General features: G+C 51.9%; 48 protein-coding genes, 1 pseudogene and 1 riboswitch (1 of these 50 cut by a window edge). Of the genes and pseudogenes, 15 read left to right on the top strand and 34 right to left on the bottom strand.

Annotated features, from left to right (window positions below; translation table 11 throughout):
- Positions 1–193: 193 nt before the first annotated feature.
- The 5 genes from FE845_RS09825 to FE845_RS09805 all read right to left on the bottom strand — a co-directional run bounded on the left by FE845_RS09825 (position 194) and on the right by FE845_RS09805 (position 3969).
- Positions 194–580 (bottom strand): VOC family protein, encoded by a 387-nt coding sequence (locus FE845_RS09825; RefSeq protein ID WP_199448974.1) that lies wholly within the window; start codon positions 578–580, stop codon positions 194–196.
- 535 nt (positions 581–1115) lie between these two features.
- Positions 1116–1580: a hypothetical protein gene (locus FE845_RS09820; protein ID WP_200363924.1), complete on the bottom strand. Its 465-nt coding sequence runs from the start codon at positions 1578–1580 to the stop codon at positions 1116–1118.
- Between the two features lie 70 nt (positions 1581–1650).
- A complete protein-coding gene (locus tag FE845_RS09815) occupies positions 1651–2439 on the bottom strand; it encodes an SIR2 family NAD-dependent protein deacylase (protein WP_200363922.1) in 789 nt (262 codons plus the stop codon).
- Positions 2439–2993: a non-canonical purine NTP pyrophosphatase gene (locus tag FE845_RS09810; protein WP_200363920.1), complete on the bottom strand. Its 555-nt coding sequence runs from the start codon at positions 2991–2993 to the stop codon at positions 2439–2441. The genes FE845_RS09815 and FE845_RS09810 overlap by 1 nt, the downstream gene beginning before the upstream one ends.
- Entirely contained in the window at positions 2983–3969 is a 987-nt protein-coding gene (locus tag FE845_RS09805) for a hypothetical protein (protein ID WP_200363918.1), read from the bottom strand. The genes FE845_RS09810 and FE845_RS09805 overlap by 11 nt, the downstream gene beginning before the upstream one ends.
- 248 nt (positions 3970–4217) lie before the next feature.
- On the opposite strand from FE845_RS09805, the gene FE845_RS09800 reads away from it, so the two are divergent.
- Entirely contained in the window at positions 4218–5177 is a 960-nt protein-coding gene (locus FE845_RS09800; protein ID WP_200363916.1) for an integron integrase, read from the top strand.
- A gap of 4 nt (positions 5178–5181) precedes the next feature.
- Here FE845_RS09800 and FE845_RS09795 read toward each other — a convergent pair whose 3' ends face one another.
- The 3 genes from FE845_RS09795 to FE845_RS09785 all read right to left on the bottom strand — a co-directional run bounded on the left by FE845_RS09795 (position 5182) and on the right by FE845_RS09785 (position 10284).
- A complete protein-coding gene (locus tag FE845_RS09795) occupies positions 5182–6246 on the bottom strand; it encodes a hypothetical protein (RefSeq protein WP_200363914.1) in 1065 nt (354 codons plus the stop codon).
- A gap of 73 nt (positions 6247–6319) precedes the next feature.
- Positions 6320–7378 (bottom strand): ribonucleotide-diphosphate reductase subunit beta, encoded by a 1059-nt coding sequence (locus FE845_RS09790; RefSeq protein WP_200363911.1) that lies wholly within the window; start codon positions 7376–7378, stop codon positions 6320–6322.
- A gap of 137 nt (positions 7379–7515) precedes the next feature.
- Positions 7516–10284, bottom strand: coding sequence for a ribonucleoside-diphosphate reductase subunit alpha (locus tag FE845_RS09785; protein WP_200363909.1), 2769 nt, complete (start codon positions 10282–10284; stop codon positions 7516–7518).
- Positions 10285–10426: 142 nt separating this feature from the next.
- A riboswitch (cobalamin riboswitch) is annotated at positions 10427–10624 on the bottom strand.
- 80 nt (positions 10625–10704) lie between these two features.
- Here FE845_RS09785 and FE845_RS09780 point away from each other — a divergent pair.
- Positions 10705–11442, top strand: a complete 738-nt coding sequence (locus tag FE845_RS09780) for a DUF3047 domain-containing protein (protein WP_200363907.1) — start codon at positions 10705–10707, stop codon at positions 11440–11442.
- Between the two features lie 9 nt (positions 11443–11451).
- Here the strand turns inward: FE845_RS09780 and FE845_RS09775 are convergent, their stop codons facing one another.
- The 7 genes from FE845_RS09775 to FE845_RS09745 form a co-directional block, all read right to left on the bottom strand.
- The gene (locus FE845_RS09775; RefSeq protein WP_247113273.1) at positions 11452–12216 is read right to left on the bottom strand and encodes a substrate-binding periplasmic protein; all 765 of its coding nucleotides are present in this window, start codon (positions 12214–12216) and stop codon (positions 11452–11454) included.
- 70 nt (positions 12217–12286) lie between these two features.
- Entirely contained in the window at positions 12287–13792 is a 1506-nt protein-coding gene (gene nhaB / locus FE845_RS09770) for a sodium/proton antiporter NhaB (protein ID WP_200363903.1), read from the bottom strand.
- Between the two features lie 146 nt (positions 13793–13938).
- The gene (locus tag FE845_RS09765) at positions 13939–14907 is read right to left on the bottom strand and encodes a biotin-dependent carboxyltransferase family protein (RefSeq protein ID WP_200363901.1); all 969 of its coding nucleotides are present in this window, start codon (positions 14905–14907) and stop codon (positions 13939–13941) included.
- Complete coding sequence (locus tag FE845_RS09760) at positions 14904–15617, bottom strand: allophanate hydrolase subunit 1 (protein ID WP_320159684.1); 714 nt, start codon at positions 15615–15617, stop codon at positions 14904–14906. The genes FE845_RS09765 and FE845_RS09760 overlap by 4 nt, the downstream gene beginning before the upstream one ends.
- Positions 15614–16981, bottom strand: a complete 1368-nt coding sequence (locus FE845_RS09755) for an amidase (protein WP_200363899.1) — start codon at positions 16979–16981, stop codon at positions 15614–15616. The genes FE845_RS09760 and FE845_RS09755 overlap by 4 nt, the downstream gene beginning before the upstream one ends.
- A 137-nt stretch (positions 16982–17118) precedes the next feature.
- The gene (locus FE845_RS09750) at positions 17119–18393 is read right to left on the bottom strand and encodes an ABC transporter permease (protein WP_200363897.1); all 1275 of its coding nucleotides are present in this window, start codon (positions 18391–18393) and stop codon (positions 17119–17121) included.
- Positions 18390–19106 (bottom strand): ABC transporter ATP-binding protein, encoded by a 717-nt coding sequence (locus FE845_RS09745; RefSeq protein WP_200363895.1) that lies wholly within the window; start codon positions 19104–19106, stop codon positions 18390–18392. Before FE845_RS09745 ends, FE845_RS09750 begins: the two co-directional genes overlap by 4 nt.
- Positions 19107–19257: 151 nt before the next feature.
- Between FE845_RS09745 and FE845_RS09740 the strand changes: the two genes are divergently transcribed.
- Positions 19258–19713 (top strand): DUF3299 domain-containing protein, encoded by a 456-nt coding sequence (locus tag FE845_RS09740; RefSeq protein WP_200364010.1) that lies wholly within the window; start codon positions 19258–19260, stop codon positions 19711–19713.
- 2 nt (positions 19714–19715) lie between these two features.
- On the opposite strand, the gene FE845_RS09735 is transcribed toward FE845_RS09740, so the two are convergent.
- Both FE845_RS09735 and FE845_RS09730 read right to left on the bottom strand, forming a co-directional pair.
- Positions 19716–20258 (bottom strand): ZrgA family zinc uptake protein, encoded by a 543-nt coding sequence (locus FE845_RS09735; protein WP_200363893.1) that lies wholly within the window; start codon positions 20256–20258, stop codon positions 19716–19718.
- 86 nt (positions 20259–20344) lie between these two features.
- Positions 20345–21346 (bottom strand): CobW family GTP-binding protein, encoded by a 1002-nt coding sequence (locus FE845_RS09730; RefSeq protein ID WP_200363891.1) that lies wholly within the window; start codon positions 21344–21346, stop codon positions 20345–20347.
- A gap of 207 nt (positions 21347–21553) precedes the next feature.
- Here FE845_RS09730 and FE845_RS09725 point away from each other — a divergent pair, with 207 nt between their 5' ends.
- The 4 genes from FE845_RS09725 (at position 21554) to FE845_RS09710 (ending at position 25696) form a co-directional block, all read left to right on the top strand.
- On the top strand, positions 21554–22834 hold the full coding sequence (locus FE845_RS09725) for a hypothetical protein (RefSeq protein WP_227714208.1): 1281 nt from the start codon (positions 21554–21556) through the stop codon (positions 22832–22834).
- 70 nt (positions 22835–22904) lie between these two features.
- The gene (locus FE845_RS09720) at positions 22905–24023 is read left to right on the top strand and encodes a hypothetical protein (protein ID WP_200363889.1); all 1119 of its coding nucleotides are present in this window, start codon (positions 22905–22907) and stop codon (positions 24021–24023) included.
- A 1-nt stretch (position 24024) separates the two neighbouring features.
- Positions 24025–24948, top strand: coding sequence for a metal ABC transporter solute-binding protein, Zn/Mn family (locus FE845_RS09715; RefSeq protein WP_200363887.1), 924 nt, complete (start codon positions 24025–24027; stop codon positions 24946–24948).
- Positions 24935–25696 carry a metal ABC transporter permease gene (locus tag FE845_RS09710; protein WP_200363884.1) on the top strand — a complete coding sequence of 254 codons (762 nt, stop codon included), beginning with the start codon at positions 24935–24937 and terminating at the stop codon, positions 25694–25696. The genes FE845_RS09715 and FE845_RS09710 overlap by 14 nt, the downstream gene beginning before the upstream one ends.
- Before the next feature lie 745 nt (positions 25697–26441).
- On the opposite strand, the gene FE845_RS09705 is transcribed toward FE845_RS09710, so the two are convergent.
- A complete protein-coding gene (locus FE845_RS09705; RefSeq protein WP_200363882.1) occupies positions 26442–27497 on the bottom strand; it encodes a LysM peptidoglycan-binding domain-containing protein in 1056 nt (351 codons plus the stop codon).
- A 291-nt stretch (positions 27498–27788) separates the two neighbouring features.
- Here FE845_RS09705 and FE845_RS09700 point away from each other — a divergent pair, with 291 nt between their 5' ends.
- From FE845_RS09700 to phnE (FE845_RS09680), 5 genes are all read left to right on the top strand, one after another.
- A complete protein-coding gene (locus FE845_RS09700) occupies positions 27789–29045 on the top strand; it encodes a glycerophosphodiester phosphodiesterase family protein (RefSeq protein WP_200363880.1) in 1257 nt (418 codons plus the stop codon).
- Positions 29046–29208: 163 nt separating this feature from the next.
- Positions 29209–30153: a phosphate/phosphite/phosphonate ABC transporter substrate-binding protein gene (gene phnD, locus FE845_RS09695; RefSeq protein ID WP_200363878.1), complete on the top strand. Its 945-nt coding sequence runs from the start codon at positions 29209–29211 to the stop codon at positions 30151–30153.
- A 92-nt stretch (positions 30154–30245) separates the two neighbouring features.
- Entirely contained in the window at positions 30246–31088 is an 843-nt protein-coding gene (gene phnC / locus FE845_RS09690; RefSeq protein ID WP_200363876.1) for a phosphonate ABC transporter ATP-binding protein, read from the top strand.
- A complete protein-coding gene (phnE, locus tag FE845_RS09685; protein ID WP_320159683.1) occupies positions 31085–31894 on the top strand; it encodes a phosphonate ABC transporter, permease protein PhnE in 810 nt (269 codons plus the stop codon). The genes phnC and phnE (FE845_RS09685) overlap by 4 nt, the downstream gene beginning before the upstream one ends.
- Entirely contained in the window at positions 31891–32700 is an 810-nt protein-coding gene (phnE, locus tag FE845_RS09680; RefSeq protein WP_200363874.1) for a phosphonate ABC transporter, permease protein PhnE, read from the top strand. Before phnE (FE845_RS09685) ends, phnE (FE845_RS09680) begins: the two co-directional genes overlap by 4 nt.
- A gap of 98 nt (positions 32701–32798) precedes the next feature.
- On the opposite strand, the pseudogene FE845_RS09675 reads toward phnE (FE845_RS09680), so the two are convergent.
- The 3 genes and pseudogenes from FE845_RS09675 to FE845_RS09665 all read right to left on the bottom strand — a co-directional run.
- Positions 32799–33517 (bottom strand): annotated as a pseudogene (locus FE845_RS09675) (transposase); the annotation flags it as partial.
- A gap of 166 nt (positions 33518–33683) precedes the next feature.
- Positions 33684–34358 carry a LysE family translocator gene (locus tag FE845_RS09670; RefSeq protein WP_200363872.1) on the bottom strand — a complete coding sequence of 225 codons (675 nt, stop codon included), beginning with the start codon at positions 34356–34358 and terminating at the stop codon, positions 33684–33686.
- A gap of 132 nt (positions 34359–34490) precedes the next feature.
- Entirely contained in the window at positions 34491–35867 is a 1377-nt protein-coding gene (locus FE845_RS09665; protein WP_200363870.1) for an MFS transporter, read from the bottom strand.
- 209 nt (positions 35868–36076) lie between these two features.
- Between FE845_RS09665 and FE845_RS09660 the strand changes: the two genes are divergently transcribed.
- Complete coding sequence (locus FE845_RS09660; RefSeq protein ID WP_200363868.1) at positions 36077–36985, top strand: LysR family transcriptional regulator; 909 nt, start codon at positions 36077–36079, stop codon at positions 36983–36985.
- 79 nt (positions 36986–37064) lie between these two features.
- The gene (locus tag FE845_RS09655; protein WP_200363866.1) at positions 37065–38294 is read left to right on the top strand and encodes a PLP-dependent aminotransferase family protein; all 1230 of its coding nucleotides are present in this window, start codon (positions 37065–37067) and stop codon (positions 38292–38294) included.
- Between the two features lie 96 nt (positions 38295–38390).
- On the opposite strand, the gene FE845_RS09650 is transcribed toward FE845_RS09655, so the two are convergent.
- The gene (locus tag FE845_RS09650) at positions 38391–39284 is read right to left on the bottom strand and encodes a DMT family transporter (RefSeq protein ID WP_200363864.1); all 894 of its coding nucleotides are present in this window, start codon (positions 39282–39284) and stop codon (positions 38391–38393) included.
- Positions 39285–39411: 127 nt separating this feature from the next.
- On the opposite strand from FE845_RS09650, the gene FE845_RS09645 reads away from it, so the two are divergent.
- Positions 39412–40254 (top strand): helix-turn-helix domain-containing protein, encoded by an 843-nt coding sequence (locus FE845_RS09645; RefSeq protein WP_200363862.1) that lies wholly within the window; start codon positions 39412–39414, stop codon positions 40252–40254.
- 1 nt (position 40255) lies between these two features.
- On the opposite strand, the gene glmS is transcribed toward FE845_RS09645, so the two are convergent.
- The 12 genes from glmS to FE845_RS09585 form a co-directional block, all read right to left on the bottom strand.
- A complete protein-coding gene (gene glmS, locus FE845_RS09640; RefSeq protein ID WP_200363860.1) occupies positions 40256–42088 on the bottom strand; it encodes a glutamine--fructose-6-phosphate transaminase (isomerizing) in 1833 nt (610 codons plus the stop codon).
- Between the two features lie 52 nt (positions 42089–42140).
- Positions 42141–43505: a bifunctional UDP-N-acetylglucosamine diphosphorylase/glucosamine-1-phosphate N-acetyltransferase GlmU gene (gene glmU, locus FE845_RS09635; RefSeq protein WP_200363858.1), complete on the bottom strand. Its 1365-nt coding sequence runs from the start codon at positions 43503–43505 to the stop codon at positions 42141–42143.
- Positions 43506–43673: 168 nt separating this feature from the next.
- Positions 43674–44096, bottom strand: coding sequence for a F0F1 ATP synthase subunit epsilon (locus FE845_RS09630; RefSeq protein ID WP_100687617.1), 423 nt, complete (start codon positions 44094–44096; stop codon positions 43674–43676).
- 36 nt (positions 44097–44132) lie between these two features.
- Positions 44133–45527 (bottom strand): F0F1 ATP synthase subunit beta, encoded by a 1395-nt coding sequence (gene atpD / locus FE845_RS09625; RefSeq protein WP_200363855.1) that lies wholly within the window; start codon positions 45525–45527, stop codon positions 44133–44135.
- 53 nt (positions 45528–45580) lie between these two features.
- Positions 45581–46441 carry a F0F1 ATP synthase subunit gamma gene (gene atpG, locus FE845_RS09620; RefSeq protein ID WP_200363853.1) on the bottom strand — a complete coding sequence of 287 codons (861 nt, stop codon included), beginning with the start codon at positions 46439–46441 and terminating at the stop codon, positions 45581–45583.
- Positions 46442–46507: 66 nt separating this feature from the next.
- On the bottom strand, positions 46508–48052 hold the full coding sequence (gene atpA / locus FE845_RS09615) for a F0F1 ATP synthase subunit alpha (protein ID WP_200363851.1): 1545 nt from the start codon (positions 48050–48052) through the stop codon (positions 46508–46510).
- A 28-nt stretch (positions 48053–48080) separates the two neighbouring features.
- Complete coding sequence (locus FE845_RS09610) at positions 48081–48617, bottom strand: F0F1 ATP synthase subunit delta (protein WP_200363849.1); 537 nt, start codon at positions 48615–48617, stop codon at positions 48081–48083.
- 11 nt (positions 48618–48628) lie between these two features.
- Positions 48629–49099 carry a F0F1 ATP synthase subunit B gene (locus FE845_RS09605; protein WP_200363847.1) on the bottom strand — a complete coding sequence of 157 codons (471 nt, stop codon included), beginning with the start codon at positions 49097–49099 and terminating at the stop codon, positions 48629–48631.
- Positions 49100–49195: 96 nt separating this feature from the next.
- Positions 49196–49423, bottom strand: a complete 228-nt coding sequence (gene atpE, locus FE845_RS09600; RefSeq protein WP_014873137.1) for a F0F1 ATP synthase subunit C — start codon at positions 49421–49423, stop codon at positions 49196–49198.
- 53 nt (positions 49424–49476) lie between these two features.
- Entirely contained in the window at positions 49477–50328 is an 852-nt protein-coding gene (gene atpB / locus FE845_RS09595; protein ID WP_200363845.1) for a F0F1 ATP synthase subunit A, read from the bottom strand.
- A gap of 15 nt (positions 50329–50343) precedes the next feature.
- On the bottom strand, positions 50344–50736 hold the full coding sequence (locus FE845_RS09590) for an ATP synthase subunit I (RefSeq protein ID WP_200363843.1): 393 nt from the start codon (positions 50734–50736) through the stop codon (positions 50344–50346).
- Positions 50737–50941: 205 nt separating this feature from the next.
- Positions 50942–51234, bottom strand: the 3' end of a protein-coding gene (locus FE845_RS09585) for a ParB/RepB/Spo0J family partition protein (protein WP_200364004.1). It continues 583 nt past the right edge of the window; the window shows 293 of its 876 coding nt (coding positions 584–876); its start codon lies off the right edge, out of view; its stop codon occupies positions 50942–50944.

Raw genomic sequence — 51234 nt, 5'->3', positions numbered from 1 at the left:
ACACCACGCCAAATTTGCGGGCCTTGGCAACCGCACCATGTTGTCGGATTTACTGCCGGTTCTCGGCCAAGGCCATCAGCACCCAGCCACCAAAAAAGTACCAAGCACTACCAGCTAACGCCAATATTAAGCGGCGCCCGACTAGGGCGTCCGGTGGACGGCCGCCAGGCCGGGAACGAACTTGAATGACTGGTTATGTTGCGGTTCCGTACGACGAAACCTCGATCAAATTTTGATCGGGATCTCTGAAGTAAAAGGATTGTATTGGCCCTACCGCCCCTGTGCGCGAAACAATGCCTTCTACGATTTGAACCTTTTTTTCTGAAACTCGATCGTAAGCCTCGTGGATAGGCAGATCGGTAATAAAACATACATCTGCCGAACCCGGCGTAGGAGTGCGAGCTTTTGGTTCAAACTCCTTACCCGATTGGTGCAGATTGATTTTCTGGGCACCAAATTTCAGCGCAACTCTTCCCTCACCAAAAATTTCCTGCTCCATACCGAGGACATCCGTATAAAAGCGAACCGTATCCTCTATGCTGCGAACAGTGAGTACAAAATGGTCAAGTCTCAAGATCACAACGAGGCTCTCCTAGCAACATAACGCTGAGCTTAGCGGCGCCACGACAGTGGCGTCCGGTGGACGGCCGTCAGGCCGGGAACGTACTACAGCGACTTGTTAGCTGGGGGCATCAATGAAGCTCGATCCTTGGCAACCAACATCGCAGCCTGCACCGCTGCCCTTGCACCAAATTCCACTGATGCACTGTGATAAAAACCACCGCCAGTGATGCGGCGAATGAACCTGAGCGTCAGAGTGGCAGGTAAGTAAGGAACCATTTACCGGCGGACAACCCCACGACCGGAACACTCACGTTACTACCAACACCGCTGACCGATTGAGCTGCCAGCAACACGCCAAATTTGCGGGCCTTGGCAACACCACCGCGCTACCAGATTTGCCACCCTTATTTCGGCCAAGGCCATTGGCACCCGGCCACCCCCAAAAGACCAAAGCACTACCAGCTAACGCTTGCAGCATGCGCGCCCACGGAATGGAGCCGAAGGCGCAATGTAGTGGGTGTCGCCGTGCCTGCACTTGTTAGAAGCTGCCATCACTCTATCCGTTTAACGCGCTCCCATTCTCTCTTAAGAATTGCTTGAGAGAGCGGAACGAGTTCCCTGACGGCTCTTGCCCCAGCTGCCGCATCCTTCGGTGCGTTCGCTTCGCGGTCACGCAGCGACTTAGTGATGTCACTCAGCAACTGAACCAGTCGCTGATGATCTGCTTCCTCAGGATTGATCATCAGCCGAATTTTTGAGACCAGAAATGAAAGCCGTTCCATCTTTTCCTCAAATTCACCTTGAGGCCGCCGTGACCAATCGGCTAAATGGATAAGCCCGCTGATAGACATACACTCAGCGATCAGTTCACGGAGAGTATTTATCCAAGTTTGACGATTTGTAGCAAGTACAGCTACGTGACTTTGCTTTCGCGCTGACCATAGTGCAACCAGAGGGCCGAGCAAAACTGCGCATAAAGCCGTAAATGCTGAGATAACAGCGATCGTGTCAGCCATAATACCTTCTAACGCCCGCGTAATAGGCGCGAGCTTGCGAGTGTCCTAATTGACGCGTTTGTTAGCTGCATTACTGGAACTTCGATAGAAACTCTAATAATGCTTTTTGCGGATCATTTTCCTTTGAGGTAAGCATTTTTATACCCCATTGTTCTAATATTGTTTCTTGAATCGGGTTTGGTCTATGTGTAAAGACATAAGACTTGGGCTGAACCCCACCTCCATTATTAGATTTCCATAATTTGGCCAGCTTGTAAAAAAGAAATCTAAGATTCACATCAGTTAGACTGTATCCAATAAATAGGACGGATTTCCCAAGAACATCTGATCTAAGTTTAATATCTAAAGGGGTTTCAAATTCTAAGCGCTCATAGTAACTTGATTCGTCTAATACGATAGTGTCATCGTTATCAAAGTCACCATGGAATTTTATCACTTGAGTTACACCGTCTTTGATCTTGGCAATATCGGCTACGCCCGCAATTTTTGTGTATTTCTTTTCATATAGTTCATATGATTTTTCTAGCCATCGATCATAATTCGTAGTGTAAACCATTGGGAATTTCGAATTTGCGATAAGCTTATGTATCTCTGATCCTTGCAAATCTACATTGGCAGAATGCCAATTTGTATCCATCCAGCTTCTAAGAGGGCCAATGCTACCTGTTTTCACTCTGTAGTATTCAGCTAAGGCTAAACTATCGCCAAAAGACTTGTATATTTCAGGGTCATATCCTAACTCGTCTGCAATATGATTTATTAGTTCTGACCATGTCGGAAGGCCAAGGTTTTTGGATACGCCTGCACCCACAAAAAGTATGACATTTCTTTCTCGATAAGACGCAATAAGGTCATCCATTACAGAATCTCCGAAACAAGAAATTCTCTAAAATTGTCAAAAGCTAATTTTCGCATAGATATCTCATTCTTCTTTTCGCCCATTTCAGCGAATGTCTCTTGAAAGCCCTTTGGTATAAAGACACAGTCCCACTGAAAATCTTGATTACCTCTTGGCTCGGGAGCAATGTTTCCTTCTACAGCCCCTTCAAACGTATAAACTTTTTTGGCGTCACAGAATGCAATGATAGTTTTTGCAGTTAGCGCCGTATTTTCTAACCCTCCAAATAGTTCAGAGAACTTTTCTGCCTTTAATTTATCCCAGAACACTTGGGTTAGGCCGCCAGGAAATCCTTGTAAGCTGTCAATATATAACCCTGTATGCTCGACAAAAACAGGGCGTCCAACTTTACTGAACGCCTTTAAAACTTTATCCCTTACAATATGATTAACATCTTCTGTCTGTATTTCATGAATTGTTAAAGGGGCGTGGACTATTGAGACACCAATATTTCCCAGAATGGCTTCCACCTCTTGAGCTTTATGAGGATTCTTTGTAACGAAGTTAATTTCCATACAACCCCCTAATAAAACTATATTTTTTTTGATTGGTATACATGTCGCGTAAATGCTGTAATGAATTTGTCTCACGATAAAATTCTAAATAGTCATCAGTAAGGGTCGATGAATGTATTGAAGGATTGTCAGAACATATAACAAACGGAACTTTATGATCAATGAAGTCAATAACAGGGTGAGACTCATTTTCATTAACTGCATTAGTTAGCCTGTTACTAATGGGGCAAACCTCTATACATATATTTCGATCTTTCAACAAATTCATTACCTCAACTGATTTTGATGCAGCAGTTCCGTGACCAATTCTGTCAGCGCCAAACTCATTGACTGCACTAATTATATTTTCAACTCTTCCAGTTTCTCCCGCATGAATTGTCACTTTAAGTCCATACTTATCTTTTGCATGCAAAAAAAGTGAACCTATTTCAATTGGGGATGTAATCTCTTCATTACCCGCTAAATCAAGCCCAACCACAGTATTCGGCCTGCCTAGTTTTTCATATGCACCTAAAAGAGCTCGCAAGTGCGCTTGAGCGTAATCACCTCTAGAAACTGTTAAAATCAATCCTGCTTTTATTTTGTGCCTTTCAGATGCCTCTTCAACTTCAGATACAACCCAGTACAATGCTTCATCTACCGAAATATTATTTAACAAAGCCAAGTAAATGACACTATTACGAATCTCAACAAATGTAATATTCTGAGACTTCAAATTTAGAAAAGCACTTTCCACAATCACCCTAAGGTTGTTCTTACTCTTAGGTATAAGTCGTAACGCCTGCCAAGGTTTCAAGTATGAGGCCAAAGAGTTAGCGGGTAGTGATATATTCAAATCTCTTTCCAAATTAAACCCGGAAGGTAGTTCAGATTTATCTCTTATCAATAAGCTTCGAATAACATCAGTACTCACCAATCCATTTAAATGAACGTGAAGCTCGCCTTTTTTCATTAACTGAATTTCATTTTTATTCATCGGTAATCACTTGGAATTCGAATAATTCAGAGCAGCTAACAGCAATTGGACTGATGCCTCAGTGATTGCAGAAATTTGACCGTTGCTTGATTACGGACTTTTCGAATTCAAGTACACCAATCAAAAACCCATAAAACAAAAGCTTAGCTCAGTTTTTATCGTTCTACTACGTAATCATTTGACTTCTGTGATCCACGCCAACAATAATACTGTTCAAATATACAGTCATGTCTGGCAAGGAGCCCAAGATGCAAGGAAAGCAGCCCCGCCTTCGCGATCAAGTACGTGCCGTTATTCGCGTTAACCATTACAGCGTCCGTACCGAGAAAACCTATTGGTATTGGATTCGTTATTTCATTCGTTTCCACCAAATGAAGCATCCGCGGGATATGGGGCCGTCAGAGGTTAACGAGTTTTTGACCTGGCTCGCTGTGCATCGCAATGTTGCCGCAGCAACTCAGACACAGGCGTTGAATTCTTTGGTATTTTTATACGACAAAGTGTTGGGGACACCACTTGGTGACGTTGGTAACGTTATCCGTTCCAAGAAACCCCGTAAGTTACCCGTAGTGCTTACCCATGATGAGGCAATGCGAATCATCAACCACCTTGGGCAGCCCAATAAGCTTATTGCCTCGCTGATGTACGGCTCTGGCCTTCGGGTCACGGAAGCCTGTCGGCTCCGGATCAAGGATCTGGATTTTCAGCAGCAAGTGATTACGGTTCGTGATGGCAAAGGCGCAAAAGACAGAACTACCCTTTTACCTGCCACATTGATTGAGCCACTGCAAAACCATGCCGAGAATATCCGCAAAGCCTGGCAGCATCGCAGCGAGGATTATTTACACCCGGTCAGCTTACCCTTCGCACTTGCCCGCAAGTATCCCGCTGCAGGCCGTTCGTTAGAGTGGCAATGGCTTTTTTCTTCGCCGGTATTGAGTACAGATAATCTGGGCAATGTGTCGCGCCACCACCGTCATATTTCATCTGTTCAACGTTCGGTGCGCAGCGCAGCAAAGGCGGTCGGAATTCATAAACGCGCAGGCTGCCATACCTTCCGTCACACCTTTGCCACCGAGCTACTCAAGCGCGGCAATGATATCCGCACTGTGCAGGATTTGCTTGGCCATGCGGATCTGCGAACCACGCAAATTTACACCCATGTGCTAGGGCAAGGATTTGCTGGGGTTCGCAGCCCTCTCGGGTAGACGCTTAATCATCCAGAGGGTCCTCACGGCTTAGCCGTTCCAAATCTTCAAGGGCCCCATCAGACATCACAATTTTTCGTTTTTTGCTTGGCTCAATATCTGGCGGTACATAGTTTTTCTGTATGTCGAGGTACTGCTCTTCAATAAAACGCAAAGCACTTTTTGTCTCGCGCTCGATCAGATCTTCAATTGTTTTGCTGTGGCCCTTTATTGCATGCACGTCAGCCAGAAATGTCCGCCAGCGGATGCTACGCATGGCTTTTTCGTTGTGGATAACGAAGTTGACGTTGACTTCACCGGGCACAATCGATTGATCCCGCATGATATAGGCGGATGAAGGGTCGTGCACAAGTGTTTTATGAAGGGCTAGCTCCGCGTCCTGCTGGTATTGGTACCAACGCCGTCTCAGTTCCTCAAGCCGCGGCTCTTTGCCGTGGGCATCCAGCTGGTAGTCCCACAGAAAGCCGCCTTTTCTCGCTTCGCCATGATTCGGGCCTTCCACGTAAGAGGATGGAATCAGTTCGTCCAGATAGTCGTCACCAGCATCAGCTACTTGGGATATCACGCAGCTTCCCGTGGAATAGAGATTTCCGTAGACGAACTCATCATCCATCACCAGCCGTATCCAGAGTGGATGATGAAGCGGAAAATAGCCGGGGCTTACATAGTCTTTCAGGTCTTTGTGCCGCCATTCTTCCTGAAACAGGAAGTCGTCAAAATCGTAGTCGTAAAGGGTGTCGAAATTGAGCAGCGATACACCCTCCTTCAAAGACTCGTTCAAAAAAAGGAAGTCGTCGCCCATACCACTGGTGAGAAGACCTGCGGGGTTGATTTCATTGAGTTGATGCATGCTGAGTTCACGCCAGATATCTGCGGCCTTTGCGGCTGTGCAGTCTATACCCAGAATCTGCTTCAACAACACCTGCTGCATGCGGCATCGTGCTTCCTCGCCCGCCGTGGCCCTGAATTGCTCCTGTTCTTCCTCTGTCCAGCTGAAGTATTCCGGGCTGCCAGCCATCAAAGCTCGCTTGGCGGCAGCGCGGATATTGCTTGTAATTGTCAGTGTCATTGTGGGCTCCCTTCCCAGCATTCATAACCATTCAAAGTGTAGCACCAGAAAGGGAGCAGGTTTCACCCGGTCCTCACCACTCCAACTGCGCCCCGGTCTGGTACTCAATCACCCTTGTTTCAAAGAAGTTCTTTTCTTTGCGCATGGTGGCTTGTTCTTCCAGCCAGGGTGATACGTTTTTCGCACCCGGGAACGGCTCTTCCAGGCCTACGGTGCGGGCTCTTCGGTTGGCTATGAAACGGAATTGTTCGGTGTGGTATTCCGCGGAGTAGCCAAGGATGGGGTCCCGCAGGATGTAGTTGGCGTAGTCGCTTTCGGCGGCTTCGGATTCATCCCACATTTCACGCACGGCTTTGGGGTCGAAGCTGATGTTTTCTTCTTCCAGTATCTGGTTCACCACTTTCAGGCCGAAGGCGAAGTGCATGGCTTCGTCGCGCAGTATGTATTGGAACTGCTCGCCCGTGCCGCGCATCAAGCCACGGCGTTGCAAGGCGAAGATGGGGCTGAAGCCGTTGTAGAACCAGCAACCTTCAAACACCGCTGCAAAGAACAGGTACGACATGATGAATTCTTGCAGGTCGTCTTTGTTCCGCAGGTTCAAATCGGAGCGCATGGCGGCGTCCAGGCGGCGGTTTGCCATCTGGATTTTGGCGTTTATTTGCGGCACCACGCGGTAGCGGTTGTAGATTTCGCTCTGGTCGAGGTTCAGGGTTTCAATGCAGTGCTGGTAGGTCCAGGTGTGCAATGCCTCTTCGTATACCTGGCGCGCCTGGTAAATTTGCAGTTCCGGCGCGGTCATTTTTTCCATCACGGCAAGACCGATGTTGCGCATGGCCAGTATGTCGGAGGTGGTGAGGTAGGCCACCACGTTTTCGAACACGTGCTTTTCCGCCGGGTTCAGGCGGTGGTGGTAGTCGTGAACGTCTTGCGCCATGTTCACGTCCAGCGGGGTCCAGTGGTTTTTGTTGGCGTTCATGAAGAACTCCCAAGCCCAGGGGTACTTGAAGGGGGCCAACTGGTTTACGTCGGTTTCGCCGTTGATCACGCGTTTGTCGTCTACGTTCACCGGGGCCACGCTGCTGTCTGCAGCGGGCTGGCTTTTGGGTTTGGTTTCGTCGTCCCAGTTCAGCATGGGTGGTGTCCTCTTAGTGTTAAGCCTGCAATTTTGGTGCGGTTCTTCGAGTTGAGGGGCTGCCGCTTCCCCCTCTCCCTAGCCCTCTCCCGCAGGGGGAGAGGGGATGTATGGTGCTGGCCTGATAAGTTATTGCTTTACTGACAAGCCTCACAATCAGGTTCATCAATGCTGCATACTTGTGGTTGCGGTGCGGCCACGGGGGCATCCTGCTGGTTCACGCCGGTCGCACCCAGCGAGCGCAGGTAGTAGGTGGTTTTCAAGCCACGTTCCCAGGCCAGCTGGTAGAGTTCATCCAGTTTTTTACCGCTGGGCTCGGCCATGTAGAGGTTCAGGCTCTGGGCCTGATCCAGCCACTTCTGGCGGCGGGAGGCGGCTTCCACCAGCCAACGGGCGTCGATCTCAAACGCGGTGGCGTAACGGGATTTCAGTTCGGTGGGTATGCGTTCGATTTGCTGCACGCTGCCGTCGAAATATTTGAGGTCATTCACCATCACGTTGTCCCACAAGCCAACCGCCTTGAGGTCGCGCACCAGTGATGGGTTCACCACGGTGAATTCGCCAGAGAGGTTCGATTTCACAAACAGGTTTTGGTACGCCGGCTCGATGGATTGCGACACGCCCACAATGTTGGAAATGGTAGCCGTCGGTGCAATGGCCATCACGTTGCTGTTGCGCATGCCGTGCTGGGCGATGAGTTCGCGCACCGGCGCCCAGTCCAGACGGCTGTCGGTGTTCACGCTGATGTCGCCTTCCCGGCGGGCGTTTTTCAGCAATTCGATGGAGTCGATGGGCAGAATGCCCTGGCTCCACAGGGAACCTTCGTAGCTTTCATAGGCGCCCCGCTCGGCCGCCAACTGGGCGGAGGCGCGAATGGCGAAGTAACTCAGCTGCTCCATGGCCACATCGGCGAACTCCACCGCTTGCGGGCTGGTGTACGGTAGGCCCAGTGCGTACAGCGCGTCCTGAAAGCCCATCAGGCCAAGGCCCACCGGGCGGTGCTTCAGGTTGGAGTTACGCGCTTGCGGCACAGCGTAGAAGTTGATGTCGATAACGTTATCGAGCATGCGCACGGCGGTGTTTACGGTGCGCTCTAGGCGCTGCACATCCAGCTCGCCGTTGCTGATGTGAGCGGCGAGGTTCACCGAGCCCAGGTTACACACCGCAATTTCATCGGCGCTGGTGTTCAGGGTGATTTCGGTACACAGGTTGGAGCTGTGTACCACGCCCTTGTGCTGCTGCGGCGAGCGCAGGTTGCAGGGGTCTTTGAAGGTGATCCACGGGTGGCCGGTTTCAAACAGTACGGCCAGCATTTTGCGCCACAGCTGTTTGGCCGGGATGGTTTTGAACAACTCGATTTTGCCTTCCGCGGCCAGCGCTTCGTAGTGCTCGTAGCGTTCGCGGAATTCGTTGCCGTATAGGTCGTGCAAGTCTGGCACATCGCTGGGGCTGAACAGGGTCCAATCGCGGTCTTGGCGCATACGCTCGACCAGCAAGTCCGGCACCCAGTTGGCGGTGTTCATATCATGGGTGCGGCGGCGTTCGTCACCGGTGTTTTTGCGCAGTTCCAGAAACTCTTCAATATCCAGGTGCCAGCTTTCCAGATAGGCACACACGGCGCCTTTGCGCTTTCCGCCCTGGTTTACAGCTACGGCGGTGTCGTTCACCACTTTCAAAAACGGCACGACGCCTTGGCTTTGGCCGTTGGTGCCCTTGATGCGGGAGCCCAGAGCACGCACGGGCGTCCAATCGTTGCCCAGTCCGCCTGCCCATTTGGAGAGCATGGCGTTGTCGCGAATGGCGCCGTAGATGTCTTCCAGATCGTCGCCCACGGTGGTGAGGTAGCAGGACGACAGCTGGGAATGACGGGTGCCGCTGTTGAACAGTGTGGGCGTGGAGGCCATGTAGTCGAACGAAGACAGCAGGTTATAGAACTCGATGGCGCGGCTGTTGGGCTCGTCATCACGCAGCGCTAAGCCCATGGCCACACGCATGAAGAATACTTGGGGCAGCTCCAAACGGTCGCCTTTCCAGTGCAGGAAGTAACGGTCGTAGAGGGTTTGCAGGCCGAGGAAGCCAAACTTCTGGTCGCGCTCGGGCTTGATCGCGGCACCCAGCTGTTCCAGATCGAATGCAGCCATGGCTTCATCCAACAGCTCGTAGCGAATACCGGCGTGAATAAAGGCACTTAGGGCCTGTGGATAAACGTCGGCGAGGCTCAGGCCGGTGTCGAGGTTCAGTGCGGTGACGCTTTCAAGGCGCAGTTGTTCCAGCAGCAAGCGGGCGGTCACAGCGCTGTAGTCTGGCTCCCGCTCGATGCGGCCGCGGGCCGTCATAATCAGAGCGCTCAGTACTTCGGCTTCGTCGATGCCGTTGTAGAGGTTGCGAATGGCTTCTTCCACCAAGGATTCGGTTTCAATACCTTCTAAACCGAGTGCTGCACTGTCCACTTGCTGCTTCATCAAGCCCAAATCCAGTGGTACGGTGCGGCCATCGGGCCGTTTTACCGTCAAGGTTGGGTGAGCTTCTACAGGCTCATGCTGTGCACGTTTGCGGGCATGTTCTTCGCGGTAGAGTACATAAGCGCGGGCCACCTTTTGTTCTTCTGCTCGCATCAGGGCCAGCTCTACTTGATCTTGTATGTCTTCGATGTGTACTCGGCCACCTGCTTTCAGGCGACGGCTGATGGCTTGTACAACTTGCTCGGTTACCCGGTGGACAGCGTCGTTGATACGGGCAGAGCCCGCAGCTTGATCGCCTTCAACAGCGAGGAAAGCCTTAGTAACCGCTACGCTGATTTTAGACGGGGTAAAATTGACCAGATTGCCGTTACGCTTGATTACCTGAAGGGTTTCGGTGGCGGATGACGATGAAGGTCGGGGCTCGGCGAGAGCGGTCGCAGACATGTGCTTTTCTCCTGAGTACGCGTTAAGTCCGTAACCTTCGCGTACGCAGGACAAACCAGCACAACAGCCTGTAGAGGCTGTTCTATGCATTGTTTGTTGCTGCTTACCTTGTAGGGCCTGAGTTGGCGCCTGAGTCGCGAAGGTACAGTATGTATTCCTTGGCTGGTCTTCGGACTCAGGGGCATGAACCTGTCGGTTCTGCCTTGCGTGGCGACTTCCCGGCTTGCGCCAGTGTCTTTGTGCCACGCTCGTTCCCCAATACCGCTGCGCGTCAGTTCCGGATTCTCACCGGATTCCCGAATACCATATTTGGTATTCAACCAAGGATTACGGCACTATATACGGGAAAATTTCGAGAAACAAGGCAACTTTACCGGCTCGCCGCCCTACCACAAACACACTGCAAAGTGGGACAATTTTATGCTGATCACCACCCGCGCTATTAGTTGGCTTGTTGTTACTCTAGCCAGCCTCGCCTCCCCGCATCTTCTGGCACAAGAGCCGCTGCTCCCTGCATTCTCCAAAATGACATCGCTGACAGACGGTTGGGAACCGCTGGAGTTCCCTGACATAGAAACACATTCCCGCTACGAACTGGTGCTTGAGAATGGTGTTCAGGTTATACAGGCCAACACCTCCGGGGGCGCGTCTGGCCTTATCACGCGGCTGGATGCAAAGCCAGAGAGCTCACCGATACTGAGCTGGCGCTGGAAGGTCTCCAATGTTTTTGAAAAGGGCAATGCCCGCACAAAACCCGGCGATGACTACCCTGCCCGGATTTACATCGCCTTCGAGTTTGAACCAGAGAAAGCTGGATTTTTTGAACGGGCCAAGCGCAAAACCGTAGCACTGCTCTTTGGTGCAGAGCTACCGGGCAATGCCTTGAACTACATTTGGGCAAACACTCTGCCGGAGGGCGAATTTATACCCAACCCCTATACCGACAAAACCATGATGATTGCCGTCAACTCTGGCAAAGAGAAAGCCGGGGAGTGGGTGAGTATAGAACGGGATATTGTTGCGGATTATCACCAAGCCTTTGGGGAAAGCCCTCCGCCCATTCGGGGTATTGCAATCATGTCGGATTCAGACAATACCGGCGAAGAGGCAACTGCTTGGTATGGCGATATCACTCTCACCCGCGCTGACCCCAACTAGAGCGCCCTCTTAACGGTGCTCTTCAGGAAATCCGGGGATAACGAAGCCTGCCTTGAACTCCCGAACGGGCGCCACCTCACCCCGGCTGAGAAGGCGTAGATAAGCATCGTCAAGCTCCTCCCGGAGCAGTGATGCTCTGGGGCTCGCCAGAGAATAAAGCCATGCTGAATAGCGTGATCGCAGTTCCGAACCACGAATTCTATGAGTGGGTTGTTGGCGCAGTATTTCCTCAGCCGGTTCAAGGTAATCCAACACATAATCTCCGCGCTTGAGCCTCAACATCTCAAGCGCTGCGCGATTATTAGGCGCCTCGGTTAACCGTATGCGATCAGATTTCTCGAGCCAAGAAAGCAGGCCTCCGTAGGTGTAGCCATTGATTACAATAACGGTTTTACCCTCAAGCTGATCAAAATGTGTCAACGGGGTCGAGTCCTCTAGGTGCCAGGCGTACAACTTAACCGGGTATACATTCACCCAGCTCTCTAGCACCTCACCCTGAAGCACCGGAACCCCGGAGAGACCAGGAAACAAATCAATCGCGCCGCTTTTTAAATACAGATAAGCCCGGCTTATAGGCAAGTAAATAAACTCGGGCTCATAGCCTGCTTCCTCAACAACTTTTCGAGTGAGCTCAATAAAATAGCCCGCAGGCTGGCCCTGTTCATTCTGGTATTCAATGGGAGGGAACTCGGTATAACCAATGCGCACTGCATTTCCGCCCGTATCAGCCAATACAGGCTTTGCGAGGACAACAAGCCCCCATAGCGCAAACACAATCACACGCCGAGCGAAAAAGTGCCGGATAGAAACCGAGGCACAGTGAGAACGCCAAATTTTTTGCATCTTAGATATGGTACATAACCATATACAATCCCACACCTCCCATCACCACCGTGTAAGGGAACGCCATAACAACCATTCGACCATAGGACAGCCGAACCAATGGCGCAATGGCCGATGTCAGCAAAAACAGAAAAGCGGCCTGACCATTGGGGGTTGCTACGCTTGGCAAGTTAGTGCCGGTATTGATTGCAACGGCAAGGCTCTGAAAGTGCTCATAACTGATACTGCCCGCATCCAGAGCTTGTTTAATTTCACTTATATAAACCGTTGCCACAAACACGTTATCGCTGATCATCGAAAGCAGGCCGTTGGCAATGAAGAACATACCCGGCTGCTGCCCTTCCGGAAGTGACAGCACGTAATCGATGACTGGTTTGAACAAATGCTGTTCGTGGATCACCGCGACCACTGCAAAGAACACAACCAGAAGCGATGTGAACGGCAGAGACTCTTGGAAGGCTTTACCTATTTGGTGCTCACTGGTTACGCCGGTAAACGAGGTAATTAGAATAATAACAAGTAAACCAATCAGGCCCACTTCGGCCAGATGCAAAGCCAAACCCACCACCAGAATAACCGCCGCGCAAGCCTGTACCCAAAGTGCCGCCTGATCAGCCTTGGTGCGCTTGGCGCGCTCGTTATCCGCAAACTCTTCCAACACACGGCGCACCGATTTAGGCAAGCGACCGCCATAGCCAAACCAGCGCATTTTCTCCAGTACCCAGCAGGTTACTAACCCGGCTGCCAACACCGGCAAGCTCACTGGCGCCATGTGCAGGAAGAACCCGATAAAGTCCCAACCTACTACCTTGGCAATCAACAGGTTTTGGGGCTCGCCCACCATGGTTGCAACGCCACCAAGGGCCGTGCCTATGGCACCGTGCATTAGCAAGCTGCGCAGAAAAGCCCGAAAGTTTTCTAAATCGTCGCGGTGCAGCTCAATAACCTCGTCATCACTATCGGAGTTGTGATCGCTGCTCTGATACCCCTTACCAGAGGCCACCTTGTGATAAACGGAGAAGAAACCGACAGCAACACTGATGATAACGGCGGTGACCGTCAGCGCATCCAAAAAAGCGGAAAGCACCGCAGCCGCAATGCAGAACAAAAGAGACAGGGCCGACTTAGAACGCACTCCCACCAAAATCTGGGTGAACGCAACTAGCAGCAGATCCTGCATAAAATAAATACCTGCCACCATGAACATCAGCAACAGAATAACCGGGAAGTTGGTGAGCACTTCCAAATACACCGCGTCTGGCGTGGTTAGGCCTATCAACAAGGCTTCTATTGCCAGCAAGCCGCCGGGCAACAGAGGGTAGCATTTCAGCGCCATGGCAAGGGTGAAGATAAACTCGGCGATAAGCAGCCAGCCCGCAGAAACCGGCCCTAACAGGTACATCACAATCGGGTTGACGATTAAAAACAGGACGATGATCTGCTTGTACCAGACCGGAGCCTTACCAAGAAAATTGCTGGTGAAGGCGGAAAAAATGGTTGTGGGCATTGCGGGAGTCTTCTGGGTTAGCGGGCCAAAATAGTATAGGGCGACAAGCCTGTATCTTCCTTGATATTTCTGCGCCGGTTAATGGTATAAAGATACAGGATAGCCTTGTTCTTTAGTACTGCCAGCTTCGCACCACTCAGCGCGCTCTAAACAGACTCTGAGTGGAAAACAGCCCTGAACCTCCGGTGTTCTTTGAGTACAGCGTCACTCCCTCTTGCAATCAGCCTTACAGGCTCTCTCGGTAAACACTGAGCTAACCGTGAAGCAGACAGCGGCGACAGAGCGCCTAACCGGGGGTAACCGCCAATGGTCTGGCGATCATTCAGCAAGACAATCGGCTGACCATCCGGTGGCACCTGAATGCTGCCGAGACTAATGCCTTCTGAAATAAGTGTGTTGATCTTGCAATTCAGCCGCGGACCTATAAGGCGCACACCCATTCGGTCAGCACGGTCATCCACTTGCCACCAAGTATTAAATGCGTCGAACAGGCTGCGACCAGTGAAAGATGCAATCTGGGCACCCGGCAGAAGATCCAGCACCGCTGGCTGGCTGAAATCTGGCAAAGCATTCTTCGGAGCTTCAGTTGGCGCGTTTGCCAGTTGTTGGCCGGGGCCTGAACGATTAACCGAAAGCTCATCGCCTGTTGCCAACTTTGCGCCATTGCCTTCAAAACCACCCAACTCTTCACGGGTTACGCAAGCCACGCTGCCCAACACGGGCTCTGCCGCAAAGCCACCACACACAGCAAGATAAGCCCTTAGCCCACTTACAGGCGCAGCGAATGTCAGTGTGTCGCCAGCTTTCCAGCGTGTTCGCTGCCACAGGGCGACGGGTTTGTGCTCAATAGTTGCGCCCAAGTCTGCACCGGTAATCGCGATTTCCAGATCTCTTACCGCGATGAGCTTTAGACCGCCGAAGGTGACCTCCAGATTCGCCGTTCCCCAAGGATTGCCAGTGAGATGGTTGGCCCAGGCCCAAGAGTAAATATCTGCTGGCCCGCCCTGAGTAACACCTAAATGCCGCACCCCAAACCGCCCGCTATCTTGCAGCAAAGCGAGAGGCCCGGCGCGCAACACTCGGATATCCGCCTCAAGCGAGTTATGTTGCGTCACGTTATTGGCTCCAATGGCGTGGTGTTTCCGCCCTCGCGCTCAAATACCTCGCGGCTCACAGGGACAAAACGTACCCGATCACCAACCCTTAGAAGGCTAAACCCCTCACGCTCACGGTCGAATAGACGGGCACTGGTGCGCCCCAACAGATTCCAACCGCCCGGGGTTTCAGTTGGGTATGCCGCTGTTTGGAGCCCCGCAAGAGCAACACTTCCGGCTGGTACCCGCTTACGGGGCGTATCCAGACGCGCGCACTCAAGGCGTGGGTCGACTAACCCCATAAAGGCAAAGCCCGGAGCAAAACCCAAGGCAAAAACCTTATAGGTACGCTGGCTGTGGGCTTCAACCACTTCACTAACCGCCATACCCGCGCCTTCAGCCACCCTTTGTAGTTCTGGGCCTACGCTAATGTCGTACCAGGTGGGCAATTCGTGCACCTCACCTTCATGGGCAGTCTCTTCCGGCTCTAGACCAGCCAACGTCTCGCAAATAATTGCCCGCGCCTGCGAGGGCGAGACATTAAGCGGGTCAAACACAACCAGAAGCGTTGTATAGGAAGGTACGAGATCAACCAACGCATCGCCAAAGGCCTCCTCACACCGGCGCGCCAGCGCAGACAACCAAGACACATTGCGCTCGTCAATCGACGCAAACATCCTGACAATCCAGGCATCCAACCCGGCAGATTCGAGCACCGGCTTCCAACTCACGGTGAGATTGCCTCTTCCACAGCCTGCGCGACGCCAAGCACACTGCGATCGGAGCCATGTCGGCCAACTAACATCAGGGCGCTGGGCAAGTCACCACTTGGATGGTTTGGGAGCGTAATAGCGCAGAGATCAAGAAGGTTCGCGACCGTTGGGTTGCGTAATACAAGTAAGTTCAGGCGCAAGTAATCCGCGTCGCTCTCCAGCTCTGTGAGCAGAGGTGGTGCAATAGCAACCGTGGGTGCAAGAAGTCCGTCGTAGGCACTAAGCCAATGGTCTGCCTGCTTTTTTAGCGCCGCCCGTAGCTGCAGTAGGTCGAGGTAATCTGCAGCGCTGATACCCGCGCCCCGCTCCATGCGCTCCCGCACCCGTGGGTCGTATTCGTTTCCATGTTGCTGCAGCCAATGGCGATGGACATGATAGCTCTCAGCGGCTGCAAGCCCTCCGCTCTTCATAAGCTCCGGTAACCTATCCAACACAGGAACCTGTGTTTCCACGATATGGGCCCCACAATCGCGCAGTTTGCGCAGACTGCTGGCGAACGCTTCAGCGACCCCGGAAGACAAGTCATCCAGCATGTAGTTGGTGGGCACCACAAAGCGGCGGCCGCGCAGATCTGCCTGACGGTTCTTCTGCCAAGACTCCCCTGCCATCACGGCATCCAAACGCGCACAGCAATCAACGCTATGAGCGATAGGGCCAATGGAATCGAGGCTGTGAGATAAGGGGAACACACCATCACGTGGTATGCGTTTTTGGGTAGGTTTGAAACCCACCAAACCGCAGAAAGCTGCAGGTATGCGCACCGATCCGCCAGTGTCACTTCCAATGGCTGCTACAGCCATTCCACAAGCGACAGCGGCTGCAGCTCCGGATGATGAGCCTCCGGATATACGGCCTGGTGCTAGCGGGTTGGCAGGCGTGCCGTAGTGCGGGTTAAGCCCAAGGCCTGAGTATGCAAATTCGGTCATGTTGGTATGGCCGGTGATAACCGCTCCAGCCCGGCGCAGGCGCGAAACAATCAGCGCATCGCTTTGTGCTTTCTGGCTCCACCATTTGGAGCCGGAATGGGTCACTTCACCGGCAACATCAAACAGCACTTTTAGTGCAATGGGCAGCCCGGCAAGCTCTCCCATTGGCACCCTGCCCTGTTGCAGCGTATCAATAGCGGCGGCCTCAGCTCTGGCTGTGCGACTAAAGCGGGCGGTGTACACCTGATTTGCGGGGTCATCATGCCGATCAATATTGCTGAGGCAGCTTTCAAGAAGCTGACTGGCAGACAATTTGTTCTGCTGCAGCCTCACCAACAGCGACGATAAGGTTGCCTCATTCAGCGTTAAAGGTGGCTGGCCAGATTGTCGTTTCATATTCCCACTGCGGTCTCATGGTAGATGTTGCTCAAAGTAATTTCTGGCTCCCAGTCTAGTGGATACCTTTGTTAACGCACAGAACGATTGGCAACTGATGAGTTTTCAGATTTTACTGAGGCCCTATCGAGCTTCTTTTACAACTCCTCCGGGCTTCCGAACCCTTGTGACCTACTTTTCTGCCAAGCGCTCAATGCTGGAACAAAGGCCACCAACAAGGCCGCCAGCGGCACAGAAGCCAGCAGAGCCCACTCCTCTAGGTTCAGGGGGCGCAATTGAATTTGAATGCCGTAATTTGTCAGTAACCAAGGGCCAAGTATTGAGATTGCGAGCGAGCTCAATACAAGCGCGGTCAAACAAGCCACCACTGCAAGCCCCAAGCATTCGATCACATAGAGGCTGGCGATCAGCCCGGGAGATGCGCCGGTCGCGCGCAGGATCGCAATCTCATGTGCGCGCTGGGCTTGCAGTGTGAGCAGTACCGCAATCAACCCGATTAAACTGGTCACGACAACGAAGCCGGTTATACCAAGCAACGCCCGTTCAAACTGACTCATCAAGCGCCACAGTTCACTCAAAGCGACACCTGGCAAGATGGCAGAAAGTGGTTCCCCAGCGTACTGGTTAATGTCGCGCTGCACACGGAACGTCAGAATTTTACGATCTAGCCCGGCAAACACGGCGGTAATCGCGCTAGGTGTGAGATCTCGGCGCTGCGCCCGCTCGGGCGTGAGTGTGCGCCCAGGAATTGCGACCCCCGATTCCCAACCTACGTGTATCGCCTCCATTCCTTGAAGGCTGATATAAACTGCCTGGTCCACCGGTGTGCCCGTGGCCTCAAGAATGCCGGTTACCTTGAAGGGCGTGTCTTTGTGATTGGAGAAGCTGGTACGCCCACCCCCATGGGACAATATGACGTCATCATTGAGATGATGGTTCAGGGTTCTTGCAACGCCTGCGCCCAATACCACATCAAAAATCCCATCAAACCACTGACCACCTGCTAGCTCTAAAGGTTGACCTTGGCCGTACCGGAAGTACTCCTTAAACGCTTTGTCGGTGGCTACAACTCGGAACCCCTTGTAGCTGTCACCCAGTGAAATAGGAATCAGCCAGTCGATACGCGCATCTTTTTCGAGCGCCTGAAAAGTCGACCAGCGGATATTGTTTGTGGCATCTCCCATATGAAACACCGTGTACAGCAGTAGGTTAAGCTGGCCACTGCGGGCGCCGATAATCAGATCGGTATCGCTGATGGTGCTGGTAAACGATTGCTTCACCTCAGTACGCAAGTATTGAACGCCAAGTAGCAGGGTGACGCTAAGAGTAAGGGTGAGGCACACCAGCGCCAACACCTTGCGCCTGTACCAAAGGCTTGCTGTTGCAAGAGACAATGCGAGACGAAACTTCATGCTGACACCTGTCCGAGCTCAATCTGATGATGAAAGCACCGGGCAAGCGACCTGTCGTGGCTAACAAACACCACGGATGTGTTGCGCTCGCCTGCCAGTCCTAAGAGCAGGTTGATGAAGCGGTCACGGTTATCGCTATCCAATGCGGATGTAGGCTCGTCAGCCAAAATAATCTCCGGAGCCCCAATGAGCGCCCGTGCAGCGGCAATGCGTTGCTGCTGACCAATGCTGAGCTGGGTGACCTTGCGTTGCCAATGGCTCTGTGGAATCGCCAAGGCGGACAATAGCCGTTGTGCAGCCACTGTTGGGCTTTCCCCTGTAGCGGACTGGCGCCGGGATGAAAGTTTACAAGGTAAAGTTACATTGGCTTCGGCGGTGAGGTAAGGCACAAGGTTGAATTGCTGGAAGATCACACCGATATGATCCGCTCGGAAACGGTCGCGCTTGCCTGCACCTGACGTGTGGAATTCGGTGCCTAACAATTTGACCACGCCACTGGCTGGCGAAAGCATTCCAGCCAAGAGGCTTAGGAGCGTACTTTTACCGGTCCCGCTTGGGCCGTATAAAAAAAGGTGCTCGCCTCGAGGCAGGTTAAGATCAGGGAATCTTAACGTCGGCTGAAGACGATCCCAGCAAAAAGTAAGGTTTGAGGTTTCAAGTGCGGCAGGCTTATCGATAGAGCCATCTGCGCTGGATAATAACTGGCTGTTCATGTTGATCGTTAACGGCTCCGTGTATTATTCCAATATCTTATTCGCAGCCGCTTAAACGGCTGCAAGTTTTTCGGGGAAGTTTGCAATGCTCCACTCTTTTAATGGCCCTGCAAGGGCGTCCGTATCGGTTTTTCTGTTTTTTCTACTGAGCATGTCGGTGGTGCCCGCACACTCACAGCCACGGGAAATTGATTGGCTTGAACTCATGCCCGCCGAGGATCTGGCATTGCTCGAAAGCATGCCGGAACTGGAGCATGACGGTGATGGGCCTGCACTCTTGCCGGACGAAATTATGACCGGCCGGGTTGTTCCGGAAATGAGCAATATTGAAAGCAGAATCCCCGGTTTTGTCGTGCCTCTGAAAACAACCAAAGACATGCGCATATTAGAGTTTTTTCTGGTTCCCTATTATGGCGCCTGCATACACGTTCCGCCTCCGCCGCCCAACCAAATTATCCACATCAAGTACAAACAGGGGTTTAAGCTTGAAGCTTTGTACGACCCCGTTTGGGTTGAAGGTACTCTGGTGATTGACCGCACCGAAACCGACATTGGCACCTCATCCTACTCCATGGTTGCCGAAGCCGTTGAACCCTATGAAGAGTAACCTCAGCGCCCAAGCTTAAAAGCCTGATTCCCGGGCTCCAATCGGGTTGCGCCCTGCCCATCTGGGCCAACCCATTCGATAGTGAGATGTTCCACGCCCGAAAAGCGAGTGGAAATAGGCGTTACCAAAGACACTGCTTGTTTTAGACCGGAGCACACCAGAACCTGAGTAACTTCAATGTCAGCGTGATGCTCCTCCTCGCCATGGGTGTGGGCATGAGCTTGCCCATCATCATGCCCTAGGTGCTGAACGTTAGCAGCCTCCACCGTGCATGTTGATTCGGAAGTATTGATGAGCGGTGTTGCCTTTAGCCAACTAGTGACGCTATCTAACGTTTGTTGTTGTTCCGTTGTACGCGGTTCATGCTCGAACCCTAGCAAGTTACCAGCAGGAGATTCGAACAATAAATCAACCCGATTATCGTTGAAAGCAAGTTGCAGGTTGGCCTGCCCGTGCAGATGTGAAGCGGGGTTGTCTGCGGCCATTAGGGGCGAACCGATGAGTGCTGAGGCGATGGTGATAACCACTCGTTTTCTGGAAAGCATTTCTTTACCTTATTGCAGTTAATACTAGGGAAAGTGTCTATATTCCCCACCCGTTAAACTTCAGATGGGCGGCTGAATATAGAAGGTCACAATTTGGTCTTAGTGGGTTCAGCTAAGGCAGCACGAAGCTGCTGATCCAGCTGCTCAGGCTCCAATTTTTGGCTGATAATCTCGAGCCGGGACTCATCGGTCGGCTCCGCGTCTAGCAGCGTTAGAACACCCTCCACGGCATTAAACATCCACCAACCTTCGGTCGTGCGTGCCACCCCTTTGAAGCGCTCAAACTCCGCATTGGAGGCCAGGCTTTGCAACGCAATCGGATCAAACATCAGGTCTTCATGAACCCGCCAGCCCATGCTGTTATAACCTTCTCCCTGATTGAAGTAAGACTGCCAAGGCTCATCCTCCAGCGAAGGCTTCTCAGCCGAGGCTTTACGGTGGTGATGGTGGTGACTGTCGGGATAATGTGGAGGCAAGTTGCCCGAACTACCTGCTAGCCAATCTAGCGGAAGCTCACCGCCACTGATCTGCCCAATGCGCTGCTTTGCGGGTTGCCAAGTATTTGCCCAGTTATCAAATTGATCTAGCTGATGAGCCGTACAAAGATCTGTTTTGCTCGCCACCAACACATCGGCCACAGCCACTTGGTCATGAAATTGTCGGCTAGCAAGCACACGTTTGTCTTCCAACCTGCGCGGATCAACCAAGCAAACGGATGTGCAAAGACTCACTACATCTTTGTAAAACTCGCCCGTTAAGGTTTCGATTACCTGTGCCGGGTGGCCCAACCCTGTTGGTTCGATAAACAGCCGGTCCGGACGGGCAAAACTGATTAAGCTGTTAAGCCCAATCTGCATAGGCAGCCCGGAAACACAGCACATACAACCACCAGGCACCTCTTTAACCGCCACACCCTGATTCGACAAAAAGGCTCCGTCAATACCAACCTCGCCGAATTCATTAACCAACACCGCCCACCGCTCCCCTTCCGGCTTCTGCTTTAACAGGTTGAGAATTGCCGTGGTTTTTCCAGCACCGAGAAAACCAAGCACTAAGTGAGTGGGGATGCGTGTCGGATTGCCTGCCATTTGCTGACCCTTCGTTGTCGGATAAACTCTGCTTTACACCGAATATGTTATAACATAACATTTTAAGGCGTTCAGAAACACTCCATTTAGTGACCAAATCCCTCTAAGACGGTCTACGCCCAACAGGATAACACTCCATGTCTTGAATCAGGATTGGCTCGCTTCAATGCCAGAAATGCAATGTTATAACATCTAAAAGGAAGCTTTATGATCTACCACTCTCACCCCCTCCCCTCTATGTTGCGCCTCTTGGCACTGACCACCGCAACGCTCCTAACCGCCTGTGGCGGAAGCAGTTCAGATGAGGCGCACAACAACACAGACATCGATACCGGCGGGCGTCTGGCCCTGTTTGATATGGATGCGTCGGCCCTGAAGTTTTTGAACTTGGACGATGAACAGGTACTTACGTCCCTGCCTCTGGACGGTGAACCCCCACGCCTCTACGCGTCACCCGATCATCGGTATGCCGTTGCTATCCAGCGTGAAGACGATCGATTGTCGTTCTTTGATGGCGGGCTCTATACAGAGGATCACGGCGATCATCTGCACGACTATGCCGAAGCCCCGGCCATGCTGCCCTTGACGCTGAATGACCACAAGCCCACTCACTACACTTTGGACGAGCCTTACGGTGTCGTCTTCTTTGACGGTGGTTCTGCTGCCCGTTCAAAAGTGACGGTTTTTTCTGACGCATCCTTGGGGAACAGCTCCACTCTCGCCAGTCTCGATCTTGAAAACAACATGCACGGTGTTGCCAAACTGATTGGCGACCACCTATTCGTGACCTATCGTGATAGTGGCATTACAGATACCACACTCCCAGCGGCAGTCGAGCGTTATCATTTTGACGGCTCTAGTTTCGGTTTCGAGACTCGGTACGACGAGGCCTGCCCGAAGCTCCACGGTGCCGCCGCTAACGCGCACAGTCTCGGGTTTGGGTGCGGTGACGGCGTGCTGGTGATCGACCTCCACGAAGCTGGCTATCCAGCTACCAAATTGGCCAACCCTGACAGCCTTGAAACAGGCGCACGCATTGGAACCCTCGTCGGCAATCACGACGTTGAAGAGCTGGTGGGCATTGCAGGAGACCAACTCTTTATCATCGATCCAGAATCAGAAACGACTATTTACCAAGAGCTGGACATTGGCTCAGACGTAGCCCGAATCACCCAAGGATTTACGACTCACGGTGAGGTGTTCTATGTAGTTGGTAACGACGGCAGCCTACGGCTATTCAACCCCGCCGATAACTGGGCATTGCTCAAAACCGTTCAGCTGACGGACGCGCCCAGCGAAGAAGATACCTTGGCGGTGACTGTATCGGCGGCTCAAAAACATTTGTTCGTACTGCACAATCAAACCGTGATCGAGGTGGATATGGCTGATGGTGATGTTGTCCGCAGCATCGACCTAGACTTTAACGCGTCTTCCGTTGTCTGGCTGGGCCTGACGAATGGGGAGCACAACGAAGAACACTCGCACTAACCCATTCTGAACCTCACAAGGCAGGCCGGTGATCACTGGTTTGCCTTGTTTCCTTGCCGTTGGAGTACCCATGTTAAATCGCATTGTATCTTTTACCGCCCTATCGCTGGCACTGCTCACAAGCGGTGCTGGTGCAAACAAGCTCAACCCAGACGTAAGCCTTACTCTGGATGGACACTACAAACAAAATGACACCGCATTGTCTCACCGAGAACAAGGATTTGGCCTAGGGCATACAGAACTCTCACTCTCATCTCCCATAGACGATCTATTTTCGGGGCGGTTAACCACCGTTTTCGAAGAACATGATGGCGAGAGCGAGGTTCTGATTGAAGAAGCTTACCTGCAAACCAACGGCTTACCTCTCGGGCTGAACGTACGAGCAGGCCGCTTCCTTTCTCAGGTAGGTTACCTCAATGGCCGACATATGCATGAAGATGATTTCGTGGAGCGACCAGCCGCTTACCGGGCGCTGCTGGGAAGCCACTATTACGATACCGGCCTGCGCATAAATGCTCTCCTACCCACACCGTTTTACTGGCAAATAGGCGCCGAGGCATTCAATGGCAATCAACTTTCGGAAGGGGCCGAAGATATCGGTGTCTATACCCTGAATACCCGAGTAGGTGGCGATTTTTCTGCCGCCCAGAGCTGGCAGGCAGGGCTGTCTTATCTGCATAACCGTCAGATCAGCGTGGACGAAGAAGACCACGGCCATGACCATAACCTTGATGACGAACACGGGCACGACCACGGTCATGGCGCATCCTACACCGGCAAAAACCTCTACATTGCCGATGCTGTTTGGAAATGGTCACCAAACGGCAACACCCGCGAACAACAGTTCACACTTAGCGCGGAATACCTCTATGCCGATGACCTGAACAAATTCGCGACCTCTGATGACTATCACGAAGGTTGGTACGTATCTGGCGTTCACCAATTCACCCCGCAGTGGTCGGCGGGTATCCGGTATGGCGAAGTGGATCTGCGTGAGGCGCACGGTGATCACTTCCACAGCCAACGCCTGAAAGAAACAGATGTCATGCTGGCCTGGTCGCGTTCACATTTTTCGACACTCAGGCTCCAATACACTCATCAGTCGGCAACTGGATTCAGCAACGCGGATAATACCGTGGCGCTGCAATATGTAGTGTCGCTCGGCGCACACGGGGCTCATGGGTACTGATATGCGCTATTTACCATTGTTCATCGCCGCTGTATTGACCGGGCTGGTTTCTCTACCCGCCCGAGCAGACTTCCACGTGTTTGCCTGTGAGCCCGAATGGGCTGCTCTAGCCCGAACATTCATGCCAGACGCTCACTTCACAACAGCCACAAGCTATCTGCAGGACCCTCACTACATAGAAGCAAGGCCCAGCCTAATCGCAGCCATGAGTCGGGCCGACATTGCTGTGTGTACGGGAGCTTCACTGGAAGCGGGCTGGTTGCCGGCACTGCTTCAGAGAGCCGGCAATACAGACATTCAGCCAGGCCAACCCGGGCTGTTCTTTGCTTCAGATCACGCTCAATTGTTTGCTCCCCATGATCACGTAGATCGCAGCATGGGAGATGTGCATCCCGAGGGAAATCCCCATGTGCATCTCTCGCCGGACCAACTACCGAACATCGCCAAGGCGCTGGCTGAGCGCCTTGGCGCAATGAGGCCAGACAACTCGGCAGATATCTTTGCGCGTTATATAAAATGGCGCGTTAACTGGAACTTCCATCGTGCGAATTGGCAAGAAAGAGCAAAAGCCTTGCAGGGGCGCTCCCTTGTCATCCAGCACACCGGGTTCAGCTATCTATTAAGATGGCTTGGCATAGGCGCAACCATGGATCTAGAACCGAAACCCGGTCTGCCGCCAAGCGCCAGCCACCTGAATCAGCTATTAGCAGATCCGAGGTTAGAAGATGCGGCAGCGATTTTGATTGCCAGTCACCAGAACCAAAAGCCTGCGCAATGGCTGTCGGCTCAAATACGAAAACCCATTCTGGTACTACCGGGAACCGTTACTGACGACTCAAAAACGGACACGTTGGCTGAGCTGATTTCTGAAATTATCAACCGCCTTGAAAGTGCCATGCCAGAGGTTGCTAATGGGAGCCTTTGAGTGGATGCTCCTACCGGCGCTCGGTAGCGCGCTTCTCTGCCTGCTACTCGTGCCACTGGGGTATCAGGTGATTGCTCGAGGAGTCATTTTTGCGGATCTTGCGATTGCCCAATGGGCGGCGCTGGGAACTCTGGCGGGATTGTATTTCCTGCCAGACCATACACTTGCAGGGGCGTCGATAAGCAGTTTGCTGTTCGCCCTACTCGCGGCCATAGCCGTACAACTGATTTTCAGGTTTCTCGGCACGGGCAAAGAGGCGTGGATTGGCATTCTCTATGTACTGGGAGCCAGTCTGGCGGTATTGATGGTTAGTGGTGACCCTCACGGCGCTCAAGCACTGCAGAGGGCGGCTGCGGGTGATCTACTATGGGCAAGTTGGGAGCTCATCATAGCAACGGGGATAATGACAGCGTTTGTATGGCTACTCAGCTGGAAGCTACCAGCTTGGTTTTCCGGTGCTGCCTTCATGCCCGTTTTCGCCATTTCAGTCACTTACTCGGTGTCGCTCGCCGGTATTTACGTCGTGTTCGCGACCCTAATCATCACACCGTTGATCGTGGGTTCTGTTCACGATAAACCACCAATTGTCGCAGCGATTTGTGCAATCACCGGCCATTTTGTCGCGATCGCCTATTCCGTGGTTTCCGATGTGCCCGTGGGGCCAGCTATCGTCGTCGCAACACTGCTTACAGCCATGCTTTGGATTGCCGGATATTACTTCAAATTAGAGGGCAAACAGACCTCATGATGCCGAACGTCAACTCTCAAAGAACGAAAACCGCCATGATCCCGCCGTAACCAAAGTAGACAACGGCCAAACCGAGCCCGAAAAAAGCCATAAACATCTGCGCCCTGCAGAGTATAACAACGGCTTTCCCAACAGGGATCACAGCTTCCAACCCCTTGAAGCGTTTTCTCTTGGCCATCCTGGGGCAACCAATCAAGTAGATATAGTTCAAGGATCTAAGCAAACTCAGCGGGAAAAATCTGTAATTAGTGAGCTCAGCCTTCTGAAACCAGGGTTCCTTGAACAATAAGTCGTCCAATCTGGGTGTCAGGTATTTGTGCAAGACAGCCCAAGCAGCTCCGATTACAGGAAAAATAGCGCATAAAGCGCAATCGAAAAATAAAAGATAGCAACCAGAGTTCCTGCAAATGCCGCTGATATATGAATTCTGCAAAGTACGATTAAGCCTGCGCGGACCGGGAGTTTCCGATCGAGGCCCTTGAAACGTCGGCGCTTTGCCATGTCAGGCCAAGCTAGCAGATAACTGTAGTTTAGAGACCGGATCAAGCTAAGTGGGAAAAACTGATAGTTCACCAGTTCAGATTTTTGAAACCATGGTTCCCTGAACAGGAGCGGGTCAAGTACCGGCGGTAACATTTTGTGCAAAACCGCCCACAGTGAGAAATAGACAAGGCCGATTAAAACCCCAAACCCCATCAACCCCAGCGTTACATGAAAAAGCATTTCCATAATGGTGTGCCCGCAACTAAAGCACAGATAACGTGGATGACGAAAAAGACGGTACAAATCCAGCCTTTCGCGCGGATGAACATAGGGCTCCAATACCAGATTGTTTGGCGAAGTCTATTTTTGCCCCTGTTGCGTCGTACAATTTTAGTACACCTTGCCCCGTAGCATATCCTGTTACCGCCGCCCCAAGACCAATCGCCAAGCCTCCAACCCACCCAACAGGCGAGGCTATTAACACTAGGGCAACTGAGGTGCCGATTGCATAAAGTATGCCGCCCACCAGACCTCCTGCACTCTCAACTAAAATGTCGTTTTTTTGGCGTTGAGTTGAAGCATTAGCAATCTGATGACAAGCAACGCCGAGACTAACTCCGGTTAACAACACACCTCCAGATTTAGCTATTCTTGCAGCTCTCTGCATTCTTCTGAACTCCGTTTCTATAGGTGCCGTTGGTGCAATACCTTTGCTTCTGGATATACGAAGCACCTCTGTAGGCCTTTGTGTACCATTCAGTATCAAGTTGGTTGGCCCAAGGTTGGTGGTCAACTGAGCAACCAGCTTTCGCCGCTGATAGTCGTACTGACCTTTGGTTTTCTCACCGGCCTTGTAGTTTTCATGGTTGGTTACCATTTCCCGCATAAGTGGTGCATTGGTAGAGAACGTGGTGTCTATCATCGACATTTTTGCACTTCCCAGACCAATCAAGGCTGGCAGCAGAGTAGACATTAAATCACGTTCTTCGCGGGTACTTCGGTTCCAGGTACGTTCCAGCTCAGGCACCCAATATTGATTGTCTGTACGTACGGTCAGCAAGTGGTGGTTGGGCCTAGGGGCAGCGCAGTACTGCTGGGGAATTTTCAGGCGGATTAATTGGTCGGGTTTTATCAGGTCAGGATTGATAATCGAAGGATTGTCGGCCTGCACTTGCTGAATCAGTAGTGAAAGCTGCTCATCGTTCAGGCCTGCGTGGTACCGATAAAGAATCTTGGAGAGACTGTCCCCGGACCTGACTCGATACAGCAAAGTATCGAAGTTCTGGGTATAGCTGGTCGCAAAAGCTGCTGTGCTCATAACAAATCCCTTTTAAAATTCCGTTTTAAGTCCCGCCTTTCATCCAAGTTCCGTGGCAGGTCTGTTTTCCATTCAAATGGTAGTCATCCTCTGTGGTGATGACAAGTTAAAAGCTGGCCATCCAAAAGACACCAAAACTAATCATGTGTAGCGCTTAAAAAAACTGTCATCAGACGTTAACTAAGCCTAGGCAATATTAGCGCCTGTACAGCCTTAGATTAGCCAATCACCCCATTCTCGCCGACTAACGCGATGCTGGAAAAAACCAATATATCCAACAAAAGGCCCGTTATGAAAATCTTGTTTATATTGCCTCTGATCATCGGCGCTCTCGCTATGTTATCCGGCTGCAACGACAGCGATAACAACGCCAGTGCGCCCGAAGTGAGCCCTCCTGATGACAACCCATCGCTGGTTCAGCTTGGTCCCAGACCTTACTTTCTGGTTAACGATATGGATGAGGGTGAACTGAAGAGTACGCTACAAGCGTGTGAATCTATGACCCCGACCGCAAGCGCTTTCTCTATTGCCCACCGTGGCGCGCCGTTGCAGTTTCCTGAACATACCCGCGAATCCTATGTGGCAGCTGCCAAAATGGGGGTTGGGATTATTGAGTGCGACGTTGCCTTTACCAAGGACCGGCAATTAGTCTGCCGCCACGCTCAGAACGACCTGCACACCACGACCAACATTGTGGCCGTGCCAGAGCTGAACGCCAAATGCACACAGCCATTCGTGCCCGCCAATCCGAGCGCAGGCACTAAGGCTGAGGCTGAATGCCGCACCAGTGACATTACGCTAGCTGAGTTTAAGACGCTCCGGGGAAAAATGGATGCGTTTAATGAAGATGCCACTACCCCTCAAGAGTATCTTGGCGGCACCGCCGATTGGCGCACGAATCTGTATGCCACTGAAGGCACCCTGTTAAGCCATCGCGAAAGCATCCAACTGATTAAAGAGCTAGGCCTTAAGTTCACCCCCGAGCTGAAAACACCGGTGGTCGAGATGCCTTTTGAAGGTGACTACACACAAGAAGATTATGCCCGACAGATGATCAACGAATACATCTCTGCTGGCGTGAGCCCTGAGGATGTATGGCCGCAGTCGTTCTTATTGGATGATGTCGTATTCTGGGTTAATCAAATGCCTGAGTTTGGACGCCAAGCAGTATTTCTGGATGAGAAAAGTAACGACCCAGAGAACACATCTATGGCGTATATGGAAAGCCTTACCCAGCAAGGGGTTCCTATTCTGGCACCCGCACTTTGGAAAATGCTAACTCTAGACGCTCACCAAAAGATTGTTCCATCTGACTATGCACTCAACGCTAAGGCTGCAGGCCTTGATTTGATTGGCTGGTCATTGGAGCGCAGCGGGCCCTTAAATGAAGGTGGTGGCTGGTATTACCAAAGTATCAGCGATGCCATTAACAACGACGGCGATATTTATACCGTGATTGATGTGCTGGCTCGGGAAATAGGTGTAATAGGCATTTTTTCAGACTGGCCTGCGACCACCACTCACTACGCCAATTGTATGGGGCTTTAAAAGCCTCATTCATCCGCATTCACCTGATCAGCTGATCCCTCTAGGTTAAACGAGATTGCGTGACACAGACTTTTGGGTTCAATCCCTTGTCGGTGTCACGTAACCATAACATTACCTGATTAGTATCTGGCTGATGATGGTTTCATGACCCAAGGACACACCTATGAATAAGTTGATGACACTAACATGCGCAGCCCTAATGACCCCAATGCTCGCGCAGGGCGCATTCAAACTGGACTCCCGATACAGTGATCAGGACGGTGATCTGATTGCAGACATTCCTGCCAAGTCTGAGCAGGTCGACCCTTCTACGCTGATTTTTGCGTACACGCCGGTGGAAGACCCTTCTGTTTACGCTGAAGCCTGGTCCGACTTTTTAGACCATCTGTCTGAGAAAACGGGTAAGAAAATCCAGTTTTTCCCCGTTCAATCCAACGCTGCACAAATCGAAGCCATGCGCGCCGGACGCCTCCATATTGCCGGTTTCAATACTGGCTCCAACCCGATAGCCGTTGCATGCGGTGGTTTCCGCCCTTTCACCATCATGGCTTCTGCTGATGGGTCATTTGGCTACGAAATGGAAATCATCACCCATCCGGATTCCGGCATTACTGATGTAGAAGGGCTAAGAGACCGCGAGCTGGCCTTTACCTCTGAAACCTCAAACTCAGGTTTCAAGGCGCCATCTGCGATTCTGAAAGCCGATTATGACCTTGTACCAAACAGAGATTTCACTCCGGTGTTTTCTGGCAAGCATGACAACTCCATTCTTGGGGTTGCCAATAAAGACTACGACGCTGCAGCCGTTGCCAACTCAGTTATGTCGCGCATGCTGAACCGGGACGTCATCAAAGAAGAGCAGATTGTATCTTTGTATAAGTCCCAGACCTTTCCCACCACTGGATACGGCGTCGCACATAACCTGACACCAGAACTTCAAGACAAGATTCAGCAGGCGTTTTTCTCCTTCAACTGGGAAGGCACCTCTCTGGAAGAGGAATTCTCTAAGTCAGGTGAGGCCCAGTTCATCCCGATTACCTTTCAGGAACACTGGGAAGTTATTCGTAAGATCGATGATGCCAACGGCGTAGTTTACAACTGCCGCTAAGGGCTCAGACCACAACCTGTCGTCAGTGGGTTGGCCACGTTGCGAGATGTGGCCAACCCTCCGTCTTTTATTATCAGCAATGGCAACAAATTGTGCTTGAACTAAAAGCCTTATCAAAAACCTACAAAACCGGCGACCGAGCACTGAGCGATATCAGTTTCTCGGTACCTGCGGGGCAGGTCGTAGGACTGATTGGTCCCTCCGGCGCAGGCAAATCAAGCCTGATTCGGTGCATCAACCGCTTGGTTGAGCCTACCGCTGGCAGCGTTTGCCTCGGTGAAACCGAGCTAACCACCCTCAACGGCCGGGCTTTGCGTCAGGCTCGCCGACGTATTGGTATGATTTTTCAGGAGTACGCTCTGGTAGAGCGTCTTACGGTGATGGAGAACGTATTGTCTGGACGATTGAGTTATGTCTCCAGTTGGCGATCTTTCCTACGCCGATTCCCTCAGGCTGACATTGATCAGGCCTTCAGTTTACTGAACCGTGTGGGGCTGGGTGATCACTGTAACAAACGGGCTGATGAACTCTCGGGTGGTCAACGGCAACGTGTAGGTATTGCCAGAGCATTGGAGCAGAATCCGGACCTTTTGCTGGCAGACGAACCTACCGCATCACTGGACCCGAAAACCTCCCGCCAAATCATGCGGCTAATTCAGAGCGTTTGTCGGGAAATGAACCTGCCCGCCATCATCAATATTCACGATGTTGTGCTGGCTCAGAATTTTACAGACAGAATCATCGGCTTACGGGCTGGCAAGGTAGTGTTTGACGGCTTGCCATCAACCTTATCTCACGAGGCCCTCACTCGTATCTACGGCGCCGAGGATTGGGGTCAGATGCAACAGGCCAATGAGCCACAAGACGACGATACCCTCCTATATAACTCTCTAGATAACGCTCTAGATAGCTCGCCAATGCTGGTGAGCTCGTGAGCAGTATTATCAGCTCTTCGCAAACGTGGAAGCGACCGCCGGTATTACTCAAAAGCCAACGCTGGCGCTGGATCATCATCTCAGGCAGCGTGGTCTATCTGATTCTGGCGATCAACTCGGTGGAGGTCGACTGGTTTCGGGTTTATGAAGGGTTAGAACGAGGATGGCGCTTCATTCAAGGGTTTCTAACACCGGATTTCAGCTCCCGCTGGCAGGATATCCAGATTGGACTGATCGAAAGCTTGACCATGACTCTAACCTCCACCGTAGCCGGCGTATTGGTCTCAGTACCAATCGGCATCGGTGCCGCCCGTAACCTAGCCCCTGCGCCGGTGTATATGTTCTGCCGGAGCATCATTACGCTTTCACGCTCATTTCAGGAAATCATTATCGCAATCCTGCTCGTCGCCATGTTCGGGTTCGGACCTTTCGCCGGATTTCTTACACTGACGTTTGCCTCTATTGGGTTTCTGTCCAAGCTGTTGGCCGAAGACATCGAAGATTGTGACAGCGCCCAAATCGACGCCATTCGCGCTAGCGGTGCTCGTTGGTGGCAAGTCGTTAACTATGCCGTTCAGCCTCAGGTGATGCCGCGGCTAATAGGTCTTTCTCTGTACCGTCTGGACATCAATTTCCGGGAGTCATCGGTTATCGGCATCGTCGGCGCTGGCGGTGTCGGAGCCACTCTGAATACAGCCATCGATCGCTACGAATACGATTCGGCTGGCGCCATTTTAATCATCATCATCGCAATAGTGTTGGTGGTGGAATACTCCTCATCCTATATCCGACGGTGGGTTCAATGATATCCGGAGCAGACACGCAGATCTGGCAGTTCCGCACTCCAAAACAACACATGCTGCGATGGCTCGGTTGGTTCTGGTTAGTAGCGTTGACCGTATTTTGCTGGAACCTGATGACCGAAGACACCATCTGGGCTTTTGTAGCCGACGCTCCCCGTCAGGCCTCGGATATTGGTGGTCGCATGCTTCCGCCACGCTGGGGCTACCTCAATCAACTTTGGCAGCCGCTCTGGGATACCCTGAACATTGCGACCCTTGGCACGTTGATTGGTGTGATCATCGCGATACCAGTAGCATTTCTGGCCGCAGGCAACACCACCCCAAGCCGCTATTTCGTGCGCCCAGTTGCGTTGCTGATCATCGTGACCTCCCGGTCAATCAACTCCCTTATCTGGGCGCTGCTGCTAGTAGCCATCATAGGCCCGGGGCTTTTGGCGGGTATTATCGCCATTGGGCTTCGCTCCATTGGTTTTGTTGCAAAGCTGCTGTATGAGGCTATCGAAGAGATTGATGAGAAGCAGGTGGAAGCCGTACGGGCAACCGGCGCTTCCGGTGCCCAGATTATTGATTACGCGATTATCCCGCAGATCCTCCCGGCATTCTGGGGTATTTCAGTCTTCCGGTGGGACATAAACATTCGCGAATCAACCATTCTCGGACTGGTTGGTGCAGGTGGCTTGGGCCTACAACTCCAGTCGTCATTGAGCACATTGGCCTGGAACCAAGTAACCGTAATATTTCTCGTTATTCTGGCAACGGTTATTGTTTCAGAGTGGGTGTCTGCAAAAGTCCGGCAGGCGGTACTTTAGAGTCGTTCAAGCGCCACGGTAATCCCCCCATTTTAAGAGGGCATCAAAAGTAGAGTTCAGGCCACCATGGCCAATTTCTGTTGTGGGGTAATGCCTCCGAGAGCCATGTTGTCCCGGTTGTAATCATCGATCACATTGAACAGCCGGTAACTTCGGCCATCCTCTAACTGGTCATGCATGAAGTCCATGGACCAACTGATGTTGATGTCCGTAGGCACCGCCAATGGCTCGGGTTTCTCACGTACCAGCCGTTTACGAGGCTTGATGCGTAGGTTCAGCTCCAGTTCCCGGTAGATCCGGTAAACGCGTTTGTGGTTCCAGAGATAACCCTTCACGTTGCGCAGGTACAGAAAACACAGGCCAAAGCCCCAGTTTCTCTGGTTATGGGTTGAGCGCACTAACAGATCCGCGATCTCGGCATTTTCAGTGCTGAGCTTAGCCCGGTAACGGAAGCAGGACTCACTGACACTGAAGGCCTCGCAGGCTTGGCGAATGCTACAACGAGCAGCGGCAACGGCCTTGTGTGCCATCTCGCGACGGAGAGATGGCTTTACCACTTTCCCTCAAGAGCTTCCTTGCGCAACTCAGACTTGAGCCGTTCTTCGGCATACATCTTCTTCAGCCGCCGGTTCTCATCCTCAAGCTCTTTCATACGCTTGATCATGGAGGTATCCATGCCGCCAAATTTGGCTCGCCATTTATAAAAGCTGGCACTGCTTATGCCGTGCTCGCGGCATAGCTCCGGAACGGGCACACCGCTCTCGGCTTGCTTCAAGATCGCCATGATTTGGCTATCGGAAAATTGTGACTTCTTCATGCAGAATCTCCCTGCGTTTAGCTTACGGAAAATTCTACTTTTGAGCACCTCGGTTTTTCGGGGGGATTACCGTTAGTAACAGTCGCGATCTCGGCTGCGATAATTTTCCTGTGGAAGTAATCGTCAACAAACTGATTCGTCGCAGACACTCTCCGCTCCGATCAGTTCACGTTGCTGGCCACCTGATTATTGAAGAAAACCCAGAAACAGCCTCGTAGGCCAAGATAAAGGCCATCAGAATAATCAAGCTTCCTCCGATACGGTTTACTATTCTGACACTGCCTGTGTTGGAAAAAAGGCGGGAACTTACGCTGTGAGCAGCTACAACCCACACGCTATCGATCGCAATACCCAACATGATAGGTATCATCGAGTACATGATTAGGACGTTCGTGGGGCTCGCAAGATTGCCGCTGAGAAAGCTTGGAACTATGGTTCCGAACATGATGAATGCCTTGGGGTTGGTTATACCGACTATCACTCCCGCAGTGAGCGGTGATTTTCTCCTTGTTGGCTGTTCGGCAGCAACTGGACTCGCCGCTTTCGAAGCTACGAGGTATCCTATGCCGATGAGCAGCAAGGCGATCGCACCCAGCATTCTGATGGCAGACAAAGCGAAATCGGACTTCAATATAAGAGGGCCAAGTCCAAACGAAAGCAGTATCGCAATGCTTAACATGCCAATTGCATTGCCGATCACACCACGCAACGCATGACTTCTACCCTTCATGATAACCTGCCCAATAAAAAGCATGATGCTTGGGCCAGGTACAGCAATGAGTATCGAGCTGGTTATAATTAACCCCAGCAGCCCACTGACAGATACCCCAATGTCTTGCATGTAAATATTCCCTTCGATGTGCGTGTTGCGGGCATCAATCCCATATTCTCAGCGCCTTATTGAAAATATTTCTTATACGTTCTGGCGCGTAGCAGGTAATTTATCCCGTTATCGAACAAGACCAAAATGCTCTCATGTATGTGTTCGGTCTCTCAAAAACAAAGATGCTATTACCCCTAGCCCGCTTATGATTAAGGGCAGAATCAACGCGAATTGATAACTCTGAAGACTTGGGCCAGTTCCTTTTTCTGCAACAGACACGATATCCAGAATGATCCCAAAGCCCGATTGAACCAAAGCTGCTGCCAAGAATGCACCCATATTTACAAGCGCTGTTGCAAACCCGACGTTCTGCAGGGCTACCGCCTCCTTGGTGGCCGCAAAAATAACGCTTACCTGTCCTCCTGAAAGCCCCAACAGTACAAACAGAACCATTGCCCCCCAACCAGGGCTCCATTCAGCAAAGGCCATTACACCCCACACAGTCGCCGATATCAGTGCTGCCGCAACAATTACCGGCTTCTTCGCTCCAATACGGTCAGCTGCCCACCCGGCAAATAAAGAGCCGACACCGTAAACAATAAGTGCAACAGTTGCATACTGTGCGACTTGTGTAGGTTGCAGGCCGAAGCCGTCTATTAAGAGTGGCGCAGCCCACAATCCTAGAAACGCATAGAGCGTTCCATTAGTGGCCGCTACACAAAGAAAAAGCAGCCATACTTGGCTGGATCGCAGTACGCGCCGATTTCCCTGCAATAGTTGACGGACTGTTGCCTTGGCTTTCGGTGAACGCTCTTGTCTTCGCTTAGGGGCATCTCGACAGAAAACAACAAGACAGGCGGAGGCCACAAACGTCAGACTACCAAAAAAGAGAACAATATCTCTCCAGCTTAACCAGCTCAGTAGATACGCGGTCGGGCTCTGTGCTATCACACTCCCCAGTGCTGCCAGAAGCATCGTTGTGCCCATGATGAGCGAATGGCGATCTGAGGAAAACCAAGTAGCGTTGTAAGTCATCAAGACGACGAAAACTGCAGATAACCCAAGCCCCATCAGAGCTGACCCCACGAGCAAAACCTCTAGATTTGGGGCAAAACCAAAACAAAAAGCACCTATCGACGTTACAGTCCCCCCGATAAGCCCACCATTTCGTACCCCAACCGAGTCGGTATAAATGCCAGCCGGCACCTGCATCAGTGTGTAAACCCAGAAGTGCATTGATGCCACAATACCAAGTGCAGTGGCTGTCAAACTGAGTTCTTGCTGCATACTCCCCGACAATGTCGCGGGCGCGAAACGGAAAAAGAAGCCACTGATGAAAATGCTAATAAGCAGGCACCAACCTCCCCATTTAAGCCCGCCTGAAGGTATGAGACAGGAGAGACTACTCTTTTCTACTTCGCTAATATTGTCGTAGCTATAGCACTGAGTGGGGAACGTTTTTGAAAGAGCTTCTGGAGCAACTCCGCCCAAACTTCTATTGTCAGGGGAGCTCTTCATCGCTGTCATAGTCGCGCCCATGTGTTTGCTTCCAAAACAAGTGGAGCAGAGCGTACAAAGGGACACAGGTAAGTTGGAAACGAAAAAACTTGTCTGGGGGTATCAACTTATTCGATACTCAACCAGTGTTTTTTCGTTAATTCGATTGCCCTTTCCGCCCCCCTCTATATATGCGCACTTCAAGCAGGTAAGACGAGCTGGCCATAGGAGGCATCAAAATGAAATGGAGTTTGGATCAGCTACGCACATTTATATATGTTGCAGATACGGGCGGTTTTTCACGGGCAGGAGAACGACTCTTCCTGGCCCAGTCTACTGTCAGCTGGCAAGTTCAGCAGCTTGAGCGCCAGGTTGGCTCGCCGTTGCTCCAACGGAATCCGAATGGCGTCACCCTCACTGAAAAAGGCATGGCCTTCTACCTGAGGGCACAAAAGGTTGTCACCGCAAACGATGAAGCTGAGCTGTGGTTGACGCAGAACACCGTTGACCGACAGATCATTCGATTCGCCACAACCGATTGTTATGCAAGTTGTCTATTACCAGAACTACTTGAGCGTTGGAAATGCCAGTTTCCCAACGTGCAAGTAACTTTGGATTGCAGCTTTAGCACTGGTATCTGGGAGCGTTATAAAAAAGGGGAGTTCGATATCGCTCTTGCTCAGCATTGTCCTTCTGACATCAACGCAGAGCCCATCAGAGTCGAACCGTTAGAATGGGTATGTGCCAGACAATCGTTAGCTTGGCAACAGAGTACGGTGCCCGTAGCTTTGTTTGAGCACGGCTGTCCTGACAGAGAAATCATGCTTAATGCGCTCAAAGGTGCAGGACGTGAGTATCGAGTTGAGTTCGAGACCTACAGCTATGGGGGGCTTGTGGCGGCGGTGGAAAGCGGAGCCGTAGTTTCCGCTCTGCCCAGATCGACAATACCTTCCACACTCAAACGTCTTGATAGTCAGCACCGGCTCCCACGGCTGCCATCTTTGAACGTGAATCTAGCAAGCCCAAACAAAAGCAGTAACGCCATATGCGACCAACTATACGATGCCGTTATGCTCCACTTAACCGGGGACTGTCCGAGCTTATCGAATAGTAGTGAAGGCGATACTAAAAGCGCGCTTGTGAACTAAAACATCAATAATTCCTTGATTGTGCCAAGCGTTATCTGTTCGCCAAAACCATACTGAGGAATAACCCAAAAGGCTTAAAATGAGCAGCCAGACATCTACGTTTTCCAAGAGCATTCTTTCTCATCGAATGCAGTCAGCAAGCAGCTCTGCGATAAGGGATCTGCTCAGGCATTCCAAAATACCAAATATGATTTCACTGGCCGGAGGAATACCAGCACCAGACCTCATAGATACTGAAGGACTCGAAGCGGCCACATACCGCGCCATAGAAAGCGCACCAAATAACGTCTATCAGTATGGGCTGACCGAAGGAGAAATGTTCTTACGCAAAGAAGTCGCCGCTCGCATAATCACGCAGGGTATCTGTGTAAAGCCAGACAATATCCTTATCACAACCGGTTCGCAGCAAGCGCTCGACATGGTTGCCAGAACCTTTCTTGATGAGGGCGATAACGTATTGGTTGAAGAATCCACCTATCTGGCAGCATTACAAGTTTTCGATATAGCAGGAGCGAACACAACAGCGTTCCAAGTCAATCAGCAGGGTATTGACCTCGAGCAGCTGGAATCGTTGGTTGCCATGCGGCGCATTAAGCTAATGTATCTGGTTCCGAACTTCAGCAACCCCACCGGAAGAACCTTGTCTCTTGCTGAAAGAATGGATCTTATAGCGTTTGCTATCCGTCATGACATCCTTATTATTGAAGACGACCCTTACGGTGATCTCCGATACGAGGGGGAACACGTCGCATCACTCTTCGAAATTGCAGAGCAATCATTTAGCGCAAAAAACCGAGTTATTTACATTTCGTCTTTTTCAAAAACACTCGCCCCTGGATTACGCTTGGGGTGGTGCATCCCTCCAGAAAGCTATTTCCACCCTCTGTGCCGTGCCAAGCAATCTATGGATCTCCACAGCAGTACGCTATCGCAATATATTGCAGGCTGTTATCTGCAAAGCGGACGCCTTGATAACCGGCTTAAACTTCTTAAAGAAGCATACAAATCCCGTCGCGATGCGCTGATAAAAGCTATTGCGGAACATCTGCCAGATACTCTCGAACTTAACGTACCCGAGGGTGGAATGTTCCTTTGGGGACGGTTTTCAAATGGACTGGATGCATCTCTCGTTCTTGAACAGGCCCTCAATCATCACGTGATGTTCGTGCCGGGAAAATATTTTTATAGCGGAACACCGGACTTAAGTTCGATACGTCTTTCGTTCTCAACGATCACGCCCGCTCTGGCAGACGAAGCCATCAAAAGGCTTGCGACAGCGATTCAACAAACCGAGCAAATGCGAGCTTAGGAGTTGCAAAGTTTTCCTGGGCCCCTTCATCACTTGTTGATAGATGCAGAATAACGTCGAGAGGCGATACATAAAGGTGCCTTCTGGCACCTACAGTTAATCGCTGACTAACTCGCCACTGTCGCGCTTTCGGGGACGCCAGAACATAATCACATTCCCTGTAAGAGTCAGAGCGATCCCGATTATGGCGACCGGTGTCCAGTTATAGCCTTCGAATAGGGTCGAGATTGCCAGCGCAACCATCGGGAACAATACTGTCGCATACCCGGCCTTTGCAGATCCGATTCTTGCGACAAGCATGAGGTAGGTCGTGAAGCCGATTACAGATCCAATCACCGCAAGGTAGACCAGCGCCACCCAATACTCAAGCTTGGTCGAGAGGGCCAAAGGTTGTTCGCTCGCTAGGATTAAACCTAGCAGCGCAAGCGCGCCGATGCCCATACCCCAACTGTTGGCAATGACGGGCGTGATTCCGATGCTGCTATTGCGCCGCGAGGCCATGTTACCGAGGGAAAACATCAGCGTTCCAAATACGGCCCAGCCGATCCCCTCAAGCGTAGCTGCGTCGAAGCTGACCACGAGGTCGGTCCAGAAGATAAGCACCAGGCCCGTTGCACCAACACCACCGGCTAGAAGCGTTTTTAGAGTGATCCGGTCGCCGAAAAATAGCCGTGCGTTGATCGCATTGAAGATTGATGCCAACGAAAAGACAATTGATACAAGCCCCGATGGGATCAACGCGGAGGCTTTGTATAGGCCTATAAAATTGAAACAGAACAGGCAAAGTGCCTGAAGAACGACAAAGCGCCAGATTGACGGGCGCTTAAGCCGTTTCATCAGTGAAAGCCCGGCCAGCATTATCAGCCCTGCTAGCGCGAAGCGGAAAAAAATGGACACGATGATTGGTATCTCACCGATCTGCGCCACAATACCGATCCAGGTGGTCCCCCAAATAAGGACAGTGGTTATAAACAGGGTGATATTGTTCATGATAGGCCTTCAACTGGATTTTGATGCCTTTACGCTACCCTCTTTTCCTATTCCGGTTTTGCATATTCTTGCGGTTAAGTTCGATAGGCGTTAATCAACTTCGATTGCGCTTTGGTAAGCTAAGGTCATGACTCGAACCGTTGAACATTTTCTCAGCCTTTCAAACGCCGAAAATCTCTCCACCAAGATGAATCTGGGTGCAGGGTGCGGTGTGGCAATCTGGGAAAATCAAAACGATCACGTGCGATACGAAGCGCCGCACAATAATACCTTCAGCCTGTACATGGAGGGCGGAACAGGAACACGACGGCTTGATGCTGGCAAGGTATCCGGATGGCCCGGCGCGGTCTGTATCATGCCAGCAGGACAAAGTTCGGAGTGGGAGATCACCAAGCGATTCCGCTTCGTTCATCTCTACCTTTCAGACGAAAGGCTGCGAAGTATGTTCTCGGAGACCCATGACTGCGACGCGCGCCAACTGGACTTACCCGAGGCCAACTTCGCCGATAAACCGCATGTGGCACAACCGCTTGCCGAACTCGCCCATGCATCTATGTCGAACAACCTGCTTCACGCGGAAGGCGCTCTAACAGACCTGATAGGGGGGCTTTCTGGTCGGCAGACACGCCTTCTTGGGGGGCTCGCGCCTCATATCCTGTGTCGAGTGGAGGACTATGTTGAAGCCCACCTCGCCTCGACCATTCATCTGAGTGACCTTGCACTGCTGGCTAATATGTCCGCGTTTCACTTCAACCGGATGTTCCGTCTAGTGCAGGGCTGCCCTCCTCATGCCTGGATTACCAAACAACGAGTGCGCCGAGCAAAGCAACTTCTGCGCTCAGACGCACCCCTTGTAGAAGTTGCCGTCGATTGCGGTTTTTCAAGCCAGAGCCATCTGACTCGCGTCTTCCGAGAACAGACCGGCCGAACTCCGGCACAATACCGCAAGCTTCTTTGGAATACGCTCTAACCTACTCAACCGTAACGCTTTTCGCTAGATTTCTCGGCTGGTCCACATCCGTGCCTTTGAGCACGGCAACGTGGTAAGAAAGCAATTGCAACGGAACGGTATAGACAATTGGAGCGGTTATTTCATGCACTTCCGGTAGCTGCACCACATGAATGTTTTCTTCTGGCTTTATGTTCGCTGAGCTATCGGCAAACACAAACAGCTCGCCGCCCCGAGCACGCACTTCTTCCAGATTCGATTTCAGCTTTTCGGCCATGCTGTTGTTGGGTGCTACCGTGATCACCGGCATTTCGCTGTCTACCAGCGCCAGCGGACCGTGCTTGAGTTCGCCTGCAGGATAGGCTTCAGCGTGAATGTAGGAAATCTCTTTCAATTTCAGAGCACCTTCCATGGCCACCGGGAACTGTGAGCCGCGACCTAGGAACAGGGAATGATTTTTATCCATAAAGCGCTTAGATATCTCTGCGATCTCACCCTCCAATGCCAATACATCGTTTACCTGTCCCGGTACTAGGTGAAGCGCTTGAACAATCTCGGTTTCGCGTTCTTCGCTCAAACCGTTTTTGCGGGCCAGCGCCAGAGTGAAAATAAGCAGTGCGACCAGCTGGGTAGTAAAAGCTTTTGTGGAGGCAACACCAATCTCCGGGCCAGCCTGAGTCATGATGACCAGATCGGATTCTCGCACCAAGGAACTGCCCGGCACGTTGCAGATAGCCAATGCGGCGCGGAAGCCCGCTTTTTTGGCCTGACGCAGTGCAGCTAGAGTATCGGCGGTCTCGCCAGACTGGGAAATGCACAGAAATAGCGTGTCTTGCTGGATAACGTGTTTGCGATAACGAAACTCGGAGGCTACTTCCACGGAGCAAGGCACACCGGCCAAATCTTCGATCCAGTATCGAGCGACCATTCCGGCGTGGTAACTGGTGCCACAGGCAATGATCTGTACGTGGCGGACGTCTTTCAATAAGTCGCCAGCCTCGGTACCAAGAGCTTGCTCCAGCACCCGTGAGGCTGTCACACGGCCTTCCATAGTCGCCTTGATCACTCTTGGCTGCTCATGGATTTCCTTGAGCATATAGTGCCGATACTCGCCTTTATCTGCGGAGTCTGAGCTATGTTCAAAGCGGCTTATGGCTCGGTCAACCAGCGTGCCATCGCGGTCGTGAATCTCGATGCGGTCCTTGCGGATATCCGCAAGATCGCCTTCTTCGAGGAACATGAATCGATCGGTTACTGGCAGCAGTGCCAATTGATCCGAGGCAATAAAGTTTTCACCAATACCCACACCGATCACCAGCGGGCTGCCTTCACGGCACACAACCATGTGGTCGGGCTCGTCGGCGTGCACTACAGCAAGTGCGTAGGCGCCACGCAGGCGCGTTACTGAGGTCTTCACCGCATCGTAAAGTTTGCCCAGTTCGCGGAAGTTCTTTTCTATCAAATGCACAACAACTTCTGTGTCGGTTTGAGACGTAAACTCAAACCCGTCGGCCTTGAGTTCTTCACGCAGTTCCTGATAGTTCTCGATGATGCCGTTATGCACGATTGCTAAACGATCGCCGGACATGTGCGGGTGGGCATTGAGCTGTGACGGCTCGCCGTGGGTCGCCCAGCGGGTATGGGCGATGCCCAGATAGCCGGAAAGCGGCCTGGCTTCAATAGCGGCGGCAAGTGAGGCTACCTTGCCCACTTCTCGAGCACGCTGCACGGCACTCTTTCCATCCAAAACTGCCATACCGGCGGAATCGTACCCCCGGTATTCCAGGCGGCGCAGGCCCTCAAGAAGAATGCCCTGAACGTCCCGTTCTGAAACTGCACCTACAATGCCACACATGTTTCATACCCTATTCGTGATAAAAATCGTGGTGAAAAATGTAAAAAACTGCTCAGTTTTTCTCCGGCTTTTGCCAACCCGAAATATTTCGCTGGCGGCCCCTGGCCACGGCCAGCTCATGCTCCGGCACATCCTTGGTAATTGTTGAGCCAGCGCCGACAGTAGCACCTGCTCTTACAGTAACCGGGGCAACCAACGAACTGTTGGATCCAACAAACACGCCATCCCCCAGCACCGTCTGGTATTTATTCACACCGTCATAGTTGCAGGTAATAGTGCCCGCACCCACGTTTACATTGGTTCCCAGCGTAGCATCACCCACGTAGCTGAGGTGGTTAATTTTGCTGCCTTCGCCAACGATGGTTTTTTTAGTCTCAACAAAATTGCCCACCTTGGTATTGGCCGCCAGTTGCGTGCCGGGACGCAATCGCGCGAAAGGCCCAACCTGTGCCTTAGGGCCAACACTGGCCTGTTCGATAACACTGTGTGCATGAATCTGGGCGCCGTCTCCAATGTTGGCATCGGTGATCACACAGCCGGGTCCGATGGATACATGGCTGCCCAACGTCACCTTGCCATTAAAAACCACGTTTACATCAATCAGCACATCGTTGCCGATATTGAGTTCCCCACGCACATCCACCCGTGCGGGGTCAGCCAGCGTTGCTCCTTCAGTCATCAAACGATCTGCTTCTCGCCTTTGGTACCAGCGCTCAAGTTCAGCCAGCTGCATACGATTATTAACCCCCTGCACTTCGAAGGGATTGCCCGGCTGAGCGACGTTGACGGTCATTCCAGCCTGCACAGCCATGGCGATGATATCCGTGAGGTAATACTCGCCCTGAGCGTTGCTGCTAGAGAGCTGGGGTAACCAGTCTTTTAAATGGCGGGCGCTAACCGCGAGAATGCCCGTGTTTACCTCTGTAATGGCCAGCTGTTCCGCACTGGCGTCTTTCTGCTCAACGATGGCGGTAACCTGCCCTTTCTCATTTCGCAAAATTCTGCCATACCCTTGCGGGTTATCCAGAGTGACGGTTAACAAACCTAACGTGGTTTCATCCAAATCCTGAACGAGTCCTTGGAGGGTTTCTGCGGTCGTCAGCGGCACGTCACCATAAAGCACCAGCACCCGGGCATCGTCCGGAAGTTCGGGTAGTGCCTGTGCAACGGCATGGCCTGTGCCCAATTGCTGTTCCTGCATTACCCAACTAACGCTATAAGCGGTGGAGGCCGCCTTCACCTGATCAGCGCCATGGCCAATAACGCCATGAACCTTCTCAGCACCAAGCGTTTGGGCGGTATCAATCACGTGATGAAGCATGGCTCGCCCTGCCACTTTGTGCAGTACCTTTGGCAGCGATGATTTCATCCTTGAGCCCTGACCGGCGGCCAAGATAACAACGTGCAACGGTGACATGGGGCAACAACTCCCTTACGTGGTGGGGTTCTATCAATGGTAGTTCACACAACAAAAAAGCCGCACCTCGTAGTGGAAGCCAGCATCGTAATAGCCTTTTCAGGCCATACAATACCCGCTACCCACGCCGGGATGCGGCTTTATCGGGGCAAGCTCTGCCAGAGCGTTCTAGCGAACGTTCTTGCGCAGCTTTTGCAAAGTACGTAGCTGAGCGGCCGCTTCGGCCAGCTCTGCAGCCGCACGATAATACTCAAACTCACCCGTCTTATTCGCCAGTGCTGCTTCGGCGTCTTTCTGAGCCTGCACAGCGGCAGCCTCATCAACGTCTTTGGCGCGCACCGCCGTATCGGCCATCAAGGTCACAAGATTTGGCTGTACTTCCAGGTAACCCCCGGAAACGTAGAGGATTTCCTCTTCGCCACCTTGTTTGATGATCCGGACTGCCCCCGGTTTAAGGGCGGACAGCAACGGAGCATGGCCAAACTGAATGCCCAACTCACCCTCGGTACCAGTAGCGATAAGCATCTCTACCAAACCGGAGTAAATCTTCTTTTCAGCGCTTACGACGTCGCAATGTACTGTCATAGCCATATCTCTAAGCCTCTTGGGTCAGAAAGTGAAAGAGGATTACTTGCCTTCTTTCGCCTTCATGGCCTTCGCTTTTTCGATGGCTTCGTCCATAGAGCCGACCATGTAGAAAGCCTGTTCAGGCATGTCGTCATAGTCGCCGTTCAGGATGCCTTCGAAGCTGCTGATCGTGTCTTTCAGAGACACATACTTACCTGGAGAACCGGTAAACACTTCAGCAACATGGAACGGCTGAGACAGGAACCGCTCAATCTTACGGGCGCGGGAAACAATCAGCTTGTCGTCTTCTGACAGCTCATCCATACCCAGAATGGCGATGATGTCTTTCAGCTCTTTATAACGCTGAAGAACGTTCTGAACACCACGGGCAACCGCGTAGTGCTGCTCACCAATCACCAGCGGATCCAGCTGACGGGAAGTGGAGTCGAGCGGGTCAATCGCAGGGTAGATACCCTTGGAAGCGATGTCACGGCTCAGTACCACAGTCGCGTCAAGGTGCGAGAAGGTGGTGGCTGGAGATGGGTCAGTCAAGTCATCCGCAGGTACGTATACCGCTTGGATCGAGGTGATAGAGCCATCTTTGGTGGAAGTAATACGCTCCTGAAGTTCACCCATTTCCTGAGCTAGGGTCGGCTGATAACCTACCGCTGAAGGCATACGGCCCAACAGTGCAGATACCTCAGTACCGGCCAAGGTGTAACGGTAAATGTTGTCAACAAACAACAGTACGTCACGGCCTTCGTCACGGAACTTCTCAGCCATAGTCAGGCCGGTCAGCGCTACACGCAGACGGTTTCCTGGGGGCTCGTTCATCTGGCCGTAAACCATGGCTACTTTATCAAGAACGTTGGAGTCCTTCATTTCGTAGTAGAAGTCGTTACCTTCACGAGTCCGCTCACCAACACCTGCGAATACGGAGAGACCGGAGTGCTCCTTCGCGATGTTGTTGATCAGTTCCATCATGTTTACGGTTTTACCAACACCGGCACCACCGAATAGACCAACTTTACCACCCTTGGCAAACGGACAGATCAAGTCGATAACCTTGATGCCGGTTTCCAGAAGGTCAGCAGAAGCTGACTGGTCTGCATAGCCTGGTGCTTTGCGGTGGATACCCCAGCGCTCTTCTTCACCGATAGGGCCCTGTTCGTCGATAGGACGACCAAGAACGTCCATGATGCGACCCAGAGTCTGGGTGCCCACGGGTACTGAAATCGGCTTGTGTGTGTTCTCTGCTTTCAGGCCTCGTTTGAGACCCTCTGTGCTGCCCATTGCGATGGTACGAACAACGCCGTCGCCCAGCTGCTGCTGAACTTCCAGAGTTGTCTCGCCACCTTCAAGCAGCAGTGCGTCGTAAACGCCTGGCACGGCGTCACGTGGAAATTCCACGTCGATAACCGCGCCAATGATCTGAACGATGTGTCCGCTACTCATGCTCGGTTCCTCGTTATCTTAATAGTCAATAAAACCAGTAGGATTGTGGCGGATCAGACCGATGCCGCGCCGCTCACAATTTCCGAAATCTCTTGCGTAATGGCTGCCTGACGAGCTTTGTTATAAACCAGCTGCAACTCGTCAATAATGTCACCTGCGTTATCGGTAGCACTCTTCATGGCAATCATCCGTGCCGCCTGTTCGCAGGCAAGATTCTCTACCACGCCCTGATAAACCTGGGACTCAATAAAACGTGGCAGCAGCCCGTCCAGAATCGGACGCGCATCCGGCTCATAGATGTAATCCCACTGGCGACCAATATCTTCTTCCGTGCCTTCCGGCAGTGGCAGAAGCTGCTCAGCTTTCGGCATTTGTGTCATGGTGTTCACAAACTCGTTGCTCACTAGGTATAGGCGGTCAATCTTGCCTTCCCTGAATGCATCGAGCATCACCTTAACGTTGCCGATCAGCGTTTCCGCACTGGGGTCATCGCCCAAATGCGTTAGCGCAGCGATCACGTTTCCGCCATAGTTGCGGAAAAACGATGCACCTTTCTGCCCGATAGCACAGAGATCGGTTGCGACACCTTTTTCTTTCCAGTCGCGCATTTCGCGCACGAGCAGTTTGAACACGTTTGCGTTCAAACCACCGCACAAACCGCGATCGGAGGAGACAACAATGTAGCCAACACGTTTCACCTCACGCTCAACCATGAACGGATGGCGATAATCTTTATTGGACTTGGCGATGTGTCCAATTACCTGCCGCATCTTTTCTGCATAGGGGCGAGTTGCCTGCATACGCTCCTGAGCTTTACGCATTTTACTCGCAGCTACCATCTCCATGGCGCTGGTGATTTTCTGCGTGCTCTTGATGCTGCCGATCTGGTTACGTATTTCTTTTCCGATGGCCATATGTCACTGCCCTTTCAAGTTAGACACTCTTTGGGACCAACTAACCCGCCGCAGCGGGCGTTAGTATTACCAGGTTTGAGTGGTCTTGAATTTCTCCAGAGCAGCTTTAAGGCCAGCGGCAATTTCATCGTTGTATTTGCCTTCAGCACCGATTGTTTCGAGCAGTTCTTTCTGCTCTGACCGCATCCAGTCCAACAACTGGGCTTCAAACTTAACAACCTTGTCGACGTCAACATCGTCAAGGAAGCCTTCGTTTGCGGCAAACAGAACAGTACCCATTTCAGCCACAGACATTGGGCTGTACTGGTTCTGCTTCATCAATTCGGTAACACGTTGACCGTGCTCAAGCTGCTTACGCGTGGCTTCATCCAGATCCGATGCAAACTGGGCAAAAGCTGCCAGCTCACGGTACTGAGCCAGAGCCAGACGGATATTACCGCCCAATTTCTTCATGATCTTGGTCTGAGCTGCACCACCTACCCGCGATACCGAGATACCTGCGTTCATCGCCGGACGGATACCGGAGTTAAACAGGTTGGTCTCGAGGAAGATCTGACCGTCTGTGATAGAGATTACGTTGGTCGGTACGAAAGCCGATACGTCACCTGCCTGAGTTTCAATGATAGGCAGTGCGGTCAAAGAGCCGGTCTTACCTTTCACTTCACCATTGGTGAACTTTTCAACGTAGTCCGCGTTTACTCGGGACGAGCGCTCCAGCAGACGGGAGTGCAAGTAGAATACGTCACCCGGATAAGCTTCACGTCCTGGCGGACGACGCAGCAACAGGGAGATCTGGCGGTATGCAACAGCCTGCTTAGACAGGTCATCGTATACGATCAGAGCGTCTTCGCCACGGTCACGGAAGTATTCACCCATGGTCGTACCGGCGTAAGGTGCCAAGAACTGCATGGATGCAGGGTCTGCAGCACCGGCGGCTACCACAATGGTGTGATCCATTGCGCCATGCTCTTCCAATTTGCGTACAACCGCAGCAATGGAAGACTGCTTTTGGCCAACCGCGACGTATACGCATTTGATACCAGAGTTTTTCTGGTTGATGATCGCGTCAATAGCAACGGCAGTTTTACCGATCTGACGGTCACCGATGATCAGTTCACGCTGGCCGCGGCCAACTGGAACCATGGTATCGATGGCTTTCATACCGGTTTGTACCGGCTCGTCAACAGACTGACGTTCGATAACACCCGGTGCTACTTTTTCAACGGGATCAGTTTTAGTGGTTCCCAGATCGCCTTTTCCGTCAATCGGGTTGCCCAAGCCGTCTACAACACGGCCCAAAAGTTCCGGACCAACCGGTACTTCCAGAATACGGCCGGTGCAACGCACTTTCTGGCCTTCGGCCAGATCTTCGTAGTCACCCAGTACCACGGCGCCTACTGAATCGCGCTCAAGGTTCAACGCCATACCGAATACGCCATTGGCGAATTCGATCATCTCGCCGTACATAACGTCGGCCAGACCGTGGATTAGCACGATGCCGTCTGCGACAGACAGGATGGTGCCTTCATTTTTTGCTTCAGAAGAGATGTCGAGTTTCTCGATTCTCTTTTTGATGATGTCACTGATCTCGGATGGATTCAGTTGCTGCATGCCTTTGTCCTCAAACCTTTTGCTGAAATCAGGAGCCCAGTGCTTTAGCCATTTTGGCCAGCTTGCCACGGACTGAAGCGTCAATAACCAAATCGCCGGTATTCACCACCACGCCGCCGATCAAAGAGCGATCAACAGAGGTTTCCAAGGCGACTTTACGCTCCAGTTTTCTGGACAATGCTTCTGCCAGCTTTTGCTGCTCATCGGCGGTCAATTCATACGCCGTGCTCACCTTCATATTAACTGTGCGCTCAAGCTCCGCACGGTAGAAAGTGAACAGCGTTGAAATTTCCGGCAGCAGCGCTAGGCGCTTGCTTTCAGCAAGAATCAACAGGAAGTTTCTGAGCGCTTCAGGCATCTGTTCTTCTGCTGTATCGAAAAACAGCTCTGCCTTGCGTTGCTCAGACAGGCCAGGATTGGCCAGAATTTTCTTCACAGCGTCGTCCGCCGCCAACAAACCAACAAAAGCAAGCGCCTGATCCCAGGAATCAACGGCGTCTTGCTCTTTAGCGGCGTCAAAAACGGCTTTCGCATAGGGCCGGGCTAACGTAATCAGTTCTGCCATGGGACCCTCGCTTAGAGTTGTGCGGCCAGCTTGTCCAGCATCTCGCTGTGAGCTTTGGCATCGACAGAGGTTTCCAGGATCTTCTCGGCACCGGCAATGGCAAGCAATGCCACTTCTGTCCTGAGTGCGTCGCGAGCCTGAACACGCTCCTGCTGAATTTCCGCCCGGGCCTGCTCAATGAGCTTTTCACCTTCTTTGCGAGCATCGTCTTTTGATGCTTCTACAATCTGGGCGGCGCGCTTGTTGGCCTGATCAATAAGAACAGCAGCTTCTTCTTTGGCTTGCTGCATTTGCTGGGCCGCCTTTTCCTGAGCTAGCTCAAGATCCAGTGAAGCCCGGTCAGCAGCAGAAAGACCATCAGCAATTTTCTTCTGGCGCGCTTCCATGGCTGCCGTAATTGGCGGCCATACATACTTCACGCAGAACCAGACGAAAATAGCGAAGGCAATCGATTGCCCTATTAACGTAAGGTTTATATTCACGGCAATATACCTCTTGCTATTCGTTGCGTGCTGGAAACCGAAAAACCGGGCGCCAGCCTCTGATTATCAGGGTAGCGCCCGCATCTCTGGTCTGTGTTAGCCAGCAACAACGAAGATCAGGTACATCGCGATACCAACACCGATCATCGGAACGGCGTCCAGAAGACCAGCCATGATGAAGGTCTTAACCTGCAGTTGGTTAGCCATTTCTGGCTGACGAGCGGTTGCTTCAAGCAGCTTGCCGCCCAGAATACCAAAGCCAATACCGGTGGCCAGTGCGCCCATACCGATGATGATCGCTGCTGCAATAAATACCATTTCCATTGAGAACTCCTCAGTTTTTCAGATAGTTAAGGGTTTGCTTTTTAACGGGTAAATCAGTGATCTTCGTGCGCCGCCGCAAGATAAACTATTGTCAGCATGGTGAAAATAAACGCCTGCAGCGGAATTACCAGAATATGGAAAATGGCCCAGGGCACGTTCAGAGTCCACTGCGCCCACAATGGCAGCAGTGCAATCAGAATAAACACAACTTCACCGGCGTACATGTTACCGAACAGACGCAACGCCAGACTGATAGGCTTAACGATGAGTACCAGAATTTCCAGCACAAGGTTGACCGGGATCAGCGCCCAATGGTTGAACGGCTGCATGCCAAGTTCTTTAGCGAAACCGGTGACACCTTTTACTTTCAGGCTGTAGAAAATAATCAGCAGGAACACGCCAATAGACATACCAAAGGTCGCATTGGGATCTGTGGTAGGTACGATTTTGAAGTACTCAAGCCCCATAGCGTGTGCAATAGTTGGAATGTAGTCCACTGGAATCAGCTTAAGCACGTTCATTAGCAGTATCCACACGAAGATCGTCAATGCTAATGGTGCAATCAGGGGGTTACGGGCGTGAAAGCCGTCTTTTACCAGATTTTCAATGAACTCTACGGTAACTTCTACCAGATTTTGCAAGCCGCCGGGCACACCGGTAGTGACGCGCTTGGCTACGAAACGGAAAAGCCCCAAAAACAGGACACCCATTGCGATAGACCAGCCAAGAGTATCTACGTGGATAGCCATGAAGCCCATATCTGCAGCTTCTTGCGCAGTGCGAGCGAAGGTCCAGCCAGACTCGCTCATCACACTGCCGTCAAAACGCTCATAGCCAGCTTCAAGCTTGCCATAGGTCAGGTTTTGGAGGTGGTGCTTTATATACTCTACTGGGGTATCAGCCATTCTGCTCTCGTCCCATCATCGCCGTGGTTGCGGCCGTATCAGCCAGCGCAAAGCGCCGCCTGCTAAGACCATCACAGCAAAAGTGAATAACAGAGCCGGTACGTATACCGGCTCCATTAAAGTGAAAACGGCCGCGAAAAAAATTGCGGTAAGGGCGATTTTGGTGGTTTCCGCCCTGAACAAGTTCCCCACCATCAGGTGCGCATTACGGGCGCCCTGGTAACGATAAACCCGATTTACAAACCAGGCATTTGGCACTATAAAGATAAGACCGCCGATAAATGCGGAATAACCGGCCAAAACACTGTGAAGCGACCATAACAGGCTGATAATAAACAAGCCTGTAAACTCTATGATCAGCCAACGGGCCAAAGGAACGTGGGTGATTCGAGATTGCCGAGATTTCATATCACCGCCATCATTCCAATCGCGCGAAATTATATGTTTTAAGCACTTGTTGTTCAACCAGACTCTGCACGAAATTTGGCCAAAACATAGTCAAACTAGCGCTAAGAATCACCATTTACCACACAATTTGTGGTTAGCGCCTGTTGCAGTCACGACATCTGGTGGTTATGGGACTTTCAGCCGATACGCTGATTTTAATGTCCAATTAGCGGATATGACCAAGAATACCGTCTAACTCGTCCAGTGAACTGTACTCAATCACTAACTTACCCTTGCCGCGCTGACCGTGGGCAATCGATACTTTTGCCCCCAAGCGCTCGGCAAGGTCATCCTGCAAGGCACGAATATTGGGATCTATGGTACCGGTTTTTGCGGGTGTTCCGGCTTCTGCGTTTTGCTGAATCCGACGCACCAGATCTTCAGTCTGGCGCACAGACATGGATTTTGCGACAACCTGCTTCGCAACCTGCACCTGCTGCTTTGGTGAGAGCGTCAACA

Source organism: Marinobacter sp. 1-4A, from assembly GCF_016597725.1.
Lineage (GTDB): Bacteria > Pseudomonadota > Gammaproteobacteria > Pseudomonadales > Oleiphilaceae > Marinobacter.
The sequence above is the reverse complement of the archived record's forward strand: the minus strand, read 5'-3'. Positions and strand labels throughout refer to the sequence as shown.

Coding starts and splice junctions, on each gene's coding strand:
- FE845_RS09820 (WP_200363924.1), bottom strand. CDS start 1,580: ATGGCTGACACGATCGCTGTTATCTCAGCATTTACGGCTTTATGCGCA.
- FE845_RS09815 (WP_200363922.1), bottom strand. CDS start 2,439: ATGGATGACCTTATTGCGTCTTATCGAGAAAGAAATGTCATACTTTTT.
- FE845_RS09810 (WP_200363920.1), bottom strand. CDS start 2,993: ATGGAAATTAACTTCGTTACAAAGAATCCTCATAAAGCTCAAGAGGTG.
- FE845_RS09805 (WP_200363918.1), bottom strand. CDS start 3,969: ATGAATAAAAATGAAATTCAGTTAATGAAAAAAGGCGAGCTTCACGTT.
- FE845_RS09800 (WP_200363916.1), top strand. CDS start 4,218: ATGCAAGGAAAGCAGCCCCGCCTTCGCGATCAAGTACGTGCCGTTATT.
- FE845_RS09795 (WP_200363914.1), bottom strand. CDS start 6,246: ATGACACTGACAATTACAAGCAATATCCGCGCTGCCGCCAAGCGAGCT.
- FE845_RS09790 (WP_200363911.1), bottom strand. CDS start 7,378: ATGCTGAACTGGGACGACGAAACCAAACCCAAAAGCCAGCCCGCTGCA.
- FE845_RS09785 (WP_200363909.1), bottom strand. CDS start 10,284: ATGTCTGCGACCGCTCTCGCCGAGCCCCGACCTTCATCGTCATCCGCC.
- FE845_RS09780 (WP_200363907.1), top strand. CDS start 10,705: ATGCTGATCACCACCCGCGCTATTAGTTGGCTTGTTGTTACTCTAGCC.
- nhaB (WP_200363903.1), bottom strand. CDS start 13,792: ATGCCCACAACCATTTTTTCCGCCTTCACCAGCAATTTTCTTGGTAAG.
- FE845_RS09755 (WP_200363899.1), bottom strand. CDS start 16,981: ATGAAACGACAATCTGGCCAGCCACCTTTAACGCTGAATGAGGCAACC.
- FE845_RS09750 (WP_200363897.1), bottom strand. CDS start 18,393: ATGAAGTTTCGTCTCGCATTGTCTCTTGCAACAGCAAGCCTTTGGTAC.
- FE845_RS09745 (WP_200363895.1), bottom strand. CDS start 19,106: ATGAACAGCCAGTTATTATCCAGCGCAGATGGCTCTATCGATAAGCCT.
- FE845_RS09740 (WP_200364010.1), top strand. CDS start 19,258: ATGTCGGTGGTGCCCGCACACTCACAGCCACGGGAAATTGATTGGCTT.
- FE845_RS09735 (WP_200363893.1), bottom strand. CDS start 20,258: ATGCTTTCCAGAAAACGAGTGGTTATCACCATCGCCTCAGCACTCATC.
- FE845_RS09730 (WP_200363891.1), bottom strand. CDS start 21,346: ATGGCAGGCAATCCGACACGCATCCCCACTCACTTAGTGCTTGGTTTT.
- FE845_RS09725 (WP_227714208.1), top strand. CDS start 21,554: ATGATCTACCACTCTCACCCCCTCCCCTCTATGTTGCGCCTCTTGGCA.
- FE845_RS09720 (WP_200363889.1), top strand. CDS start 22,905: ATGTTAAATCGCATTGTATCTTTTACCGCCCTATCGCTGGCACTGCTC.
- FE845_RS09715 (WP_200363887.1), top strand. CDS start 24,025: ATGCGCTATTTACCATTGTTCATCGCCGCTGTATTGACCGGGCTGGTT.
- FE845_RS09710 (WP_200363884.1), top strand. CDS start 24,935: ATGGGAGCCTTTGAGTGGATGCTCCTACCGGCGCTCGGTAGCGCGCTT.
- FE845_RS09705 (WP_200363882.1), bottom strand. CDS start 27,497: ATGAGCACAGCAGCTTTTGCGACCAGCTATACCCAGAACTTCGATACT.
- FE845_RS09700 (WP_200363880.1), top strand. CDS start 27,789: ATGAAAATCTTGTTTATATTGCCTCTGATCATCGGCGCTCTCGCTATG.
- phnD (WP_200363878.1), top strand. CDS start 29,209: ATGAATAAGTTGATGACACTAACATGCGCAGCCCTAATGACCCCAATG.
- phnE (WP_200363874.1), top strand. CDS start 31,891: ATGATATCCGGAGCAGACACGCAGATCTGGCAGTTCCGCACTCCAAAA.
- FE845_RS09670 (WP_200363872.1), bottom strand. CDS start 34,358: ATGCAAGACATTGGGGTATCTGTCAGTGGGCTGCTGGGGTTAATTATA.
- FE845_RS09665 (WP_200363870.1), bottom strand. CDS start 35,867: ATGACAGCGATGAAGAGCTCCCCTGACAATAGAAGTTTGGGCGGAGTT.
- FE845_RS09660 (WP_200363868.1), top strand. CDS start 36,077: ATGAAATGGAGTTTGGATCAGCTACGCACATTTATATATGTTGCAGAT.
- FE845_RS09655 (WP_200363866.1), top strand. CDS start 37,065: ATGAGCAGCCAGACATCTACGTTTTCCAAGAGCATTCTTTCTCATCGA.
- FE845_RS09650 (WP_200363864.1), bottom strand. CDS start 39,284: ATGAACAATATCACCCTGTTTATAACCACTGTCCTTATTTGGGGGACC.
- FE845_RS09645 (WP_200363862.1), top strand. CDS start 39,412: ATGACTCGAACCGTTGAACATTTTCTCAGCCTTTCAAACGCCGAAAAT.
- glmS (WP_200363860.1), bottom strand. CDS start 42,088: ATGTGTGGCATTGTAGGTGCAGTTTCAGAACGGGACGTTCAGGGCATT.
- glmU (WP_200363858.1), bottom strand. CDS start 43,505: ATGTCACCGTTGCACGTTGTTATCTTGGCCGCCGGTCAGGGCTCAAGG.
- FE845_RS09630 (WP_100687617.1), bottom strand. CDS start 44,096: ATGGCTATGACAGTACATTGCGACGTCGTAAGCGCTGAAAAGAAGATT.
- atpD (WP_200363855.1), bottom strand. CDS start 45,527: ATGAGTAGCGGACACATCGTTCAGATCATTGGCGCGGTTATCGACGTG.
- atpG (WP_200363853.1), bottom strand. CDS start 46,441: ATGGCCATCGGAAAAGAAATACGTAACCAGATCGGCAGCATCAAGAGC.
- atpA (WP_200363851.1), bottom strand. CDS start 48,052: ATGCAGCAACTGAATCCATCCGAGATCAGTGACATCATCAAAAAGAGA.
- FE845_RS09610 (WP_200363849.1), bottom strand. CDS start 48,617: ATGGCAGAACTGATTACGTTAGCCCGGCCCTATGCGAAAGCCGTTTTT.
- atpE (WP_014873137.1), bottom strand. CDS start 49,423: ATGGAAATGGTATTTATTGCAGCAGCGATCATCATCGGTATGGGCGCA.
- atpB (WP_200363845.1), bottom strand. CDS start 50,328: ATGGCTGATACCCCAGTAGAGTATATAAAGCACCACCTCCAAAACCTG.
- FE845_RS09590 (WP_200363843.1), bottom strand. CDS start 50,736: ATGAAATCTCGGCAATCTCGAATCACCCACGTTCCTTTGGCCCGTTGG.